The organism is Variovorax sp. Soil_C_39 (genome assembly GCF_057656815.1).
The window spans coordinates 529639-584136 of record NZ_JBDGJQ010000004.1 but is presented as its reverse complement, the minus strand read 5'-3'; the positions used below and the strand labels follow the sequence as shown (position 1 = coordinate 584136).

Below are 54498 nucleotides of genomic sequence, written 5' to 3'. Positions count from 1 at the left end.
CGACACGGCCAGCTTGCCGCTGATCGTCTCGAACCTGGTGAACATCGTCTCGGCCGACTTCTTCAAGATCGGCTTCAACGAGTACGCCGCCGTGATGATCCCGGTGAACCTCGCGGCCGTGGCGGCCAGCCTGCTGGTGCTGATGCTCTACTTCCGCCGTGGCATTCCGGCGAACTACGACGTGAGGCAGCTCAAGGCCCCGGTGGAGGCGATCCGCGACCCCGCCACCTTCCGGGCCGGATGGATCGTTCTGGTGCTCCTGCTCATCGGCTTCTTCGGCCTCGAACCCCTGGGTGTGCCGGTCAGCGCGGTGGCAGCCGTGGGCGCGGCCATCCTGCTCGCCGTCGCGGCGCGCGGGCACGTCATCAGCACGCGCAAGGTGCTGCATGGCGCGCCCTGGCAGATCGTGATCTTCTCGCTGGGCATGTACCTGGTGGTCTACGGTCTGCGCAACGCCGGGTTGACCGGTCAGATCGCCTCGCTGCTGGACGTCTTTGCGCAAAGTGGCGTCTGGGGTGCGGCGATGGGCACCGGGTTCCTCACGGCGGCGCTGTCGTCGGTGATGAACAACATGCCGACGGTGCTGATTGGTGCACTCTCCATCGATGCCTCGAACGCGAGCGGTATCGTGAAGGAAGCGATGATCTACGCCAATGTGATCGGCTGCGACCTGGGCCCGAAGATCACGCCGATCGGCAGCCTGGCCACGCTGCTCTGGCTGCATGTGCTCGCGAAGAAGGGCATGGTCATTGCCTGGGGCTACTATTTCAAGGTGGGCATCGTGATGACCATCCCCGTGCTCGCCGTCACGCTGGCCGCGCTGGCGCTGCGCCTCAGCGCAGGCTGAAACAAACCAGTCACCCTCCACACACGCTTGGTACCTCATGAGCGACATCACCATCTATCACAACCCCGCCTGCGGCACGTCCCGGAACGTACTCGCGCTGATTCGCAACACGGGCGAAGAGCCCACGGTGATCGAGTACCTCAAGACGCCGCCCGATCGAACCACGCTGAAGCAGTTGATCTCCGCCATGGGCACGCCGGTGCGCGACGTCCTGCGCCGGAAGGGAACGCCGTACGACGAGCTTGGCCTCGATGATCCGAAGTGGACCGACGACCAATTGGTCGATTTCATGCTGCAGCATCCGATACTCATCAATCGGCCGATCGTGGTGACGCCGCTGGGCACGCGCCTGTGTCGCCCCTCCGAAGCAGTGCTCGACATCCTGCCGCGTCCCCAACTGGGCGCGTTCTCCAAGGAAGATGGCGAAGCCGTGATCGATGCGAAAGGCCAACGTGTCGCCAAGCCCTGAACTCCCCAACCTCGATCCCGAGGCCTTTCACGAGCCGGATCTGCAGCGCTTGCTTCCCACCGTGCGGGCTATGCATGCGCCGCGCATCCTGCTGCTCTACGGTTCGGTGCGTGAACGCTCCTACAGCCGGCTCGTCACGGAAGAAGCGGCTCGACTGCTGCGCAAGATGGGCGCTGAGACGCGCATCTTCGACCCGCGCGGATTGCCCCTGCCGGACGGCGCACCGGAGGATCACCCGAAGGTCCAGGAGCTGCGTGATCTGGCGCAGTGGTCCGAGGGCATGGTCTGGTGCTCGCCCGAACGCCATGGCGCCATGTCCGGGATCATGAAGGCGCAGATCGATTGGATCCCGCTGTCCGTTGGCTCCGTGCGTCCCACCCAAGGCAAGACGCTCGCGGTCATGCAGGTGTCGGGTGGCTCGCAGTCGTTCAACGCCGTGAACCAGCTGCGCGTGCTCGGCCGCTGGATGCGCATGATCACCATCCCCAATCAGTCGTCGGTTGCCAAGGCCTTTCTCGAGTTCGAGGAAGACGGGCGCATGAAGCCCTCGCCCTACTACGAACGCGTGGTCGACGTCATGGAGGAGCTCGTGAAGTTCACGCTGCTCACACGCGACTGCGCAGACTACCTGGTCGACCGCTACAGCGAACGGCGCGAGAGCGCAGAAGCTCTTTCGAAACGCGTCAACCTTCGGAGCATCTGAGGGGGCAAGCCACGGTGCAGAGCAGGACCACGACGACGGTGATGCTGGGGGTGGCGCAGACCCTGGCATGGGCGTCGTCGTACTACCTGCCTGCGGTCCTGGCCGGCGCCATCGGCAGGGATGTGGGCATGTCGACCTCCACGGTCTTCGGCGCATTCTCCGTGGCGCTCCTTGTTGCCGCCGCGATCGGGCCGTACGCGGGCCGGCTTATCGATCGCCTCGGTGGGCGACCGGTTCTCATGGCCAGCAACCTGGTGTTCGCGGGCGGTCTCGCTCTTCTGAGCCAGGCCACACATTCCAATCTCGTCTTTGCGGCCTGGGCCTTGATGGGCCTCGCAATGGGCAGCGGCCTTTACGAAGCAGCCTTCGCCACCGTGGTGCGCCTGCATGGCCAGAACGCGCGCAGAGCAATCACCGGCATCACTTTGTTCGCGGGCTTTGCAAGCACCGTGGGGTGGCCACTGTCGGCCTATCTGGAAAGCACGGTGGGATGGCGCGGCGCCTGTCTTGCATGGGCCGCGTTGCACCTGGTCCTCGGCCTGCCGCTCAATGCCCTTCTGCCTCGCGCGTCCCGCGCCGATTCGGCATCGAAGGAGAACGCGACCTCCGAGAAGGACACCGGACCGGGCCTCACGCCCGCGCAGCAGCGCCGTGCCGCAGTCCTGATGGCCTATGTGTTTGCAGTGGCCTGGTTCATCAGCACGGCCATGGCGGCGCACCTGCCCGCGCTGCTTCTGGCCAGCGGTGCCACGCTCGCCGCGGCGGTGGGAATCGCCGCGCTGGTCGGGCCGGCGCAGGTGGCGGGACGGCTGATCGAGTTCACTTTCTTGAAGCGCGCGCACCCCTTGCTGTCGGCCAGGCTGGCCACGCTGGCACATCCACTGGGCGCGCTCTGTCTGGGCCTGTTCGGCACCTCGGCCGCCGCGGCCTTCGCGGTGCTCCACGGCTTGGGCAACGGCATTCTGACCATCGCCATCGGGACGCTTCCGCTCTTGATCTTCGGCGCCAAGGGCTATGGCCAGCGGCAAGGCTTCTTGATGGTGCCGGCGCGCCTCGTGCAGGCGGGCGCGCCGTTCCTGTTCGGCATGGCCGTGGAGCGGTGGGGTGACGGTGCGCTGTGGTTTTCAGCCGCACTCGGCCTGTCCGCCTGCCTTGCGCTGGCGCTCATGACCACCAGCATCAGGGCGACTCCGCAGGCCGTGAAGGCGCGGAAATCGGCGGCCTGACAGTCGAATGACTTACGACGCGATCATCATCGGCGGTGGCCAGGCCGCGCTCTCGGTGGCGTACTTCCTGCGCCGCACGCAGCGCACGTTTCTGATTCTGGACGCCGAAGAGTTCGGCGGCGGCGCCTGGCAGCATGGGTGGGATTCATTGCGTCTGTTTTCACCGGCAGCGTGGAGTTCGATCGCGGGTTGGCCAATGCCGAGCGCAGGCTCAAGCTATCCCGCTCGCGACCATGTGGTGAGCTACCTGCGGGACTACGAAAAGCGCTACGCACTCCCGATCGAGCGAGCGGTATTCGTGTCCTCGGTCACGCCCGATACACAGGGCTTCCAACTGCAGGCCGGCGACAGGAATTGGACAGCGCGAACGGTCGTCAGCGCAACGGGCACCTGGCGCAAGCCATTCATGCCCGTCTATCCGGGCATGCAGGATTTCGCCGGCCGCCAGCTCCACTCGGCGCACTACCGAAGTCCGGAGGAATTCCGAGGTCAGCGCGTCATGATCGTGGGCGGCGGAAACTCCGGTGCACAGATCCTGTCCGAAGTGTCGCTCTCGGCGAACGAAACCGTGTGGGTCACGGAAGACGAGCCCAGGTTTCTGCCAGATGACGTGGACGGCCGTGTGCTGTTCGAGCGTGCGACCGCACGATGGCGTGCGCTGCAGGAAGGGCGAAGCATCGACGAGCTTCCGGGCGGATTCGGAGACATCGTCATGGTGCCGCCGGTCATGGACGCCCGTGCTCGAGGGGTGCTGTCGTCCGTCAGACCTTTCCGCCGGATGACGCCCGACGGCGCGCTCTGGGACGACGGCACCGCTCGCCGATTCGACGCGGTGATCTGGTGCACAGGATTTCGCGCGGCCCTGGACCATCTCATATCGCTCGACGCCGTCGAGGACGGAAAAGTCCCGGTCGCAGCAGGAACTCGCTCGCGCGACGTGCCCGGACTATGGCTGGTGGGATATGGAGAATGGACTGGGCCGGCTTCGGCAACGCTCATCGGGGTAATGCGTACCGCAAGAAGTACCGCTAGCGAGATTGATGCATTTCTGGATCATCCGTGAGGGCTGGACGAGTGTTCGAGCAGCGCGCTCTCACACTGTTTGCCGAGCTGCTCGGCCGACGTAGCGCGGCCTTTTCCGGAGGACGATCTTGGTTCGTGGTCAGCGCTGTGACGCGCTCATCGCTCACGAACCAGTTTGGAGTATCGCCAGCCTCCCCAGATCACTCCAACGGTTACGCCGATCCCGACGCTCAGGCCGACCGACCACCCCAACCCGAAGGCCAGGAGCAGCATCAACCCGACACAGACCAGCCCAATGAAAATCGACGTGACGAAGTCGAAGCGCACGACCTCGAACGTGTCTTTCCCAACACTGCGCGGACTGCGACCGTGCTTGCTGCGCTGGCGCCTGAACACTAAGACATCCGTCACGAGTTCGAAGAAGCCGGTGCACAGATCGGCCAAGATGCTCCACATCGGGTGGCTCCATTCGGGTAACGACCGGGTTGTCGCTGTTGTCGAAACTTCGTGCGACCAGGGCGGATGTCGCATGACGTTGGAATGCTGCCGTCTTCGGCACGGGTGCTTTCGCAACCAGTTTTCTCGAACGCGGGGTTGACCGAGTTGGTCAACGTCCGGTGTTGGCCCGAGTTGAGCCCGCGCATTGTTCCCCTATCCCCAGGCCCTGGTCATCAACTCGTCCATCGCATCAATGATCTGTTGCCCATATTCCGCAAGAGAATCAAATGCGGCACCAAGTTGATCGGTAGCCACGGATACCACCTGCAGAGGGTTGAGAACGACTTCGACACCCCCAATCCGGAAGATGGGATTCATCCGGGACCCAGAAACTGATGCGCCGGGAGCGTGCTGGCGCAAGACCAAAGGAGCAACCACTCTGCGACGATAGGCATCGAAGCGCGCAGACTGGATGACCACCACAAAGGGAATGCTCTCTTTCTGGCTCCCTTTGTTGCGATGAACGTCGAATTGCGCCACTGGTTCAGAGCGTTGAGTGCTCGTCCGCGAACGCGCCGAACCTGGTGTCGAAATCATTCCAGGCCTGTGCGCTTGTCGTGGCCCAGTCGCGCGCAGATTTGCCTTGACCACTCCGTGCACGCGCCTCTTGGAACTCTTTCATGTCTTGAGGCGAGATCATGTAGGCAGCGGGCCGCCCGTGACGCGTGATGATGACGGGCTCGCGCTGCGCTGTGTCGAGGAGCTGCCCGAATTTGTTTTGCGCCTCGACGGACGTAATGGTGATCATGTTCGATCCTTCAAAGTAGCTAGCTTGGACATTTTAGCGCGCAGGGTGCTGATGCCCAGGCAAATACGTGAAACTTACTTGCAATCGTGATTGCAAGTATTTAACATCGCGGCATGACACAAGCCCGTCCCGAGACGCCGTCGCTGTCCTCGCCGCCCGACGAGGCCTCCTCCCGGTCCGCCAACGACAGCGCCACCCATGCCCCGCGCCGCACGCGGCGCACGCAGGCCGAGCGCGTGGCCGAATCGGACCGCCGCCTGTTCGAGGCGGCCACGCACCTGATCGCCAAGCACGGCTACACCCAGACCACGCTCGAGGCCATTGGCGTAGAGGCCGGCTACAGCCGCGGCCTGGTGCAGCACCGCTTCGGCAACAAGGACCGCCTGCTCGACGAGCTGATCAAGAAGATCGCCGCCGACCACCGCGAGCGCCTGCTGGCACGGCTGCGCGGCCTCTCGGGCGTGGACGCGCTGTTCTGCGAAATCGACTGCTACCTCGAAAGCATGGACACGGCGCGCGACAGCTCGCGCGCCTTCTTCATGCTGATGCAAGAGTCGCTCGGGCCGGCGCCGCACATCCGGCCCACCTTCGCGGCGATCAGCGCGCGCTGGCACCGCGCGCTCGCGCGGCAGGTCGAGAACGGCCAGCGCGCCGGCCAGATCCGCGACGACATCGATCCCGAACGCGAAGCGCAGCTGCTCATCGCCACCGCGCGCGGCCTGCGCACGCAGGCGATGCTCAATCCGCAGACCAGCGACATCGCCTCGGCGATCCAGGCCTTCAAGGACGGCCTGCGCGCGCGCTGGCTGAAGCCCGCCACCGGCTAGGCCCGCCGCACCCTTTTCTTCGACGCGCCCAGAACCTTTTCGCCCGGCCCGCGCCCGGCGAACGGGACAGGCTCGTCCCATCGTTTCCCTCTTCTTCTTCTTTCTTTTCTTCACGGAGACATCACCACCATGCGAACCTCGTGGCTTCGCCCGCTCCTGCTCACGCTGCCGTTGGGCCTCGCGGCCTTCGGCGCCAGTGCCCAGGCGAACGACTTTCCCGCCAAGCCGATCCACCTCGTCGTGGGCTTCGCGCCCGGCGGCGCCTCCGACATCGTCGCGCGGCTGCTGCAGCCCGAGCTGCAGAAGCGGCTGGGGCAGCCGATCGTCATCGACAAGCGCCCCGGCGCCAACGGCAACATCGCCAACGAGGTGGTCGCCCGCGCCGAACCCGACGGCTACACGCTGCTCTTGGGCAATCCGGGGCCGCTGGTGTTCAACCCCTTTCTCTACAAGCAGGTGCCGGTCGATCCGGCCAAGGCGTTCGCGCCCGTGTCGCAACTGACCGAAAGCCCGATGGTGATCGTGGTGCCCGCCAGGTCGCCGCTCAAGTCGGTGGCCGACCTCGTCGCCCAGGCCAAGGCCAAGCCCGGGGGCCTTGCGTACGGCTCGGCCGGCAACGGCAGTTCGATGCACTTGGCTGGCGCGACGCTGCAAATGCGCACCGGCGCCGCGCTCGTGCACGTGCCCTACAAGGGCAGCGGCCCGGCCATCACCGACCTGCTCGGCGGCCAGCTCGACTTCATGCCCGACAGCCGCTCGACGACGATGCCGTTCATCCGCGATGGCCGCCTGCGCGCGCTGGCGGTCACGGGCGAGCGCCGTGTGGCGGACCTGCCCGACGTGCCCACCGTGGCCGAAGCCGGCGTGCCGGACTTCAAGGTCACCACCTGGCTCGGCGTGGTGGCGCCGGCCGGCACACCGCCGCCCGTCATCAAGCGATTGCACGAGGCCTTCAGCGAAACGCTGAAACAGCCGGCCATCAAGACCCGCCTCGACGAGCTCGGCACCAATGCCATGGGCAGCACGCCCGAAGCCTTCGGCCGCGCGATGGAACAGGAGCGCAAGGAAGCGCGCCAGCTCGTGCAGCAGACCGGGATGAAGATCGAATGAGCGCCGCCGTCCTCGAACTCGCGCGCTGTACCGCGTGCGGCGGCACCAGCTTTCCGGCGCAGGTGCCGGGCTGCCGCCACTGCGGCGCGGCACCGGCGCAATTGCGCGCCGAGGCCTGCGGCGAACCCGCGCGCCTGCTCAACTTCGTCACGGTGCATGCGCCGCTGGCGCCCGGGCTCCAGGTGCCCGCGGTGATCGGTGAAGTGGCGCTCGCGCCGGATCTCGTCGAGGAAGCCCTCCTCGACGTGGCGGACGAAAGCGTCCTCACGCTCGGCATGGCGCTCAGCGCATGCTGGCAGACCGGCGCCGAAGGCGCGTCCGGCCACTGGGTGTTCCGTCCGCTCGATGCCGAGGTGAACGCATGACGACGAACCCGACTCCCCTGCTGCGCGAACGCGCCGTGTATGTCGTCGGCATCGGGCTGCACCCCTACGCCTTTCCCTCCGAGACGCCATACGTGCAGCTCGGCCTGCATGCCGTGCGCGAGGCGCTGGCCGACGCCGGGCTCGCGTGGCCGCAGGTCCGCTCGGCGGTGGTCGGCACCGCCGCGCTCGGCATGGCCGCCGGCCGCGTGATGCTGCGCCACCTCGGCTCCACCGGGCTCGAGGTGATGCAGGTGGAAAACGCCTCGGCCTCCGGCTCGACGGCCTTTCGCATCGCCTGCCTGCAGGTGGCCAGCGGCGAGCACGACGTGGTGCTGGCCATGGGCGTCGACAAGTTCGGCGACGGCCGCCGCGCCGTGCTGAAGGACGGGCTGGCGCCGCTCAGCCCCACGTCGAATGTGCCGCTGGTGAAGTTCGCGCTGCTGGCGCGGCGCTTCATGCGCGAACGCGGCCTGACGCGCGAAGACATGGCCCGCGTCGCGGTCAAGAACCACGGCAATGCCGCGCGCAATCCGTACGCACAGTTCCGCAAGCCGCGCACCCTCGAACAGGTGCTGGCCTCGGCGCCGGTGGCGGGCGACCTCACCGCGATGCAGTGCTGTCCGCGCGGCGAAGGCGCCGCGGCGGTGATCGTGGTCTCCGAAGCCGCGCTCCAGCGCCTCGGCCTGCCGCGCGAGCGCGCCGTGCGCGTGCTGGCCTCCACGGCCACGAGCGAGATGCTGCCGGCCGACGACGCGCCCGCGCTCGTCGACCTGGTGCGCACGTCGTCGGCGGCCGCGCTGGCGCAGGCCGGCATCGGCGCCAACGAGCTGGACATCGTCGAACTGCACGACGCCTTCACGATCGAGGAGCTGCTCTACACCGAGGCCGTGGGCGTCTGCGAAACCGGCGAAGGCGCGGCCTACGTCGCGCGCGGCGACGCCGACATCGGCGGGCGCTGCGCCATCAATCCCTCGGGCGGGCTGATCGGCATGGGCCATCCGCTCGGCCCCACCGGCATCGGCCAGGTGGCCGAGATCGCGCGGCAGCTGCGCGGCGAAGCCGAAGGCCGCCAGCACCCCCATGCCCGCCTCGCGCTGGCCCACATGATCGGCCTCGGCTCTGTGGCCGTGGCCCACGTACTCGCACGCGCCTGATGCAGGCGAAGAAGAAGACACCACTGCCATGAACTACGACACCCTGCTCTACGAGGTCACCGACGCGGTGGCCGTGATCCGGCTCAACCGCCCCGAGCGCATGAACGCGATCGGCGGCGCCATGAAGGCCGAGCTGCGCGACGCGCTGCTCGAACGCGCGCGCCATGACGACGCGGTGCGCTGCGTGGTCATCACGGGCGCGGGCGATCGCGCCTTCTGCGCCGGCGCCGACATCAAGGAGCGCGCCGGCAGCACGACGCCGCAGGCGCACTACCACCTGCAGCAGAAGGCCACGCACGAGCTGTTCCGCGCCATCGAGCAGTTCGAGAAGCCGGTCATCGCCGCCATCAACGGCGTGGCGATGGGCGGCGGACTGGAGATCGCACTGTGCTGCGACGTGCGCATCGCGGCGCGCGGCGCGAAGCTGGCGCTGCCCGAAGCGCGCATCGGCGCCCTGCCCGCCGCCGGCGGCACGCAGCGCCTGCCGCGCCTGGTGGGCCCCGGCATCGCCAAGGAGCTGATGCTCACGGGCGACCACATCGACGCCGAGCGCGCGCTCGCGATCGGCCTGGTGAACCAGGTCGTGGCGCCCGAGGCGCTCATGGCCACCGCCATGGCGATGGCCGCGCGCATCGCCGCCAATGCGCCGCTCGCGGTGCGCCACATCAAGCACGCGGTCGACACGGGCCTGCAGGTGGGCATCGACGCCGGCCTCGAATACGAGCGCTATGCGGCCGCGCTGGTGGTCGCCAGCGACGACCGCCGCGAGGGCATGCAGGCCTTCGTCGAGAAGCGCAAGCCGGTCTTCCGCGGCCAGTGAGCGCCGCGGTTTCCTTCACACCCCACAACGACATCGCAACAAGGAAAGCAACGACATGGATCTGAACCTCAAGGGCCGCGTGGCCTTCGTGACCGGCGGCGGCCAGGGCGTGGGCCGCCGCATCTGCCTGGACCTGGCCGCCGAAGGCGTTGCCGTGGCCGTGAACGACATCTTCGAAGAGCGCGCGCAAGCCGTGGTGCGTGAGATCGCGGCGGCCGGTGGGCGCGCCTTCGCGGCCGTGGCCGACATCACCGCGCAGCATGAAGTGGAGGCCGCCGTCACCGCGACGCAGGAGGCGCTGGGCCCGGTCGACATCCTCGTGAACAACGCCGGCGTGCTGGTCGAGCGGCGCGAGAAGGGCGGCGCCGCGCCGCTCTTCCTCGAGACCGAGGCCGAGGGCTGGCAGCGCATCGTCGACCTCAACGTGTTCGCGATGATGTACTGCTGCAAGGCCGTGCTGCCCGGCATGAAAGAAAGGCGCCACGGCAAGATCGTCAACATCATGTCGGAGGCCGGGCGCGCGGGCGAGGCGCGGCTGGCCGTGTATTCGGGCGCCAAGGCCGCCATGCTCGGCTTTGCCAAGGCGATCGCGCGCGAGCACGGCGCCGACTGCATCAACGTCAACGTGATCGCGCTCGGTGCGGTGTCGCACGAGGGTATCCGCGAAGGCGCGCTGAGCCCCGAATCCACGCCCGAGAACAACGAGCGTCTGGCCAAGATGCTCAACGCCTACCCGATCTCGCGCGGCCTGCGCCGCCTGGCCCGCCCCGAGGACATCTCGGGCATGGTCTGCCTGCTGGCTTCCGACCGCGCCGCCTACATCACGGGGCAGAGCATCGGCATCAGCGGCGGCTTCGTGATGCAGTGACCGGCACGATGTTCCGCACCCGTCTCACGGAACTCCTCGGCATGCGGCTGCCCGTGCTGGGCGGCGGCTTGATGTGGCTGTCCGACGCGCGCTACGTGGCCGCGCTGGCACGCGCCGGCGCGCTGGGCTTTCTCACGCCGCGCTCCTTCGACGGGCCGGAAGAGTTCCGTGCCGCGGTGCGCGCCTGCCGCGAAGCCAGCGCGGGGCAGCCCTTCGGCGTCAACATCACGCAGTCGAGGCGCGCCGAAGAGAACCGGCTCGTGCCCGCGTGGATCGACATCGGCCTGGAAGAAGGCGCGCGCTGCTTCGAGACCGTCGGTCCCTCGCCCTCTCACCTGTTCGCGCGCATCCACGCCGGCGGGGCGCGTGTGGTGCACAAGTGCGCCTTCATCGCGCATGCGCTCAAGGCGCAGGACGACGGCGCCGATGCGGTGGCCCTGGTCGGCTGCGAAGCCGGCGGCCATCCGGGCACCAACGAGCTGCCGACCTTCGTGCTCGGCGCGCTCGCGCTGGAGCGCCTGCACGTTCCGCTGGCCCTGGGCGGCGGCATCGGCAGCGGGCGGCAGATCGCCGCGGCGCTGGCCCTGGGCGCCGATGCGGTCGTGATGGGCACGCGCCTGCTGGTGTGCGAGGAGATCTGGGCCCACGACGACTACAAGCGCCACCTCGCGGCCCAGCCGGCAGAGGCGTCGACGCTGGCGCTGCGCAGCACGGGCCACCCCTGGCGCGTGCTCGACAACCAGACCGTGCAGCGCACCCGTGCACTCGAGGCCGAGGGCGTCTGCCGCTATCCCGACTTCGGCGCGCTCGCCACCGGCCGCCTCGGCCGCGACAACGCCTACGCGGGCGGCGACTGGAACACCGGTCTGCTCTCGATGGGCCCGGCGATCGGTTTTGCTGACCGCATCGAGCCCGTGCAGGCGGTGCTGCAGCGCCTCATGGACGACGCCGCCACCGGCGCCGCGCACCTGCGCGCGCTGACTCCCTCCTCCACCCTTTCGCCTTCGAACTTGCACTCGCACCCATGAACCCGAACCTCACGCTCCACTGCAGCAGCCGCAGCCTGCAGGGCACCACGCTGCAGGCGCAGGCCGCACGCGCCGCCAGCGGCTTCCAGTCGCTGGGCCTCAAGCCCGGCGACACCGTCGCGGTGATGCTGCGCAACGACCTGCCCTACCTCGAACTGATGCTGGCACTGGGCCGCCTCGGCGTGCACCTGGTGGCGGTGAACTGGCACTTCCAGGCCGACGAGGCCGCCTACGTGTTCCAGGACAGCGCCGCGCGCGCGCTGGTGATCCACGCCGACCTGTGGCCGCGCCTGGCCGACGCGGTGCCCGCCGGGCTGCCGGTGCTGATCGTGCCCACGCCGCAGGACGTGCGCGAGGCCTACGCGCTCGAACCCACGCCCATGCCCGCCGGCGCGCAGGACTGGGCCACCTGGCGCGATGCCTTTGCGCCCTGCACCAGCGAGCCGGTGCCCTCCGTGGGCAGCATGCTCTACACCTCGGGCACCACCGGCCGCCCCAAGGCGGTGATGCGCCTGCCCGGCACGCCGCAACAGCATGCGGGCTCCAAGCGCGTGCGCGCACTCGCGAGCCGGGCCCGCGAAGGCATGCGCACCGCGGTGGTCGGGCCGCTCTACCATGCCGGCCCCAACGCCGCGGCACGCGTGGCGCTGGACCTGGCCGAGCGCATCGTCGTGCTGCCGCGCTTCGACGCCGAGCAGCTGCTCAGCGCCATCGCCGAGCACCGCATCACGCACCTGTCGCTGGTGCCGGTGATGCTGGTGCGGCTGCTCAAGCTGCCGGCCGAGGTGCGCGCGCGCTACGACGTCTCGTCGCTGGAGAACGTTACGCATGGCGGCTCGCCCTGCGCGCCCGAGGTGCGGCGCGCCATGATCGACTGGTGGGGGCCGATCGTGAACGAGACCTACGGCTCCACCGAGACCGGCCTCGTCACCTGGGTGAGCGCCACCGAATGGCTCGCCCGCCCGGGCACCGCCGGGCGCGCGTTCGACGGCATGTCGCTGCGCATCCTCGACGCCGAGGGCCGCGTGCTGCCGCCCGGCGAGGTCGGCGAGATCTACGTCGACCCGGGCGACAACGCCTTGCCCTTCACCTACCGCAACAACGACGCCGCGCGGCGCGCCATCGAGCGCGACGGCCATGTGACCAACGGCGACATCGGCTACCTGGATGCCGAGGGCTACCTCTACGTCACCGACCGCAAGCGCGACATGGTGATCTCGGGCGGCGTGAACATCTACCCGGCCGAGATCGAGCATGTGCTGGTGACGAATCCACTGGTCGCCGACTGTGCGGTGTTCGGCATTCCCGATGCGGAATACGGCGAAGCCGTGGCGGCCGCGGTGGTGCGCGCACCGGGCAGCCGCATCACCGAGGCCGAGGTGCGCGACTGGGTGCGCCAGCGCCTGGCCGGCTACAAGGTGCCGCGCCATGTGGAGTTCCACGACGCGCTGCCGCGCGAAGGCATGGGCAAGGTGTTCAAGAACCAGTTGCGGGCGCCGCATTGGGAACGCGCGGGCCGCCGCATCTGACATGGCAATCACGGCACTCCCCGCCTTCTTCGGCACCGAGCCCGACCGCTTCGACTTCGCATGGCCGGGCCATGCGGTGTTCGGCGACGGCTGCGCGCAGCAGCAGCTGCCGGCCTGGGCCGTGGGCCGGGGCGTGCGGCGGCTGCTGGTGCTCAGCGATGCCGGACTCGTGAAGGCCGACATCGTGGCGCCGCTGGTCGATGCGCTGCGCGCTGCCGGATGCGCACCCGTGCTGTTCGACGGTGTGGCCGCGAACCCCACGCTCGACAACGTGCGCCAGGCCCGCGCCTGCTGGGAGGCGCAGCGTTGCGACGGCCTCGTGGCCATTGGCGGCGGCAGTGTGATCGACGTGGGCAAGGTGCTGGTCGCCGGACTCTGCGCCGACGCGCCCATCGAGGAGGTGCTGCGCGAAGGCGACCGCGTGCTGACGCGCGATGCGCCGCCCTTCGCCGCCGTGCCGACCACGGCGGGCACGGGCAGCGAGAGCACCACCGCCGCGCTCGTGAAGGACGACCAGGGCCGCAAGCACGTGCTGCGCAGCCGGCGCAGCCGTCCGCAATGGCTGGCGCTCGATCCCGGCCTCACGCTGAGCCTGCCGCTTTCGGTGACCGCCAGCACCGGCTTCGACACCGTGATGCACGCGCTCGGCGCGGCCACCAACCGCGCGACCAACCCGGTCGGCGAGGCGCTGGCCTTGCAGGCACTGGCATTGTCAATGCGGGCGCTGCCCGCCGTGCTGGCCGAGCCTGCCTCGCTGAAGGCGCGCAGCGACATGCTGCTGGCCAGCTACCTCGCCGGCGTTGCGATGAGCCTGCGCGGCGTCGACGGCATCCACGGCCTGTGCACGCCGCTCGAAGCGCTGGTCGACGTTCCCCATGCGCACGTGCTGGCCGTGACCTGCGTGCCGCTGATGGCCTTCACGCTGCCCGCGGCCACGCCGCGCTATGCGCAGGCCGCGCGGGCCTGCGGGCTCGGCAGCCCCGGCGATGGCGACGACGCACTGGCCCGCGCGCTCGTGGACGCGATCGACGGCCTGCGCCGACGGTCCGGCCTGCCGTGCACGCTGACCGAACTCGGCCTTCGCGCCGACGCGCTCGGCCCGGCCATCGATACGGCCATGGCCAACGCCTCGCTGCGGCTCAACGCGCGGCAACCCACGCGCGAAGACATCGCCGCGCTCTATCGCGCCATGCAGCCGGCCTGAGGCCGCGCTGTTTTCATTGCCCCTTGCGTATTCCCACATGCAGACACCCTCACCCTCCTCCATTCTCCGGACCGGCGTCTATCCGCTGCTGATCGACGGCGAAGAACGCCCCGGCGCCGCAGGGCGCCATTTCGAAGTCGGCAACCCATCGACGGGGCGCCCGCTCGCGCAGGTCGCCGAGGCCGATGCCGGCGACGTCGATGCGGCCGTGCGCGCCGCCCAGCACGCCTTCGACACGCACTGGCGCCAGACCTCGGCGCGCCAGCGCAGCCGGCTGCTGCGCAAGTTGGCCGACGCGCTCGAGAAGCGCAGCGAACAGATGGCATGGCTCGAAGCGTGGAACGTGGGTCGCCCCATCACTCTCACGCGCGGCTCGCTGCAGACCATGCTCGACGGCATCGAGTACATCGCGGGCGTCTCGCAAGGCATCGGCGGGCAGACGCTCAACGTGGCCGACACCCACATCGTCAACTTCACGCTGCGCGAGCCCTTCGGCGTGGTGGGGCTGATCCTGCCGTGGAACTACCCGCTGACCCTCACGCTGAGCAAGCTGATGCCGGTGCTGGCCGCGGGGAACACCGCGGTCATCAAGGCGTCGGAGATCACGCCGCTGTCGTCGGTCGAGCTCGGCGCCGCGATCCTCGAGGCCGGCTTTCCGCCCGGCGTGGTCAACATCGTGCACGGCCCTGGCGCGACGGTCGGCCAGGCGCTGGTGGACCACCCGCTGGTGCAGAAGATCTCGTTCACCGGCGGCACCGAAACCGGCAAGGCCATCTACCGCAGCGCCGCCGAGCGCATCAAGCGCGTGACGCTCGAGCTCGGCGGCAAGTCGCCGCTGATCGTCTTCGACGACGCCGACCTCGACGCGGCCGCCGCCGTGGCGCTGCAGGACGTGAGCCGCAACACCGGCCAGATCTGCGTGGCCTGCACGCGCCTGCTGGTGCACGAGCGCGTGGCCGATGCCTTCACCGAGAAGCTGCGCGAGGCCTACGCTCGCATCCGCATCGGCCTGCCCGACGACCCGCAGACCCAGATGGGCCCGCTGGTCAGCCGCGCGCAGCAGCAGCGCGTGCAGCACTACATCGACATCGGCCGCGACGAACAAGCGCAGCCCGAGACGATGCAGGACCTGTCGCACCGCGCCGACCTGCAGGCCGGCTTCTTTGCCGCGCCCACGCTGTTCCTGCAGGGGCGCAGCGAGATGCGCGTCGCGCAGGAAGAGATCTTCGGCCCGGTGCAGGTGCTGATCCGGTTTCGCGATGAAGACGACGCCGTGCGCATCGCCAACGACAGCCGCTTCGGACTGGCGGGCGTGGTCTACACGCGCGACACCGGCCGCGCCATGCGCCTGTGCAAGGCGCTGCAGATCGGCAACCTCGCGATCAACGACCCGATCAAGGCCACGGCCGATGCACCGTTCGGCGGCTTCAAGGAATCGGGCCTGGGCAAGGAGCGCGGACTCGACGCGATCCTGGAGAACACGCAGTTGAAGAACGTGCGCTTCTCGATGCGCTGAGGCCTTTCATTTTTTTCAAAGGAGACAAGAGACATGAAGAAGATTCGCATTGCAAAACTGCTGCTCGCGCTCGCCGCGAGCGCGCTGGCACCGGCCTGGGCCGCGACATTCCCGGAGCGGCCCGTGAAGATGCTCGTGGGCTTCGCGGCCGGCGGCATCACCGACATCACGGCGCGCCAGATCGCCGAGAACATGAGCCGCACCCTCGGCCAGGCCGTGGTGGTCGAGAACCGCGCCGGCGCCGGCGGCAACATCGCCACCTCCGAGCTCGCGCGCGCGCAGCCCGACGGCTACACCCTCATGCTGGCCTCGCCGGGGCAACTCGTGGTAAACCCGCTCACGCAGAAGTCGCCGGGCTTCGATCCCAAGACCCAGTTCACGCTCGTGAGCCTGGCCAACGAGAGCCCCTTCGTGCTGGTCGTGCCCGCGAACTCCAAGTTCAAGAGCGTGGCCGAGATGGTGGCCTGGGGCAAGAGCAATGAAGGCGGCCTCAGCTTCGCCTCGCCCGGGCTCGGCACCACGATGCACATCGCGGGCGAGATGCTGCAGGTCATGGCCGGCGTGAAGGCCGTGCACATACCGTACCGCGGCGGTGCGCAGTCGACCAACGACCTGGTGGCCGGCCGCATCGACTTCATGATCGACAGCGTGGGCGCGGTCGCGACGCAGCTGCAGGCCGGCCAGCTCAAGGTACTGGCCGTGGCGAGCGGCCGCAAGCTCTCGCAGTTCCCCGATGTACCGCTCCTGTCGAGCATCTACCCGGGCCTCGAGGTGTCGTCCTGGCTCGGCGTGGTCGGCCCGCCCGGCATGCCAGCGGACGTGCAGCGCACCCTGGTGCGGGCCGTCGAGCAGGCGGTGCGCGAGCCCGCCTACGTGCAGATGCTCGAGAAGCGCGGCAGCGTGGTCGCAGCTTCCGGCCCGGAGGCGTTCGCGACCCACCTGGCCAAGGAGCGCGCGCGCGTCGAGCGCACGGTCGTCAAGGCAGGCCTGCGGCTGGATTGAGATCGAGGGCCGCCGCGCTGCGCAGCGCGAGCAGCACGCGCGTCAACGCCGGGCTGGGCTCCTGCCGGTCCCACACCATGCCGACCGGGCCCACGTCGGACGCGAGCGACAGCGGCAGGATCGACAGCAGGCCCAGCCGCTCGAAGTGGCGCGCCGCGACGCCCGACGTCACGCCCAGGCAGCGGCTCTCGCGCATCAGCGCCTGGTTGAGCGTGGACGAGGTCGATTCGATCCAGGCCGGCGGCGGCGCCAGCCCCTGCGCGATGAAGGTCGCATCGACCGCCCGGCGCAGCGGCGAGCCGCGCGGCGGCAGGATCCAGGCACACGCCGCGGCATCGGCCCATGTCACGCGGGCGGACCTTCTGAGCGGGTGCCTGCGGCCCGCGACGATGCAGTGCGGATCGTCGAACAGCGCCTCGTGGTGCACCTGCGCACCGAAGGCCCGCTCGTCGAAACGGCCGACGATCAGGTCCAGCTCCCGCCGCGCGAAGCGCGCCCAGAGGCCCTCGGCGATGTCTTCGACCACCTCGAGCCGCACCGGCTCGGGCTCGCGCGCGAGCTCGCGCACGGCACGCGGCAACAGCTCGGCGCTGCTGACCAGCATGGTGCCCACACGCACCGCGCCGAGCGTTCCGGCGGCCACGGCCGCGAGTTCGTCGGCCAGCTGGCGCGAGTCGGCCACCATGCGCCGCGCATGCCGCAGCGCCACCGGCAGGTAGGGGCTGGGCTGGATCTGCCGCCCCCGCACGAAGAGCGGAACGCCCAGTGCAGACTCGATCTCGGCCAGCCATTGCGAGACCGCGGGTTGGCTCACCTCGAGCGCCGCGGCCGTCGCAGTGAGGCTGCCATGCCGCTCGACGGCCAGCAGCACCTCGAGATGCCGCAGGCGCAGGCGGCGCAGGTTCAGCGCAAGCTGCTGTCCATCTTCTTGCATAAGTAATGGCAATGGACCCAGATGGATTTCCGGGTGGATCATTATGGGCACCTGAACCATCATCCGCTCCATCACCCCTCGATCACCACAGGAGTTGCAGCGATGAACCACACCACCGCCCGGCGCGCGTTGCTCGGACTGGGGCTTGCGCTGGCACTGGGCGCCAGCCACGCGCAGACCGCCTATCCCGCGCGTCCCATCAAGCTGGTGGTGCCGTTTCCCGCCGGCGGCGGCACCGACATCGTGGCCCGCAGGATGGCCGAGCAACTTCGCGTGGAGCTCGGCCAGCCGGTGATCGTCGAGAACAAGGCCGGCGCAAGCGGCAACATCGGCGCCGAGAGCGTCGCGCGCTCGGCGCCCGACGGCTACACGCTGCTGCTCACCGCCGCGCCCTTCGCCATCGCGCCGGCCGTGTTCAAGAACCTGGCCTTCGACCCCGTTTCGAGCTTCACGCCGATCGCCCAGGTCGCGAGCGTGCCGCTCCTGGTCGTGACGCGTGCCGAGTCGCCGCTCAGGACCATCGCCGACCTGGTCGCCGCCGCGAAGAAGGACGCCAACGCGATCAGCTACGCGACCTTCGGCAACGGCGCGCCGCCGCACCTGGTCGGCGAGCGCATGAAGTCGCTCGGCGGCTTCGGCATGACGCACGTGCCCTACAAGGGCGGCCAGGCCGCGCTGCCCGACATCCTTTCGGGCCAGATCGGCGTCGCCATCATGGACGTGGTCTCGATGACGCCGCTGATCAAGGCCGGCCGCCTGCGGCCGCTGGCCATCACCGGGCCGCGGCGTTCGCCGGCGCTGCCCGAGGTGCCCACGCTCGCCGAAGCCGGCATCCCCTTCGACGCGGTGGGCTGGTACGCGGTGTTCGGCCCCGCCGGCATGGACCCGGCGCTCGCGACGCGGCTCAACACCGCGCTGCACAAGGTGATGGCGCGGCCCGACATGCGCACGCTGCTCCTCGATGGCGGCTCGATGCCGGTCGATGCGCAGACGCCCGCCCAATGGGCGGCCGCCTTCGGCCAGGACGTGCAGCTCTGGGGCCGCATCGCGCGCGAATCCGGCGCCTCGGTCGATTGAAGGAACACGCCGTGACGACGCCGCCCCTCGTTGCCGCCGTGCCCGTGCAGGAGGTCGAGATCGTGCGCGACGTGATCTACGGCCGCGCCCTGGTGCAGCGCGGCCGGCCCGGCGGGCCGGTCGAACGCGCGCTCGCGCTCGACCTCTACCGGCCCGTCGGTGCGCCACCCGCAGGCCGCGGTCGCCCCGCCTTGATCCTCGCGTTCGGCGGCGCTTTCCATCGGGGCTCCAAGGAAGACGACGCCTTCGAGGCTGAGGGCCGCAACACGGCGGTCGCCGAGTACTGCCTGCGCTTCGCGCGGCGCGGTTTTGTGGCGTGCGCGATCGACTACCGCCTGGTGCCCGAAGACCCCGAACCGGCCGATACGCCGGTGGTCGGCTCGCCCGGCCGCATCCCGACATCGCGCGTGTCGCTGGTGCGGCAGCTGATGCAGTTGCCGCCCGCCACGTCCGACATGCTGTGGCGCGGCATCGAGGCCGCCAGCGACGACATGGCCGCCGCGACCCGGTTCGTGCGCGCACAGGCGGACGCTTGGCAGATCGACCCGGCGCGCATCGCCATCGGCGGCTTCTCCGCGGGCGCGCGCACCGCGCTCAATGTCGCGTTCGGCGAGCAGGTGCCGGTGGCGGCCGTGCTGGCGCTCTCGGGCTACATCGACGACGAGGACCTCGCGCGCCATCTCGCCGGCTGCAACGGCAGCGGCCCGGCCGTGCTGGTGGTGAGCGCCGAGCACGACCTCGACTACGTGGCCGCCGCGGCCCCGGGCATGGTCGCGCGCCTGAGAAGCGCGGGCCTGCATTGCGAGCATGTGGAAGTGCCCGGCGCGGGCCATTTCTATCCGGCCGAGGCGCCGGCGCGCAGCGATCGTCGCGGGCCCGTCACGGTCGAGGAAGCGATGGCGGGCTTCCTGCGCTGCCAGCTTCTTCCTTAGCCTCGGCACCCGCCGCGATGCGCGCGAGCTGCGCCGGGTCTGCAATGCGGATGCGCTTGTAGCGCATGTCGATCACCCCCTCGTCGACCAGCCGCCCGAGCTCCTTGTTGATCGTCTGGCGCGACAGGCCGAGCATTGCGGCCAGGTCGTGCTGCGACAGCCGCACCGGCAGGTTCGCGGCGTCCTCCGGCTGCCCGCCGTAGAAGTAGATCAGGCTCGTCAGCGTGGCGGCCACGCGCCCGCGGATCGTGTTCAGCATCTGGTTCTGCAGCAGCACGATGCTCTGCCGCTGGCGCTGCAGCGCCAGCCTGGCCACGCCGCGCCACAGCGCGGGCTCGGCATCGAGCACCGCCAGCACGGCGTCGCTCGGCAGGTGGACGATCACCGAGTCTTCGTGCGCGTGGTAGTCGTAGGGCAGCGGCACCTCCTCGAGCAGCCGCACCAGCGGCGCCACCTGGCCGGGCCCGAGCAGCGCGTTGACGTACTTGCGCCCCTGCGGGCTCATGCTGCTGATCTCGAGGCAGCCCGACACCACGGCCAGCAGCTCGCGCTTGTGCCGGTCATGCGCCAGCACCTGCGTGCGGCGGCGGTAGCGCACCAGCCGCGCGGACTTCATCAGCTCGGCCCGGCGCGCGTCGGGCCAGTGCGAGAACAGCTCGTTCCAGCGCAGCGCGCGGTCGAGCAGTGCGGCGCTCTCTTCGGCGTCCTTGGGTGTGGAAACGGGGGATCGGGCCAGCGGGTTCTCCCTGCCTTGATGTTCAGGAATCTGTCAAAGCGTTGACAGATTTGGGGGGCCTTCGTTTCTATCGTAAGCCCCGGAACTCGACAAGCACACAAGCGGCACCGCCCTGCACCCGCAGGCGGCACGCCACACCCGGAGACAACACCCCATGAAGAAGACAGCTGCCGCAGGCCTCGCGCTGACGGCCTCCACGCTCGCGCTCGCGCAGAGCACCGTGACCGTCTACGGCACCCTCGACCTCTACGTGGCGCACGCCAGGTCGGGCGCTACATCGTCGACGCGGCTCGATGACGGCGGCCAGACAGCCTCACGCATCGGTTTTCGCGGCACCGAAGACCTGGGCGGCGGCATGCGCGCGCATTTCACGCTCGAAAGCGGCTTTGCGCCCGACACCGGCAACGGCACCCTGCCCGGCCCGGCGATGTCGTTCAGCCGCCAGTCCTTCGTGGGGATCTCGGCGCCGTGGGGGCAGATCGACGCTGGCCGCATGTACACGCCGATGTTCTACGCGCTGTTCAAGGCCGATCCCTACGGCCTCAATTCGGTGTTCTCGCCCATCAACCTGGTGGCCGCGACCGACGCGCAGACGGGCATCACGCCCTTTGCGGCCCGCGCCAGCAACATGATTCGCTACCGCACGCCGGCGAGCATGGCGTTCTTCGCGGACATCGCCTACGCGCCCGGCGAATCGAGCGCACCGAGCCACCAGAGCGGCAACGTCTACGGCGGCAACATCGGCTGGGCACGCAAGCCCTACTACATCGCCTACGCCTTCCAGCGTGCACGCTCGGGCTCGGCCGCGGCGCCGGTGGCCTCGCCCGCCACCACCACCTACCAGGCGCTGACCGGCTCGTACGAGTGGTCGTCGCTCGGCCTGCAGCTCTACGCGAGCTACGTGCGCAACGCATCGAGCCTGCCCGGCGTGCCGACCGCGAAGCTCTTGAACCTGGGCGCCACCTACAACGTGACGCCAACCTCGAACCTGATCTTCGGCGCCACCGAGCGCAAGGTGGCCGGCAGCGACCGCTCGCAGCTGGCCTGGACGCTGGGCTACGACCACTACCTGAGCAAGCGCACCGTGCTCTATGCGCGCTGGCTGCGCCTCTCGAACCGGCACGGCGCCTCGGCCTCGCTCGCCACCGTGCCGGTGGCGGCCCACAGCGGCAACGACGTGCGCGTTCTCGCCACCGGCATCCGCCACAACTTCTGACCTTCGACATGCCCATCGACTTCTTCTCTTCGCAAGCCGAATCCCTGTCGGCGCTCTTCGCGCCGCGTGCCATCGCGGTGGTCGGCGCCTCGTCCAACCCGCAGAAGATCGGCGGCATTCCGGTCGACTACCTGCGCCGCTTCGGCTTCGACGGTGCGCTCTACCCGGTCAACCCGAACGCCGACCGCATCCAGGACCTGCCCGCATTTCCGAGCCTGCGCGCCATCGGCCAGCCCGTGGACCTGGCGATCCTCGCGGTGCCGTCGGCGCTGGTCGAGGGCGCGCTCGACGACGCCATCGCTTCGGGCGTGAAAGGCGTGGTGCTGTTCTCGTCGGGCTTCGCCGAGATCGGCGCCGAGGGCGCGGCCGCGCAGGCGCGGCTCGGCGCCAAGGCGCGTGCCGCGGGCGTGCGGCTGATCGGCCCCAATTGCCTGGGCTTCATGAACATCGCGCGCCACGTGTATGCGACCTTCTCGCCGGCCCCCGGCGTGGGCCGCGTGGCGCCGGGGCGCATCGGCCTGGTGAGCCAGTCGGGCGCGTTCGGCGCCTATGCGTACGCGATGGCGCGCGCGCGCGGCGTCGGCCTGTCGCTGTGGGCCACCACCGGCAACGAGGCCGACGTGCAGGTCGCCGACTGCCTGGCCTGGCTCGCGCAGGACCCCGGCACCGACGTGGTCATGGCCTACATGGAAGGCTGCCGCGACGGCCCGCGCCTGCGCGCGGCGCTGGCCCTGGCGCAGGCCAACGGCAAGACCGTGGTGATGGTCAAGGTCGGCCGCACCGCGCTCGGCGCCGAGGCCGCGGCCTCGCACACCGCCGCGCTGGCGGGCGACGACGCGGTGTACGACGCGGTGTTCCGCCAGTACGGCGTGCTGCGCGCGCGCAACCTCACGGAGTTCTTCGACCTCGCGCACAGCGCGGCCGTGGCGGGCCGCCCGCGCGACCGCTCGATCGGCCTGTTCACGCTGTCGGGCGGCGTCGGCGCGTTGATGGCCGACGAGGCCTCGGCGCAGGGGCTGGACGTGCGGCCGCTGAGCGAGCCCGCGCAGGACACGCTGCGCAGCTGGGTGCCTTTCGCGGCGCCACGCAACCCGGTCGACATCACGGGGCAGGTCACCAACGACCTGACGCTGATCGAGCGCACGGCGCGCGTGATGCTCGACGACCGCGGCTTCGCGTCGTGGATGGGCTTTCTCGCGGCCGCGGGCGCATCGGATGCGTTCTGGCCGGTGCTGCGTGCGCTGGTGACGTCGCTGCGCGCGGCCTACCCCGACACGCTGCTGGCAGTGAGCACATTGCTGTCGCCCGAGCGCCGCGCCGAGCTCGAGGCGATGCGCTGCCTGGTGTTTGCCGACCCGTCGGACGGCATCCGCACGATCGCCGCGCTCGCGGGGCTGAAGCCCGCGGCGCCCGCTGCAGCAGCCGACGCACCGATCGCCGCGCCATTGGCGCTCGCCCCCGGCACGATGTCCGAGCCCGATGCGCTCGCCCTGCTCGCCGAGGCGGGCGTGCCGGTGGTTGCACACCGCGTGGTGCACAGCGCCGACGAGGCCGCGGCGGCCGCGGAAGCACTCGGCGATGCCGTCGTCGTGAAGATCGTCAGCGCCGACATCCCGCACAAGTCCGACGTCGGTGGCGTGGCGCTCGGCGTGCGCGGCGCGGCACAGGCGCGCGCGGCCTTCGAGCGCACGCGCGACCACGCGCTCACCGCCCGGCCCGATGCGCGGCTCGGCGGCGCGCTGGTGGCGCGCATGCTGCATGGCGGCGTCGAGTGCATCGCGGGCGTGCACCGCGACCCGGTGTTCGGGCCGGTGCTGATGTTCGGCCTGGGCGGCATCCACGTCGAGACGCTCGGCGACGTGTCGCTGCGCGCGCTGCCGGTCACGCGCGACGACGCGCTGGCAATGGTGCGCGAGCTGCGCGCCTTCGCGATCCTCGACGGCGCGCGCGGCCGCCCGCCGATCGACCTCGCGTCGATCGCCGACGCGTTGTGCGCGCTCGCGGCCTTTGCCGAGCGCGCGGGCGACACGCTCGCGAGCGCCGAGATCAACCCGCTCATCGCCCGGCCGCAAGCCGACGGCGGCTGCGTCGCGGTCGATGCGCTGGTCGTCGGTTGCGCCCTGCACACCACCGGAGAAACCGCATGAGGAAGACCACATCGACCGCCGCGCTGCGGCGCGCACTCGGCAGCGCCGCAGCGCTGGCCTTCGCCGCCGGCGGCGCGGCGGCCGCGGGGGCGGATGACGGCTTGCCCTCCAAGACCGTGCGCATCGTCGTGCAGTACCAGGCGGGCGGCTCGACCGACATCCTCGCGCGGCTGCTGGCCGAGGGCCTCTCGAAACGGCTGGGCCAGCCGGTGGTCGTCGAGAACCGCACCGGCGCGGGCGGGATCATCGGCACCGACCATGTCGCCAAAAGCGTGCCCGACGGCCACACGCTGCTGCTGACGGTGCCGGGGCCCGTCACCGCGAACCTGGTGCTCTACAGCAAGCTGCCGTACGACCCGCGCACCGACCTGCGCATGGTCTCGGACATCGCCACCATGCGCACCGTGCTGGCCGTGCACCCTTCGGTTCAGGCCACCGACTTCAAGAGCCTCGTCGCCACCGTGAAGGCCGCGCCGGGCAAGTACGCAATGGGCTCGTGGGGCCCCGGCACGCAGCCGCACCAGGTGCAGGTCCACATGGACAGGGCCTATGGCCTGCAGACGCTGCACGTGCCCTACAAGGGCGAGAGCCCGATGGCGGTCGATTTGATCGGCGGCGTGATCCAGATGACCATCGGCTCGGTCACCACGCTGCAGCCGTACATCCAGGCCGGCAAGCTGCGCCCGCTGGCCGTCGCCGGCCTGCGCCGCGCCCGCGCGCTGCCCGATGTGCCGACCTTCGCCGAGCAGGGCTACGCCGACGAGGTCTACACGATGACCGGCCCGACCTCGCTGATGGCGCCCGCCAGGACGCCCGATGCGGTCATCGAGCGCCTGGGCCGGGAAGTCAGCGCGGTGGTGCGGCAGCCCGAGGTGAGCCGGCGCATCGAGGAACTCGGCGCCGAGCCCGTGGGCAACCTCCCGGCCGAGGCCGCCGCGGCCTACAAGGCCTTCCTGCCGGTGACGCTGAAGCTCACGCAGGCCACCGGCGTGAAGCTCGATTGAGCAGCGATCGCCCCCGCATCCCTCCCCTTTCACCCATCCGTCCGAGGTCCTTTCCATGAACGCTTCCGTCTCCGCGCCCGATGCAACCGCCGCCCGCAAGGCCGCCGCCCGATCCATCGGCCTGGCCGCCTTCGTCTATGGCTATCCGCTCACCGAGACCTACCGCACCTGCGCCATGCAGACCGCGCCGCGCGCCGAACGCCGCATCGGCACCTCGGCCGGTTCGGACGTGCGTGCGCCGCTGAACACGCTGCACCATGCGCCGCGGCCCTCCACCGACGAAGACCGCGACGTGGTCACGCCCGCCAACGACCTGCTCTACACCATGGCCTGGGTCCATCTCGCCGACGGGCCGATGCTGCTCACCGTGCCGGCGTCGGCGCGGCATCCGGGGCGCTACTTCGTGCTGCCGCTCTACGACGCCTACACCGAGAACTTCGAGAACCTGGGGCCGCGCAACTGCAACCCCGAGGGCGAGACCGTGGTGCTCGTGGGCCCCGGCGGCACGGTGCCCGACGCGCTGGCCGGCCACCGCGTGGTGCGCTGCCCGACCGACCTGGTCTGGCTGATCGGCCGCATCCTGGTGGGCGACGAGAGCGACTGGCCGGCCGCCCGCGCGCTGCAGTCGGAGATCCGGCTCGCGCCCGCGCCCGGCACGGTGCAGCAGGGACGCCCGGCCACCGTCGAGCAGTGGGCCGGCCCGCACGTGGACGCCATGGCCGCCGCCTTCGAGCACGGCGAGCCGGCCGCGCAGGTGGCGCCGCGCTTCTTCACGAACCTTTGCCATGCGCTGGCCGAGGCGCCGGGCCGCATCGAAGACCGCGGCCTCGTCGCATGGTTCGGCCAGGCCGGGCTGCTGGCCAACGCCGCGTTCTCGTGGGAGGCGGTGGACGCACCGCTGCGCGAAGGCCTGATCGAGGGCTTCGCCGAGGGCGTGCAGTTGGTCGCGGCCGTGGGCGCCAACCGGCGGCCCAGGCCCTGGTCGATGACGCCCGCCACCGGACGCTACGGCAACGCGTACCTCGGCCGCGCGCGCACCGCCTACCTGGGCCTCGGTGCATTGGCCACCAGCGAGGCGGTGTACGCCGCCTCGCACCACGACGCGAACCAGGAACCGCTCGATGGGCAGCGCTGCTATGCGATGCGCTTCGAGGCCGGCGACGCGCCGCCCGCGGACGCCTTCTGGTCGGTGACGCTGTACGACAGCGACCGCTTCCTCTACCCCAACCCGCTGCGGCGCCATGCCATCGGCGACCGCACGCCGGGCCTCAAGCGCGGCGCCGACGGCAGCCTCGAACTGATGGTGAGCCACGCGCGCCCCGCCGACACGGCCAACTGGCTGCCCGCGCCGGCCGGGCGCTTCTACCTGATCCTGCGCATGTACCACCCGCGCGAGGGCGTGCAGAGCTGGCGCATTCCGGCTCTTCAGGTGCAGCAGGACTGAACACGATGCAGCCGCACGCCGACAACCTGCAAGCCCTGGCCGAAGAGGCCGTGGTCTACGCCTATCCGCTCTACGAGATGCGCCGCATGCGCGCCGCCACCTCGCCGCGGCGCACCGACGCCCACGGCGAGGCGCCCGAGCCGCAGCGCTGGTGCAACGTGTTCACGCACGCACGCCAGCTGCTGCGCGCGGGCAAGAGCCGCGTCGTGACGCCGAACAACGACACGCTCTACACCAACGCCTGGCTCGACCTCGGCGAAGGCCCGCTCGTGATCGACGTGCCCGACACCGCCGGCCGCTACTACGTGCTGGGCCTGCTCGATTTCTTCACCAACCCCTTCGCGCACCTCGGCCAGCGCCTCACGGGCACGGCGGCGCGCGCGTTCGTCGTCACGCCGCCGGGATGGCTCGGCACGCTGCCCGCGGCCTTCGATGCCCCGGGCGCACGCATCGAGGCGCCCACGCGCTGGCTGTGGATCATCGGGCGACTGCTGGTCGACGGGCCGGAGGACGTGGCGGCGGTCAACGCGCTGCAGGACCGGTTCGTGGTGCGCACGCTGGCCGACTGGGAGGCCGGCCGCGACTCGCCGCCGCGCGCCTTCGACCCCGCCTGCGACCCGAAGGCGCCGCTCACGGCCGCGCACTTCGCCGCGCAGGTGAACGCGGCACTGCGCGACAACTCGCCACCGCACGGCGACGCGGCAAAGCTCGCGCGCTATGCGGCGCTCGGCCTCGGCCCGGGCGCAGGGCCGCTCGACGAGCGCCGCCGCGCCGCGCTGCAGGCCGCGCTCGACACCGTGCTGCCGCGGCTGCGCGAGGCGCAGTCGGGCCGCACCACGGCGTCGGGCTGGGTCCAGATGCCGCTGATCGAAGGCAGCTTCGGCGACGACCACCTGGCGCGCGCACTGGTCGCACTCAAGTACATCGGCATGCTCGAAAGCCGCGAAGCCACCTATCCGATGGCCTGGCACGACGCGGCGGGCGAGGCGCTCACCGGCGAACGCCGCTACACGCTTCGCTTCGCGCCTGGCGCACTGCCGCCGGTCGACGCCTTCTGGTCGCTCACGATGTACGACGCGCGCGATTACATGCTGGTGGACAACCCGATCGACCGCTACGCCATCGGCGACCGCACGCCGGGCCTGCAGCGCGATGCGGACGGCGGCCTCACGCTGCACATCCGGCACGCGCGCCCCGAGGGCGCCGCCGCCGAGGCCAACTGGCTGCCGGCACCCGAAGGCCCCTTCTATCTCTGTCTGCGCGCCTACATGCCGCGCGCCGAACTGCTCGACGGCCGCTACCTGCTGCCGCCGCTCACCGCCACCAAGGACACCGCATGACCGCCATCGCTGCCAAGCCAGACCACAAGACCGAAGAAGAAGAAAAGCCGTTCCTCATCGTCGGGACCGGCACCGACACCGTGGCGCCAGGCCTTCACATCCTGCGCGGGCAGGGCCAGTCGTTCGTGGCCGAGACCGATGCGGGTCTCGTCGTGGTCGATGCCGGCCCGGGCGGCTCGGTGACCGCGGGCATGATCGACGCGGTGCGCCGGCTCAGCGAAGCGCCGGTGCATGCGCTGTGCTTCAGCCACGGCCACATCGGCTACAACGCCGGCGTGCCGATGTGGCTGGCGCATGCCGCCGCGCGCGGCGACGCGCCGCCGCGCATCATCGCGCACCGCAACGTGCCGCGCCGGCTCGCGCGCTACAGCGAGACGCTGGCACTGCAGCACCGCATGGCCGAGATCCAGTTCAACCGCCCCGCGGGCTTCTTCGACCGCCGGCTGGCGACGCACGCGCCGACCGAAACCTTCGAAGACCTGCTGCAGATCGGCAGCGGCGAGCAGCGCATCGAACTGCGCTGGGCACCTTCGGAGACCGACGACGCGATCGCGCTCTGGAGCCCGGCGCAGCGCGTGCTCTACGGCGGCGCGGCACTGATCGATTCGATCCCCAACATCGGCACCCCGTTCCGCACGATGCGCGACACGGTGCGCTGGGCCGACACGCTCGATGCGCTGGCGGCGCTGGGCGCGCGCAAGGCGGTGCGCGAGTTCGGCGCCACGCTCGAGGGCGAGGCGCAGGTGCGGCACGTGCTCACGCACACGGCCCGCGCGCTGCGATGGCTGCGCGCCGAGGTGGTCCGGCTCATGAACGAAGGCCTCAACGAGCGCGGCATCCTGGCGCGCATCCGCTTTCCGGACGAGCTGTTCGCGGTCGACTGGATGAAGCCCACCTATGGCGACCCCAGCTACATCGTGCGCGACATCTACCGCTCGGAGAACGGCTGGTGGGACCGCAACCCGACCTCGCTGCATCCGGCGGCGCCCGAGGCGGTGGGCCGCGCGGTGGCCGACGCGATCACCGACAAGCGCGGCGTGATCGAGCGCGCGCGCACGCTGGCCGCCGACGGCCAGTGCCAGCTGGCGCTGCATGTGATCGACCTGCTGGCCACCGCCGAGGGCGAGGCGCCAGAGATCGCCGAGGCGCGCGCGCTCAAGGCCGAATGGCTGCGCCAGCGCGCGCGCGAAGTGCCCAGTTACGTCTCGCGCAACCTGTACCGCGTGGGCGCGGACATGATCGAGCAGGGCACGCAGGCGCGCTTCGGCATCCATTGATTGAACGACCGACCCGATTTCCAGGAGACAAGAACCATGACGAGCCCGCATTTCCTTCACCGACCCCTTCGCGCACTCGCCTGCGGCGCGTTCGCAGCCGCCTGCGTGGCCACGGCCGCCCATGCGCAGGGCCCCGATGCCTACCCCGACAAGCCCGTCACGCTCGTGGTGCCGACCGCCCCCGCGGGCGGCACCGACACCATCGCGCGGATCTTCGCCGAGGCGCTCGGCAAGGCGCTCGGGCAGACCTTCATCGTCGACAACCGGCCCGGCGCCAACGGCATCCTCGGCGCCGAACTCGTCGCGCGCGCGGCACCCGACGGCCAACGGCTGCTGTTCACCTACGCCGCGGCGATGGTGGTCAACCCGAGCCTCTACAAGAAGCTCTCGTACGACCCGGTAAAGGACTTCGCGCCGGTGGCGCAGATCGGCCGCGGCGGCAACCTGCTGCTGGTGCGCAAGGACCTGCCGGTGAAGACGATCCAGGAGTTCGTCGCCTACGCCAAGGCCCGCCCCGACAAGCTCAACTACTGCTCGTGGGGCGCCGGCTCGGGCGGCCACCTTGCGATGGAGAGCCTCAAGAAGCAGGCCGGCCTCGTGATGACCCACGTGCCCTACAAGGGCAGCGGCCCCTGCGTGCAGGACCTCGTGGGCGGCCAGGTGGATGCAGCGTTCGCCGACATCTCGTCGACCGTGGAGATCGTGCGCGCGGGCCGCATCCGCGCCCTGGCGAACAGCGGCCCCGGGCGCATTCCCATGCTGCCCGACGTGCCGACGATGACCGAGAGCGGCTATCCGTTCAAGAACTACGCCTGGTACGGCCTGCTGGCGCCGGCCAAGACGCCGCCGGCCATCGTGAAGAAGCTCAACGACGCCGTGAACCAGGTGCTGCGCGACCCGGCGGTGGTGCGCCGCATGCACGAGCTGAACTTCAACGACCTGCCGCAGAACACGCCCGAACAGTTCGCCGCCACGATCCGGCAGGATCTGCAGGACTGGGGCGCGCTGGTGAAGGACATCGGCCTCACGCTCGAGTGAGCGGCCGATGCGCTCAGCACCTCAAGGCTTGAAGAACGAGGTCGGCACCATGAGCTTCGTCTCCTGGGAGACGAGGTAGGCGGCCTCGGCGCTCTTGTCGAGGTAGCCGGCCCAGGCCGGGTCGCGCTGCATCGCGGCGCGCTTGTCGGCGCGGTCCTTCGCGTCGGCGAAGACCCAGATGTGGGTGTAGCTGTTGACGTTGCCGGTCTCGGTCTGCAGATAGGCCAGCGGTTCGCCCAGGTGGCGCCGCTGCACGTCGAAGCCGTGCTCGGCATAGAGCGCCAGGTGGCGCTTGAGGGTGCCGGGGCGGCAGGTGTAGGTGCGTACGTCGTAGAGCATGGGCTGTGGGTTCCTTGGCTTGAGGCTGGAAAAAAAGAAAGGGTGTGGGGTCTGGGTTCAGTCCACGGTGGCGCCCGAACGCTCGACCAGCGCACCCCAGCGCTTCACCTCCTGCGCGACGAAGGGCTGGAAGGCTTCATGCCGGTCGCCGATGGGATCGGCGCCGAGTTCCTTCAGGCGGGCCTGCACCGCAGGATCGGCCACGGCCGCGGCGATCGATGCCGACAGCTTGGCCACCACCGGTGCCGGCGTGCCGGCCGGCGCGAACAGGCCGAACCACGAGCGCGCGTCCATCTGCGGATAGCCGGCTTCGGCGAAGGTCGGCACCTCGGGCATGTTGGCGCGCCGCGCCTTGCCCGTGACCGCGAGCGGCCGCAGCTTGCCGGCCTGCACCTGAGAGAGCACTTCGGGCAGGTTGGCGAACATCGCCTGCACCTGGCCGCCGATGAGGTCGGTCTGGGCGAGCGCGCCGCCCTTGTAGGGCACGTGCATCATGCGGGCGCCGACCAGCGTATTGAACTGCTCGCCCGCCAGGTGCGCGGCCGTGCCGGTGCCGCCCGAGGCGAAGTTGAGCTTGTCGCCCTGGGCCTTGGCATGGGCGGCGAATTCGCCCGCGCTGCGCGCCGGCACGCCGGGGTTCACCACCAGCACGAGCGGCACCGAGGCCAGGTTCGAGAGCGCGGCGAAGTCCTTCGTCAGGCTGTAGTCGAGCTTGCGGTAGAGCGTGGCGTTGATCGCGTGGCTCGAGGTGGCCATGAGGATGGTGTAGCCGTCGGGCGCGGCGCGCGCCACGGTGACGGCGCCGATGTTGCCGTTGGCGCCGGCCTTGTTGTCGACGACGACCGGCTGGCCGAGCGAGTCCGACATCTTCTGGCCGACCACGCGCGCGATCACGTCGGTGGCGCCGCCGGGCGCAAACGGCACCACGATGCGGATGGGGCGCACCGGGAACTCGGCGGCAGCCTGTTGTGCATGGGCCTGCGTGAGCGCGCAGGCGCCCAGGGCCGCGAGGGCCGAAGCCCGCAGCAGTTTGTTCATGTGTTTTGTCTCCTTGGTGGTGATGAATCGTGTCAGGCCGCGGCGCGCTGCTGTTGCTTCTGCTTCTGCTGCAGCAGCGCCTTCTCGCGCAGTTCGCTCAGCGTGGCGCGCGGGGTCAGGATCTCGGGCTCGATCGCGAGTTCGATGAGTGCCGCGCCGCCCGCGGCCAGCGCGCGCTGCAGCGCCGGCGCGAACGCTTCGGTGCGGGCCACGCGCTCGGCCTGCAGCCCGAACGACTGCGCATAGCGCACGAAGTCGGGGTTGCACAGGTCGGTGCCGATGGGGCGGCCGGGGTAGTGCATCTCCTGGTGCATGCGGATGGTGCCGTACATGCCGTTGTTGAAGACGATGAAGACGATCGCGAGGTCGTGCCGTTTCACGGTCGCGAGCTCCTGCGAAGTCATCAGGAAGCAGCCGTCGCCGGCCAGGCACACCACCTGCCGCGACGGATGCTGCAGCTTGGCCGCGATGGCGGCCGGCACGCCGTAGCCCATGGCGCCGCTGGTCGGCGCAAGCTGGGTGTTCGGCTGCGAGAACGGGTAGTAGCGGTGCGCCCAGGCGCTGTAGTTGCCCGCGCCGTTGGTGAGGATCGCATCCGGCGCGAGCGTGTCGCCGAGCGCCTGGATGACGCGCGCCGGGTCGAGCGCGGCCTCGCGCGCCGCGGGCGTGGTGTAGCGCGCGTAGTTGGCGCGCAGCCGGTCGCGCCAGGCCTGCCGCGGGGCCGCCGCATCCACCGCCGGCAGCAGGGCAGCCGCCTCGGCGAACGGGGACACGGCGCTCAGGATGCTGACGGCGGGCTGGTAGACGCGCCCGAGCTCCTCGGCGCACGGCAGCACATGCACGAGCTGCTGGCGCGGCAGCGGCACGTCGAGCAGCGTGTAGCCGCTCGTCACGATCTCGCCGAGCCGCGTGCCGACGGCGATCAGCAGGTCGGCCTCGCGCACCGCCTGGGCCAGCTCGGGGTTGACGCCGATGCCGACCTCTCCAACGTAGTTCGGATGGCGGTTGTCGAACAGATCCTGCCGGCGAAATGCGCAGGCCACGGGCAGCGCGTTCTGCACCACGAAGCGCTCGATCGCGGCGCGGGCCTGCGGGCGCCATCCGGGGCCGCCGAGCAGCAGCAGCGGCCGCTCGGCCGCGGCCAGGTGCTCGTGCAGGCGCTGCATGGCGTCGGGGGCGGGATGCGCCTCGGGCACCTCCACGCGCGGCACGGCCAGCGGCATGGCGGCATCGGTCAGCATGTCTTCGGGCAGCGCCAGCACCACCGGCCCGGGGCGCCCCGACATGGCCACCGAATAGGCGCGCGCCATGAATTCGGGCACGCGCGCGGCGTCGTCGATCTGCGCCACCCACTTGGTGAAGGGGCCGAACATGCGGCGGTAGTCGATCTCCTGGAAGGCCTCGCGCTCGATCATGTCGCGCCCGACCTGTCCGATCAGCAGGATCATCGGCGTCGAGTCCTGGAACGCGGTGTGCACGCCGATGCTCGCGTTGGTGGCACCCGGCCCGCGCGTGACCATGCAGATGCCGGGGCGGCCGGTGAGCTTGCCCTGGGCCTCGGCCATGAAGGCGGCCGCGCCTTCGTGGCGGCAGGCGACGACGCGCATGGCGCCCTGCTGCGCATGCAACGCATTCAGCACGTCGAGGTAGCTCTCGCCCGGCACGCAGAACACGGTGTCGGCGCCTTGCGCCAGCAGCGCGTCGACGATCAGCTCGCCGCCGGTGCGCAGTGGGGTGGATTCGTTCATCGCCAGCCATCGGGCCGCCCATGACGGCGGCAGAGTTTCAGATGGAAGGACTTTAGGCAGCCGGGCGCCGAAGGGGGTAGGACGATTGGTCGCTCGCCTTGTACTTTTCGACGGCGCGGGCTAGGGGCTTACGCCAGGGGTCCCAGGGGTGCCGTAGCGCTTCTTGAACTCGCCGGGCGTCATCTGCGTGCGCTTCTTGAAGAAGCGGCTGAAATACGCATGGTCCTCGAACTGCAGGTGGAACGCGATCTCGGCCACGCCCATGCCGGTGTTGCACAAGAGCCGCTTGGCCTCGAGCACGCGGCGCTCGTGCACCAGTTCGCCGGCGGTCTTGCCGAGCGTGCGCTTCACAGCCTCGTTGAGCTGGCGCTCGGTGACATGCAGCCGCTCGGCATAGTCGCCGAGCGGGCCGAACTCCAGGTAATGGCGGTCGATCAGCAGCCGGAAGCGCTTCGTCAGTGCGTAGCTCTGCGGCGAGGCGCCCTCGGCCGCGCGTTCGGGGTAGAGCCGCCGCAGCCGCGTCAGCAGCACCAGCAGGTAGGAGCGCACCACGTCCAGCCGCGCCTCCTGGCGGCCGAGCATCTCCTGCTCCATCTCGAGCAGCAGCGGGAGCAACGCGTCGTGCTGCGCCTGTTCGAGGTAGAGCACCGGCGCGTCCGAGGCGATGTGGAAGAACGGGTACTTGGCGATGTCGTCGGCGCGCGGGAACATCTGCACGAAGAACTCGGCGCTGAAGTTGATGACGAAGCCCTTCGGCGGCACGTCGGAGGTCCAGGCATGCAGCTGGCCGGGCGAGACGAAGAACACCGTGTTGGCGCGCACCTCGAAGGTCTCGAAGTCGAGCAGGTGCGTGCCCGCCGCCTCGCTCATCCAGAGCAGGTGGTAGTAGTTGTGGCGGTGCGGAAACCCGCGCGGGATGTCCGGGCGCGATTCGAGCCGCACCAGGTCGAAATGGAACGCGCCCGACTCGCCGCTGAAGTCGGAGCTGTCGAAGACGGGGAAATCGGTGGGGGACGGAATGGGCACGGGCTGGGTGAAGTCGCGAAAGTATCGCGCATCCGCCACAGGGCGAGCCTTCCGCCAGCCCAATAGGTAAACTCAATGACAGAAATGTAAACTTTCTAACTCATTTTGTACGAAACCGCTTACAGTCGCGTCATGACGAAAAGACGAGTTCACATGTCCGTATTGATGGCGGAACTCAAGATGCTGCAAGCCCGTGCCAAGGCGGGCGACTGTGCCGCCATCCGCGTCCTTTGCAAGGGGGGCGAGCATCGAGCCCCGCCTTCGTGGATCGCCGACGCAGCACGCTGCAGGGAGCGGTCGGCCTAACGACGACCCAGCGCCGCGATCTTCCGCGGCCCGGCCCACGCTTCGAGGATGTCGATGGCGTCCTGCGCCGAATGCTGCTCGGCAGGAGTCAGCCCGGCCTCCAGCGGTGCGCCTGCCACGCGGCGCAGTTCATCCACGTCGATGGGATGCCGGTCCGCGACCGGCAGGCCCTCGAACACCACGCCGGACTGCGCCAGCGAAGCCGCATAGAACAAGCGGCGGATGCCCGCCACCCGCATGGCGGCGACGCACATCGCGCAAGGCTCGCATGAGGAATACATCTCGCAGCCTGCCAGGTCGACGCGCTGCAGCCGCCGGCATGCGTCCCGGATCGCTTCGACCTCTCCGTGCGAAGTGGGATCGAAATGGGCGACCGAATGATTGAAGCCTTCGCCGACCACCTGCCCATCCTTCACCACCACCGCGCCGAAGGGCTCGGTGCCGGGCTCCGCGATCGCGCGCGCTGAAAGCGCCAGCGCCTGCTTCATGAATTTCTCTTCGTACATCTTTGCTGCTCCTGCGTCTGTCTGAAGGGGTGCTGTCGATTTTTAATTGGGATGGCACTGCGGAACGACACTGTTCTTTCGTCAACGCGCGATCGCGCTTTCGTCCGTCGGCGCGAAGGGTCGCCCGATGGCGCTGCGGCCAGGCGTCGCACGGCCGGCCCGTGCAGAATGCAACCAATAGCCGGATCCGGCCGGAAGCGGCCCTCGCCGGCATCGAACACTTGTAAGCTGATACGCGCAGAATATCTTCCAACGAATTCACCATGAGAAACGAGAACGTCACCCTGCTGCTGGGAATCCTCTCGGTAGTCGCAGTCGCTGAGACGGCTATCGGCTACGCTCATAGCGTCGATGCCCGTGGATGGTGGCCCCTAGGCCTTTCTGTCGCTCTGCTCCTGTATACAGGCTATAGCGTTTTGTTTGGCCTCATCGCCGGCGACCGCATTCTGCCCATGACGTACATCTTGGGAGTGAATGGAGTGCTTGCCGCAGTCCGAGTTCTGACCAGCTACCTTTTCTATACCCTTCCCATCGATTGGGGTGCAGTCAACGCGGGTATGGCCAAGCTCACCTTCTTCCAGTCTCTTGTGCGCAGCGGATGGGCGCTCTACTTGTTGCCCATTCCTTTCCTGGTTGCACACTCTGTCGCGGTCCGGACAAACTGGCTCGGCGTCAAACCGCAGCCCCGGACCTCCGCAGGGTGACTGATATCGGCCAAAAGCGGACCTCCAGCACAAGACCCAATACGCTCATGAACACCGTATCCACGTTGACTGCTGCGGCGAACGATTTCGCCGACCGTCTGACGCTCGCGAAGCGCATCGCCTTGCGTGACGAAAACCTGTCCACGGCAACCGCGGAGAACTGGCACTGGTTTGAAGAGGTCATCGTTCTGTACGACCTCCGCAATTCGTGCAGCCCAGTGGTAAGGGACTTCAGGGCGCTCAGCGGTGACGACGACGGGGCAATAAGCTATCTTTTCAGTCGCAGTCATGAGCCGATTCTTGAGGCCGAGCGCATCTTGCGACAGGCCCAGCTAAGCTTGCGGGCGGCTCTGTCGTAGTACTGCGATCGGCCAGAAGCGGAAGTTCGCCTGTGCGGCCGAAATCGGTGGCAGCAGCAGCCATTGGACCAGTCCGCCACCTCTTGGCTTAGTGCGCGCGGCTGTAGACAAACGCGGCGTTCGTTCCCCCACCCTGCCGCACAGCAAGTTCGATGTTCAAATGCGCGATTGCTTCCAGGTATCGCGCAGACTTCAGCGGCCCGGCGTTGACGGGTGCAAGACCCATTTGAGCGCCCAGCGCCATGATTCTTATCGCCGCCGCTTCGTTGTCGCTGGCAACGAAGAGCGTGAGGGGCTGCCCGTCGCGGTCGAGCCGGGCCGGCTTCAACACGTCGGCAAAGATCGTGTTGAAGGCCTTGGCGACGAGCGATTCGGGAAGCATTCGCGCGACCTGCTCGGCGCCGGAGTCCTCTTCACCGATCAGGATCGGCGACCAGTCCTTCGCGACCGGGTTGGTCGCGTCTATGACGATCTTGCCGATCAATGCATCGGCCAGGGGCAGCATCACCGCTTTCACGGCATCAAACGGTATGGCGATGAAGACGAGGTCAGCGCCGACTACCGCCTCGGCGAACGTTGTGTAGGGCATCCCGGACGGCGGCGAGCCCGCGCGGTTCCGCACACCCAGGCTCACGCGATGACCTTTGGCCATCGCCAGCGAGGCCACTGACTGGGCGATTTGACCGCCCCCGATGAATGCAATCTTCATGGCTGAACTTTCTGAAGTGTCTGGTGAACTTGAACAGGCGGAGCGCACACCTTGGCCCTAAGGCAAGGCGTTAGACGCTTCAGCGATCACAAGGACACGATCACGCGTCCGGACGGGCGGTCCTCAACCAGGCACCGCAAGGCTTCTGCTGTTTGTGCGAACGGGAATACCTTGGCAACGATGGGTCTGATCTTTTTGTTCGCCAGAAGCGCGCTGACACCCTGCCAGGCCAGGGCCCGCCTTTCGGGGCTCTCCAAGAGAAAATTGAAGCCGCGAATCTGTGCCGACTTCCAGATCAGGTTCGTGACGTCAATCTCCGAGGCGCGTCCAGCCGAATAGCCCACGGTGACGATCGTTCCTTGAGGAGCGAGAACCTCCATCGCAGCGGTCAGAACCGCACCGCTCAGGCCGTCAACCACGACGTCGACGCCGCGACCATCGGTCAATTCTCGGATGGCCTCGACCAGTGATCTCTTCTGCATATCGATGACATGCTCGAAGCCTGCTTCCCGCGCGCGCTCGGCCTTGCCCGAGGTGCTCGTCGACGACAGCACGAGGGCGGCATCTCGGGCGCGGGCTAGTTGGAGCGTTGCATTGCCGATGCCGCCGAACACCCCGGGGCTGAAAACGACTTGTCCAGGTTCGAACCCGGCCATCTCCAGCGCTATCCACGCCGAGATATAAGCGACGGGCAGGCCTGCAGCCTCGATGAGATCGATGTTGTCCGGCAGCCGGTAAAGCATGGATTTCGGCACGGCCACGAACTCGGCGTAGGCACCCGCTTCCAGAACGCCGAACGGACCGCCGAACACCACACGTGTTCCTGCAGGGAAGTCGGCATCTCCCTGCTCGACCACGCCCGAACCCTCGTTTCCGAGTATCAGAGGCGCGGTCACCATGGGCATCCTGCCGTGCAGGATGGAGTGATCGACGACGTTGACGCCAGCCGCGGCGACTCGCACTAGAAGGCGATCTCCCGTTGGTCTCGGCATCACGACGTCCTGACGTTCGAGCCCTCCAAAGCCTGTGAATGAATGTGCAACGAATGCATGCATGTTGGGTTCTTTCGCGGTGTGGATCGCTGTCAGTTGCCTATGTGCGAAGTTGCCCAGTCGAGAACGAGCTCTGCATAGGTCTGCGGAGCGTCTTCCCAGACGAAATGGCCTGCGGGAACAACTTCGAGTCTTGCGTTTGGAAGCCGCTCGATCAGATACTGGCCGTTCGATACCGGAACGAATGGGTCGTCGCGCCCTGCGATCACGAGCACCGGAGTCCGAATCCTGTCAAGCCGCCCCTTCAGGCGCTCGAGTTGTTCGGGATACCGGCGCACGAAGCGTGCGGACTCGGCGTAGCGTTCTCCGCGGTAGGACTCGATGTAGTCCTGGCGCACGAATTCGGGCACGGCATAGTGATCCAGGTTGGTGAGAACACTGTTGATCAACTCCTCCGCAACGATGGCGCGAAGATTCTCGGAGGGCAACTCGATCAGATCGTGGAGGCCTGTTCCGACCTCGAGCGGAAATGACGCAGCGCCACTTCCGACCGTGATGGATGCGAACGCCTGGGGATGGTTGGCTGCGGCGAACAGTAACGCGGACGTTCCGACATCCGGGCCGACCGCATGCGGACGTGTCAGGCCGAGACGGCGAACCGCCTCGACGATGAAGTTCCCCATCGCTTCCGGCGCGATCACGTCGGGCCGCCCCTGCGACCCACCGAATCCCGGCAGGTCCAGCGCCAGCACATCGAAGCGCTCCGCGAGCGGGGCCCACATCTGCAGGTATGCCATGAGGCTCTCCGGCCAAGGACTCAGCAGCAGCAGCGTTTCCGCGCCCCGGCGTGGCGCTCGCGCGTACCGAACAGACAGGCCGTCTATCGTCGTTGTGCGCAGCTTGGCAGGGAAGCGCGAGGCCGACACCGAAGTATTTGGCTCTGTGGGCGTCGTACCTCCGAGGCCGCCACCAAGCGCCACATTGATGATTCGCACCTGCGTGAAATCCTTCAGCCCTTCCAGTCCGCCTTGCTGGCCGATGCCCGATTCCTTGGCACCGCCGAACGGCACATCAAATGGCAGCGAGACGTGCGTATTGACCCATACGGTGCCCGACTCGATGCGCGATGCGACGGCCATGCCTTTTTCGGGGTCGCCCGTCCAGATCGTGGCGCCGAGGCCGAACTTGCTGTCGTTCGCGCGACGCACGACGTCGTCGAGCTCGTCATACCCCAGCACGGGCATGAGAGGGCCAAACTGTTCCTCTACGACCAGGCGATGGTCGTCGGCGAGTCCGGTGATGATGGTCGGTGGGATGAAGTAGCCGCCGCCTTCGACGACTTCGCCACCCGCGACTATGGAGCCGGACTTCCTGGCGTCCTCGATCAGCTCTCGAACCCGGTCGTATTGCATCCTGTTCTGCAACGGCCCCATGGTGGTGGCGGGGTCCAGCCCGTCGCCGACCTTCTCCTGGTTTGCCAGCGCGACAAGTTCGGCGACGAAGCCGTCCATGATGGCGTTCGGCACATAGACACGCTTGGCCGAAAAGCAGATCTGGCCCGCGTTCAGGAAGCCGGCGGAATAGACCTTTGCGGCCGCCGCCTTGACGTCCACATCATCGAGAACGATTGCCGCATCGTTGCCGCCAAGTTCCAGCGAGGTGCGCTTGAGCGTGTCGACCGTGCTGCCCAGCACCTTCTTGCCCGTAACGGTCGAGCCCGTGAAACTGACGAAGGCGATGTCGGGATGGCTGGTCAGGATGGGGCCGAGATCGTTGCGGTCGACCAGTGTCTGGAACACGCCGGCCGGAAAAATTCCGGCGGCGACTTCCCCGAGCATCAGCGTGGTAGCCGAAGTCGTCGGCGCTGGCTTTGCGATCACGGTGTTGCCAGTGATCAAAGCCGCGCCAACCTTGGCGATCAGGATCTGCAGCGGATAATTCCACGGCGCGATGGCCGCGACCACGCCGCGTGCGAGGCGCTGCTCGATGATTTTTTCCGTTGCGTTCTCGCGGATGATCTGAGGTCTGAGCTCCAGAGACGCGTGGTACAGCAGCTGATCGATGGTCCAGTTCACTTCCCAGCGCGCTTCGGCAATGGGCTTGCCTTGTTCGCGCGTCAGCATCTGCGAGAACTCTTCACACCTTGATTTGATGCCCTCCGCGAAGCGGCGCAAATGGCTTGCGCGTTCTGCATAGCTGAGTTTGGACCAGGCAGGAAACGCACTTTTGGCCGCGGCAATTGCGCGGACGGCCTGGGATACGTCGGCGCGGGAGATGGTGATGAACGTCTTTCCGGTGGCCGGGTTGATGACGTCAAGGGACTGTTTTCCCGAAACGAGTTGTCCGTCGATGAGAAGTTTCAAGGTGTTGGGCATGGCTGTCTTTTGCGCGCCGACGGACAAGAAGCCGCGCGGCGCGCGTTGCGCAATGAGATGGGGCGACTGAAAGCGCCTGCCTGCCGCGAGGCACGGCAGCGCATGGCAGCTAGGCTGCGTTCAGGATGTCGGTGGCTTGGTGATCGATGGAGACGCCGTCTACAAGGATGACGTCCGCCACCGAGTTCGCGGTGCGCAGGGCCACGATCTTTTGGTAGGCATCGGACCCGTACCAGTTTTGCGCGCTGTTCCTGTCTGGGAATTCGATCAGAACTAGCTGGCCGTTCCAATCTCCTTCCAGCCGCTGTATTGCGCCACCGTGAACGCGGAATCGTCCCTCGTAAGGCGCGAGCGTCGCGTCAATGCGGTGGAGGTATTCGACCAGTTCGTCGTTGAAGGTTGATTGCCTGATGTGTGCGAGAGCGAAAGTGGTCATCAATTCCTCACAGCATGGTCAGAGCGATCTTGCCGGTCATCGCGCCGGCTTCTAAGGCCTGGTGCGCCTTCGCGCCTTCCGCCAGCGGGAAGCTCAAGCTCACATGCGGGATGACGAGCCCGCTCTCCGCCCAGGTGGCCAACTGCTGCAGGCCGGCGCCATCCGGCTGCACCGCAATGCTCGAAAAACGCATGCCGGCCGCCGCGGCAAGCGCAGGCATGTGCGCGTGGCTCAGTCCCAGCGCCGTGACAACGATGCCGCCGGGCGTCAACACCTTCAATGAGCGTTCTGCGCAATCGCCGCCAACCAGATCGAGCACCACGTCCACATTCTTCACGTGGCTCGTGAAATCCACCGACGTGTAGTCGATGGTTTCATCCGCACCGAGCCCACGGACGAAGGCCTCCTTGGCAACGCTCGCCGTCGCGATCACATGCGCACCCAGAGCCTTGGCGATCTGAACCGCGAGGTGACCGACGCCGCCGCCGGCGCCGTGAATCAAGACGCGTTGCGACGGGCGCAGGCGGGCGATGTCGCGCAACGCCTGCAACGCCGTCAGGCCCGACATCGCGAGCGCGGCCGCCTGCGCGTGGCTCAGGCCAGCAGGTTTGTGCCAGAGCTGGCCGGCCGGCGCCACGGCGTACTCGGCATAGGCATTGGCCGCACGCGGGAACAGCGGCATGCCGAACACCTCGTCGCCGACCTTGAAGGATGTCGTGCCGAGTTCCACTTCCTCCACCACGCCGGAAATGTCCCAGCCCGGAACAATGGGCGCGGGGCCGAGGATGGGCATCACGCCGCTGCGCGTGAAGAGATCAATTGGGTTGAGACTGGCCGCATGGATGCGTACCAGCACGTCACCGAAGTTGCGCGCGGGGCGGGGTCGCTCCTCCAGGACGAGGACTTCTGGGCCGCCGAAGCGGTGTTGTATCAGGCTTTTCATGTCGATGATTCCTACGTTGATGGCCGTTTCAGCAGCCGGTAGGGCATGATCGGTATCTGTACAAGAACTGTAAACTAGGCACCCAAACGATTGGTAGGTACCCAATGGATACTAGATTCGACGATCTAACATCCGGTCAACTTCGCAAGTTGCCACCTGGAAACGTGTTCGATTCAAACTGCCCGTCGAGGAGCGTCGTCGAGATCCTTTCCGACAAGTGGGCGGTGCTTCTTCTGTGGTCGCTCGCACCCGAACCCCTTCGTTTCGGTGAGCTTCGTCGTCGGTTGGACGGCGTGACTCAAAAGATGTTGACGCAGACGCTCCGCTCGTTGGAGCGCAATGGTCTGGTGTCTCGCACCGTGTACGCCACCACGCCGCCCAGCGTGGAATACGCGTTGCTGCCTTTAGGGACCAGCGTTTCGGAAATTTCGGAGCAAATGTGTGTCTGGGCGCAAGATCACATCAAGGAGGTGATCCTGGCTAGGCAGGCATACGACAAGGGACTCGAAGGGCCGGTCGGAATTTCAAAAGTGGTGGCGGGCCAGCGTATTCAATAGGAGCCCTGCTTCAGACTTTTGGCATCGCCAGAATGTCTGCTTTCTCGATGGAGAAACTTCTGCTTCGGGCCCCCAAGCGGAAGTCGGTTTCCCACGGAAGCGGTCATCAGTGCTCGGCTTCAGCGAAGTTGTCAAAGTTATCGGGACCAGAACGTCTCATGCCCTCTTTTACGGTCAGCGAAACGGGGCTGCACGCCGCGACCGCTCGACAAAGGGCAGCTTGCCGGAAGCGTGCCCCTACGAGGAAGCCGCCACCCGGATTCCGCCAACGACGAAGTCAACAAGGGCATTCGCAACGGCCTGCGTGTCCGTTGTCCCAGCCTTTGTGCCGGAGAGGCGATGGAGCCGACTCGGTCGACCCCTGTCGGTCAAGAAGAGCACGACGGTACTGACCATCAGCATGTAGCGCAGGTACATCAGGCTCAACGGAATTTCAGGCACTGCGTCGTGGAGCGCCGCTACGAACTGCTTGGCCATCGGGTCAAAGTGCTTCTTGATGACCCGCTCCGTCATCGCCGAAGGGGAAAGACGATGCTTCAGGATCAACTGTGCAAGCAATTGACCTTCAGTTGCTGCGCTATCCCCGACATACGGAGCGACAAAGGCCTTGACGATCGCAGTCACTTCGGGGCGCGTACCCGCTGTACCTGCCGCAGCTGTGATCTCTTTCAGGGCCAGGGTCCGGCGCTTGTTGACGCGCGATGAAAGCTCATCAAAAAGGGCCTCAGCCAGCGCTTCGGTGCTTCCGAAGTGGTAGTGGATCGCCGCAACGTTGACACCCGCATGGCTGGTCAGAGTTCGCACAGGCACCCCGTCTATGCCTTTTTCGGCGTAGAGGGCCAAAGCGGAATCGAGGATCTTCTGCCGGGTGAGGCGATCGGATGAAGGGGGTGTTCGTCCTGGCATGTCCAAGCGAGGCAAAGGAATTGGGTCAATACGTGCCACGGCAGTGCGGCGCGCGATGGTCATGGGCATTCTGCATCATCGAGTCAATCACTTGTTTCAATCGCGCAAGCTGATTCGGAGATGCGTAGAAACACTTGATTGAAACAGATGTTTTATTTGTCTAGAATGCGCCCGTTACCGGCTTTCGGCCTAGTCAGCGCCGGCCGGTGCCATAGGAGACAAGCCCATGTTGAATCGAAGAGAGGCGCTTGCAGGCGTTGCAGTCGCGCTTGCAGCGCCCACGTCTAAAGCGGCGACGACGGATCTGCCCGAGATGATGAGGATCGTGATGCCGTTCCCTGCCGGCGGCGCCCTCGACGGGATGACGCGCATCTTCGCCGACACCTATCAAAAGGTGACCGGTCGGCAGTGCATCGTTGACAACAAACCGGGCGCGGCCACCACTATCGGTGCGTCGGAGGTGTCGCGTGCGAAACCCGACGGCTCCGTGGTGCTCTGGACCACCGGGGGGCACCTGACGAACGGGGTGCTGATGAAGAAGCTGCCGTACAACCCGATCGATGGCTTTACCCCCTTGTCGATGGTGTACTCGACCTACGGCTTCGCGCTGTTGCACCGGGCGAACGGACCCTTCAATACCCTCGCGGAGTTCGTAGCCGCAGCAAAGAAGCAACCTGGCAAGCTGAGCTACGCGTCAGCGGGGAATGGAAACACGACGCATGTGGTCGGTGCCCTGTTCGCCAAGCAGGCCGGCATCGACCTGATCCACGTCCCCTACAAAGGAACGCCTCTCACGGATCTGATCAGTGGTGTCGTGGACGTCTCGTTCATCGCGCCATCGTCGGTGATGCAGTACATCGAGGCCGAGAAGATCAAGGCGCTCGCGATCACGGGGGCGCAGCGCGCAGAGACGCTGCCGACCGTGCCTACGTTCGCCGAGTTGGGTATGCCCGATATCGACATTCCCGCGTGGATCGGCATGCTTGCGCCGCCGAAGATGCCGCCCCAGGTGCTGGCTTCACTCTACGAAGGCGTCGCGAAGACGCTGGCTGACCCTGGCTTCAAGGAAAAAATGGTCACGTTCGGCAACAAGGTCTCGGGTATGCCGCCTGACCGATTCAAGGCTTATCTCGAAAAGGAGTTCGCTCGCTACCAGCGCATCCTGCCTCCACTCGGCATCGAAATGGATTCGTGATGTTCAAGAAAATCGTCGACCTTTCCATCTTTCTCGAGAACGAAGTGATTTCGGATCCACCAGCGTTTGCGCCGAAGATCCACTACATGAACCACACGGAAAGCTTCAGCCGATTGGCGCAGTTTTTCCCCGGGCTCAAGGCGGGAGACCTGCCCGACGGCGAAGCGTGGGCGGTGGAAAAAGTGGAGCTCAGCACCCACAACGGCACGCACCTCGATGCACCGTGGCACTTTGCATCCACGATGAACCATGGTGAGCCGGCGATCACCATCGACGAGGTACCTCTTGAATGGTGCCTCCAACCAGGGGTGAAGCTTGACTTCCGTCATTTCGAGGACGGCTATGTAGTGCAAGCAGAAGACGTCGCGGCAGAGTTGAGGCGCATCGGCCACACGCTGAAGCCGCTGGAGATCGTGGTCATCAACACGCGCGCGGGCAGCCGCTACGGCAAGCCGGATTTTGTGCAGGCAGGGTGTGGCATGGGTTATGGCGCAACGATGTACCTGCTCGAGCGTGGTGTCCGCGTGACCGGTACGGACGCTTGGAGTTGGGACGCCCCCTTTGTGTACACCGCCGAGCGCTACAAGCAAGACAAAGACCCGGCAGTGATCTGGGAGGGTCATAAGGCAGGCCGCGACATCGGCTACTGCCACCTTGAGAAGTTGCACAACCTGGAAGTGTTGCCGCCGAACGGGTTCTTCCTGTCCTGCTTTCCGGCCAAGATCCGCGGCGGCTCGGCGGGCTGGACGCGCGCAGTCGCACTGTTTCAGTGACATAGATCGGAAGACCCATGATCTTTGAAAAGAATGTACCGATCCGCCTGCGCGACGGCGCGGTCCTCAAGGCGAACGTTTTCCGTCCGGACGGGGACACACCCGTGCCGGTCCTGATGACGCACGGCCCCTATGGCAAAGACGCGCATTTCGAGGATGCCTTCAAGCCGCAGTGGGACGAACTGAAACGCTTGTACCCGGGTATCGACACGGAAGGCAGTTCCGGAAAGTACCTGCGCTGGGAGGTGGCCGATCCAGAGCGCTGGGTTCCTTGGGGCTATGCGATCGTGGTCGTCGACAGCCGGGGCGCTGGCGAGTCGCCAGGCAAGCTGTGGGTGTGGTCGCCGCAGGAAGTAGACGACTACGCAGACTGCATCGAATGGGCGGGCGTGCAGGGATGGTCGAGCGGCAAGGTGGGCCTCCTTGGCATCTCGTACTACGCGATGAATCAGTGGCAGGTCGCCGCACGTCGTCCTGCTCATCTGGCGGCAATCTGCCCGTGGGAAGGGGCCAGCGACATGTACCGCGATGCCAGTCATCACGGCGGGATCTTCGGCAATTTCTTCTTCGAACTCTGGTTCCCCAAGCAGATCCTTTCAGTGCAGAACGGCAACGCGGACAGTCCTTACATCGACCGGGAGACGGGTACAACGAGCACCGGCGAGGCGTTGGGCGCTGACGCTCTGCGCTCGAACCGGGTGGATGTCATCGATGAGTTCAGGTCGCATCCGCTCGTCGACGACTGGTACGCCGCTAGATCATCGAAGCTCGCGGACATCGAGGTGCCGGTCCTGTCCGCAGGAAACTGGGGCGGCATGGGGCTGCATCTTCGCGGCAACGTGCAGGGCTTCCTTGGTGCAGGTTCGCGGCAGAAGTGGCTGCAGATGCACGGTGGCACGCATTGGGAATCCTTCTATCTGCCGGAATACGTGCAGATGCAAAAGCGCTTTTTCGACAGGTTCTTGAAGGATGAGCCCAACGGATGGGACGAACAACCTCCTGTCATGCTGGAGGTGCGCCATCCGGACCGGTACGAGCAGCGCTTTGAACATGAATGGCCCATCGCTCGAACGCAATGGACCAAGCTTTACCTTGATGCCCAGGCGGGCAAGCTGGCGTCCGAGCCCTTCGGTTTGATCGCTACAGCTTCGTACTCTGCGCCAGGGCGCGGTGTCGAGTTCGTGAGCTCTCCGATGGAGGCACCGACAGAGTTCACCGGACCGCTATCACTGGTCGTGTGGATTCGCTCAAGCACCAAGGACATGGATCTTTTCGTCACTGTCCGAGCGTATGACCCAGATGGCGGCGAAGTGCTCTTCCGAGGCGCGACGGATCCACAGGTGCCTGTCGCGCAAGGGTGGCTGCGCGCTTCGCACCGCAAGACCGACCCCGCGCGGTCAAGGCCGGGGCAGCCGTTTCACACGCATACCGAAATCGAGCCGTTAACACCAGGCGAAGATTACCGGGTGGAGGTGGAAATCTGGCCCACGTCCATCGTGCTACCACGACGGTATCGGCTTGCAGTGCGCGTTGACGCGCAAGATTTCGAACGCGAGGGCGCGACGGAGCCGCGCAAAGGGTCAGGGCCGTTCCTGCATACCGACCCGCTGGATCGCAAGCCTGATCTCTTCGGCGGCGAGAACACCATCCTCACTGGCGGTCGCTACGACTCGCACCTGATGTTGCCGCTAATCCCCTCCCGCGACCACTGAAGCCCTTTTCCCGGTCGCTCCCCGTTGCCGGGGGCGGACCCGGGTGCCGGCTCGCGAGCAAACAGCACACTCGACCACCAAGGACCACCTTGACCGCCCCGTTCAATACGAACTCGCCTGACCTCGTCAGTTGGGTTGAGAGCGCCAATGCGCCCGACACTCCATTTCCCATTCAGAACTTGCCCTATGGCAGGTTCCGACGGGATGCATCCGATCCGTGGTCGATCGGCGTAGCCATCGGTGATCAAGTCTTGGACGTGCACGGCGCCGGGCTTTTCCACAGTTCGGAGATGGGCGACTGGCTGACATTGGCCAGCGCCCAGCGACATACGCTGCGGCAGGCGATCTCGAAGGCCCTTCTGCGCGGCAACGTCGACCGCGCGCGCATCGCGTCATGGCTGGCTCCGATCAGTGATGTCGAACTGGGCCTGCCTTGCGACATTCGCCACTACAGCGATTTCTTCATCGGCATCCATCACGCGGCCAACACCGGCCGCCTTTCGCGACCTGACACCCCGCTGTTGCCCAACTACCGGTGGGTCCCCATCGGGTATCACGGACGTGCGTCCTCCATACAAGTCAGCGGGCGCGGTTTCGCGCGACCCAACGGGCAGGTGAAGCCTGCAGGTGCCGAGGTGCCCTCGATGCAGCAGAGCGACCGCTTGGATTTCGAACTGGAGATGGGCATCGTCATTGGCCGAGGCAATGAACAAGGCGATGCGATCCCCATCGACGACGCCGAGGAGCACATTGCAGGGCTGACGCTCCTGAACGACTGGAGCGCACGTGATCTCCAGGCTTGGGAGGCGCAGCCGCTGGGGCCATTCCTCGCGAAGAGTTTCGCCACGACACTGTCGCCATGGATCGTGACGCTGGAGGCTCTGGCGCCATTCCGCACACCTTTCGTTCGGTCACCCGATGAGCCTCAGCCGCTGCCATACCTGGAAAGCCAATCGGGCCGTGAAATCGGTGCAATCGATGTGACGCTCGAGGTCTGGCTACAAACGCCGCAGATGCGGGCTCGGGGTCAGAGCGGCGACTGCATCGTTCGCACCGGCCTCGCCCAGGCGGCGTATTGGACGGTGGCTCAACTCGTGACACACCACACCGTCAACGGCTGCAACCTGATGTCGGGCGATCTGCTTGGAACGGGGACGCTGTCCGGCGAGGGCGCCGGTCAGGCGGCGTGTCTGCTGGAAATCACACAAGGTGGAAGGCATCCACTGCTACTGTCAAATGGTGAGGAGCGTCTCTTCCTGCACGATGACGACACGGTGACACTGCGAGGCTACTGCGAGCGCCCGGGACGCCGTCGGATCGGTTTCGGAGACTGCACAGCGACCGTGCGCAAGGGGAGGCCATAACTTGCTGGAGAACGTCTGGGTTCAGCCACTGGCAGGGCGCAACGACCGGCCGATTCGGGCCGGCTGGAGCCGGCGGCGTGCTACCTTTCAGGCGGACACGGCTCGTTGGAATCATAGATGGACGAATGGCTCAAAAAGCAAGCACCGCTCGACGCAACGGTAGCGATGCCCTCATTGCTGCGACCCCGGAATGGTGCAAGTCGGCGAGCCTTGTCGCCGACCGGGAACAGCAAGGCTCGAAGGAGCGGATGACCATTGTCATCACGTCGCCAGACGGGCTGCCCGAGCCCGTTAGCCCGACCGAGGCAATCTATTCGAGCCTCTACGCTCTCGCCGACCTATTCCGTGAGCGTGGGACCGTTTGGCGCTCTGCGTCGTGCTGCGTCAACCAGACGGACGGCGGCGACGGAAGTACTCGGTCCAGTTCACCTACTAGCGAACTGGAGGGGGAAGTCGACCGTCGGCTTCTGGCCGCTCCCTGCCCTTTGGTCAGACCGAACGCTGCTTCAGCACGGTCGGCTCACCAGGAGAACCTAACCAGAGTTGAACAAGGTAATGATCGTTGCCGTCGAGACCGTCCGCCGACAGCGTACTTAGCCCAGAAGATGACAGCCTGACTCGATAGATGCCCGGCTTCAGCGGAATGCGATCAGCATCGGGGAAATAATCGGTGCAGCCGGCGACCACCAGAGGGCCTGTGGTGACGACCAACGCCCCTTCAACGACATGGTCGAAGTCTGCGAGGTTATGGGGAGGCTCTGCATCATGGACCTCAAGCGTGACAGGGACGTCCATGTTGCGAGCGGTGCCAATGCCAATCATCCCGGTCGCGACTACAAACATCCGCTCCGTTGCTGCCTCGTCCCAAGCTTCTCCCAGGTTTGCGTCCGCAGCCTCGTCCTGGAGATAGAACTGGAAATAGTCAGCGAAAAGTTCAAGGTCGTAGGATTTCATTGAGCGTCTGCTTTCGACCCAATTTTGTTTGGAACCGCGTACGTCCGGTTCTGGCCGGTTGCAGCCGCCAGCGTGGCGCCCCGCGGCCCTCATCGGTTGCGGTCGCCGTCGCGCACGGATTCGATTGCGCCGTTGTAGATGCGAACAACTCCGAAGAACGTGCCTGGTCCCCGGTCGTATGTCCACTCCTCCATGGGAACGCACTGATTCGCGAGAATCGCACCAGGACTTCCCGCGCGATAAGGCGTCACCACCCAGCCTAGCTGCAGCATCGGGACGCAAACGCCCTGGCGATAGACCGGTTCGCCGCACTTTTGAAGCAACGACACGGGCGAGTCACCCTTGCTCACGAGTGCCCCGTTGCAACCCATGGACTGGGACGCTTCAACGGATGGAACAAGCACGGCTGCAAATGCCGCTATGAGCCAATGGGCCCAGCGGGAAGGGCGCAATGCCGCAGGCTGGTGAGAAGGGATTTTCATGCTGGTCATCAAAGCAACGCTGTGCTCCTCACTCTACCCCCACTGTCGAGGTGTTTTTTTGGTCGCTTGAGCGGAGTTCAGATGACTGCTTCTGGCCGCATTCTGCCCTCTCCAGCGCCCCGTCGCTCCGGGGCGCCAGAGAGGTCAGGCTTCCGTCTGTTCGGCTATTTCCAAGGCGTCTTCAACTTCGATCCCAAGGTAGCGCACGGTACTTTCAAGCTTGGTGTGCCCGAGCAACAGTTGCACTGCGCGAAGGTTCCTGGTGCGGCGGTAGACCAAGGAAGCCTTGGTCCTGCGCATCGAGTGGGTGCCGTAGTCGGAAGAGTCAAGGCCGATCTCCTCCACCCAACGGTCGACGATGCGCGCGTACTGCCGTGTCCCGAGGTGTGGCGACGCATGAACCCGGCTAGGAAAAAGGAAGTCTTCGGGACGAAGATGCGCCGAATGAATCCAACCCGACACCGCAGTGCGGGTTGGCTCGGTGAGTTCGAACTGGACCGGTCGTCCGGTCTTCTGCTGGATCACGTTCGCGCGGGCCGCCGGCCTATCGCCATTGGCCACGTCGCGCACTCGTAGCTTGACCAGATCGCATGCTCGAAGCTTGCTGTCGATACCGAGGTTGAAGAGCGCAAGGTCGCGGGTCCGGCATGACAACTGGAGCCGTGTCCGGATCGCCCAGATTTCCTTTAGCTTGAATGGCCGCTTCTGCCCGACGAGTTTGTCCTTGTTCCAGGGGGAGCGCGGTGCGGCGATTGTGCAAGCGTCCATGTCGATCTCCTGTGCAGTTTAGGGACCGAAACTTTGCGCCAGGGGTCTCAGTTGGGCTCGCTGCTGCGGTCTCCCGATACTTTCCAAAGCTGCAGTCATCGCGCAAAAGCCAAGAGACATCTCCTGCCCCACATTCTCAAGCCAGGCACGCTCAATAAAATCCAGCCATGTCCGCCGCTTTGGTTCCACGCCCCCAGTGCACCGCTTGCCTGCGCCCGCTCAGCGCCTGCATTTGCCGCTGGGTCGCGCCCACCGCCCACGCAGTGGAGGTACTGGTGCTGCAACACCCGCTGGAGGTACAACAGGCCAAAGGCAGTGCCCGCCTGCTGCACCTCAGCTTGGCGCACTGCCGCGTGGTGGTGGGCGAGGCATTTGCCGCGCCCGTCTGGCCAGTGGACGGCAAGCACACGCTGCTGCTGTACCCGGACAGTCTGCAAGATACCGCCCCGGACCTGCCGGTCCCACCCGCGCTACCGCCCGAGTGGCCGCACGCCCTGTCGCGCCTGCGCCTGATCGTGCTGGACGGCACCTGGCGCAAAAGCCGAAAGATGCTCTACCAAAGCCCGCCACTGCAACAGTTGCCCCGCTTGGCCCTGCACAACCTGCCGCCTTCGCACTACCGTATCCGCAAAGCCCATCGGCCCGACCAACTGTCCACGCTGGAAGCGACCTGCTACGCCTTGTGCCAACTGGAAGGCGATGCGGCCCGGTTCCAGCCCTTGTTGAATGCCTTCGACGGCTTTGTAGAGTACTTGGAGCAGGCTGGCGGGCGTCGCCCGGCACTCGAGTTCGCCGATGATGCCGGAGAATGTCGTCTCGACGGTTGGAATCCAGGAGGACCCACGATGGCAACCCATCGAATTTTCACGACGCCGTTCGCGAAGGTGTACCCGATGTACGTCCAGAAAGCGCAGCGCAAGAACCGCACGCAGGAAGAAGTCGACCAGGTGATTCGTTGGCTCACCGGCTACGACCAGGCAGGGCTCCGGCAGCAGATCGCGCAACAGAACGACTTCGAAACCTTCTTCCGCGAGGCACCGGCCCTGCATCCGAACATTGCGCTGATCAAGGGCGTGGTCTGCGGTGTCCGCGTCGAGGAGATCGACGATCCGTTGATGCAGAAGATCCGCTACCTCGACAAGCTGGTCGACGAACTGGCCAAGGGCAAGCCGATGGAGAAGATCCTGCGCACGTAGCCCGCCGCGCTACGGCAGGTTCTCCCTGAAGATCACCTGGCTGCGCGTGGTCTCCACGCCGCCGAGCGCCTCGCGCCCGTCGCGCAGGTTGGCGAAGATGCGCACGCAGTTCATCAGCGTGGTGTGCGGGCTCTGGGTGATCACGGCGTCCATGCTGCCGTCGATGAGCAGCGTGCGCGTGTCGGGCGTGAGCCCGTGTCCGATGAAGACCACCTTCTGCTCGCGCCCCGCTTCCTTCAGCGCGAGCGCCACGCCGTCGGAGGCGCCGCCGATGTTGTAGATGCCGCCCATGTCGGGGTGCTGCTCGAGCAGCGCGCGCGTCTGGCGGTAGTTCTTGCCGGCGTCGTCCTGCCCTTCGCGCAAACCGACCACCTCGAGCTTCGGAAACATCTCGTCGATCACGTGCAGGAAGCCCGCCTCGCGCTCCTCGTGCGCCTTGTAGCTCAGGCTGCCCGCAATGAGCGCCACCTTGGCGGCACGCGCGCCGATGAAGCGGCCGATGAGGTAGCCCGCAGTGCGGCCGGCCGCGCGGTTGTCGAGCCCCACGAACGCGGCCCGCTCCGAATTCGACAGGTCCGAGATCAGCGTGACCACCGGCAGGCCGCGCGCCGCCAGTGCGGCCACGGCCTCGCGCACCGCCGGATGCTCGAGCGCCATCATCGCGATGCCGTCGCAGCGCTGGCCGTGGCGCCGCAGCGCATCGGCCAGTTCGTGTGGGTTGAAGCTCTCGATGAACACGGTGCGGCACTGCACGTTGAACGGCGCCCAGTGCTCCTGCGAATAACCCACCATGTCGCCCAGCATCCGGATGAAGCGGTTCGTACCGGCCGGTAGCAGGAACACCAGCCGCAGCGGCGGCGGCGTGAGTGCGGCATAGAGCGCGGGGCCGGGCAGGTAGTCGAGCTCGCCCGCTGCCTTGAGCACGCGCTGCACGGTGGCGTCGCGCACGCCGGGGCGCCGGTTGAGCACGCGGTCGACGGTGGCGGTCGACACCTGGGCCGCACGGGCGATGTCAACCACGCGGGCGCGGCGCGCATCGGAAGGAGCTGAAGGGTTATCCCGCATACATCAAAAACCATCAGACTTGAGTTTGACCCGAATGATGCATGGTTTTATCTTCGCCGTGGCCCGAGCAATCCTATACATCAGATTGCATCAACCGATTTCCGAAGATCCTGGAGACAAAACATGACCTCGCTGACCCGTCGCAGTGCCTTGCGCACGCTTTCCGCCCTGCCGGCCGCCGGCATCGTCTCGGCCGTGCCGCGCATCGCCCGCGCAGCCGAGTTCTCGTACAAGTACGGCAACAACCTGCCGCTGAGCCATCCGCTGAACGTCCGCGCGCAGGAAGCGGCCGAACGCATTGCCAAGGAAACCAAGGGCCGGGTCGAGATCAAGATCTTCCCCAACAACCAGCTGGGCGGCGACACCGACATGCTGGCGCAGGTGCGCTCGGGCGGCATCGAGTTCTTCACGCCCTCGGCACTGGTGATCGCGACGCTGGTGCCGGTGGCGGCCATCAATGCGGTGGGCTTCGCCTTCAACGACTACAGCCAGGTGTGGGCCGCGATGGACGGCAAGCTCGGCGCCCACGTGCGCGGTGCCATCGCCAAGTCGCGCCTCTACGCCTTCGAGAAGATGTGGGACAACGGCTTTCGCCAGACCACGAGCAGCAAGGCCGCGGTCGCGAATGCGCAGGACATGGACGGGCTGAAGATCCGCGTGCCGGTGAGCCCGCTGTCGATCTCGATGTTCAAGGGCCTGGGCGCCGCGCCCGCGAGCCTGCAGTTCAGCGAGGTGTATTCGGCGCTGCAGACCAAGATCGTCGATGCGCAGGAGAACCCGCTGCCGATCATCCAGGTGGCCAAGCTGTTCGAGGTGCAGAAGTTCTGCTCGCTCACCAACCACATCTGGGATGGCTACTGGTTCATTGCCAACGGACGCGCCTGGCAGGCCCTGCCCGACGACCTGAAGGCCATCGTGGCGCGCGCCATCAACGACGCCGGCATGCAGCAGCGCGACGACATCAAGAAGCTCAACGAATCGGTGGTCGGCGACCTGCAGGCCAAGGGCCTCGCCATCAACCGGCCCGCGGCCGACAGCTTTCGCGCCAAGCTGCGCGAGTCGGGCTTCTACGGCGAGTGGAAGGGCCGCTTCGGCGCCGAGGCGTGGGCGCTGCTCGAAGGCACCGTCGGCAAGCTGGCCTGATCCGCCATGGTGCATGAATCCACTTTCGACGCGGTGCCCCTTCCCGGTGGCGGCGCAGGTGCCGGGTTGCCGGCCAACGCGCTGAGCCGCATGGCCGCGCGCGCCGACCGCGTGCTCGGCGGCGCGGTCGAGGCCGTGGCCGCGCTGCTGGTGCTGACCGAGATCGGCGTGCTGTTCGCGGGCGTGGTGTCGCGCTACGTGTTCCATGCGCCGCTGGTGTGGTCGGACGAGCTCGCGTCCATCCTGTTCCTGTGGCTGTCGATGCTCGGCGCGGTGGTGGCACTGCGGCGCGGCGAGCACATGCGCATGACCGCGCTGCTGCAGACGGTGCGGCCTTCGACGCGCGCCCTGCTCGATGCCTTCGCCATTGCGGCCTCCATCGCGTTCCTGGTGCTGATCGTCTGGCCGTCGGTCGACTACGCCTATGAAGAGTCGTTCATCGTCACGCCCGCGCTGGAGATCAGCAACGCCTGGCGCGCCGCCGCAATCCCGACCGGCATCGGCATCATGCTCGTGATGGCGCTGCTGCGCCTGCTGCGGATGTGCACGGGCCGGCAGATCGCGGTCGCGGTGCTCGGCATGGCCGCGCTGGTAGGCGCCTTCTGGCTCGCTGCGCCGCTGTTCGCGTCGCTCGGCAAGTTCAACCTGGTGATCTTCTTCGTGGTGGTGGTGGCGGCCACGGTGCTGTCGGGCGTGCCGATCGCGTTCTCGTTCGCGCTCGCCACCTTCGGCTACCTGGCGCTCACCACGCGCACGCCGCTGCTGGTGATGGTGGGCCGGCTCGACGAGGGCATGTCGCACCTGATCCTGCTGGCGGTGC

The 54498-nt window shown here is 67.3% G+C and carries 55 protein-coding genes (2 of these 55 cut by a window edge); 35 read left to right on the top strand and 20 right to left on the bottom strand.

Annotated elements, in window-relative coordinates:
* The 5 genes in view from AC3A6J_RS14170 to AC3A6J_RS14150 are tightly spaced (at most 37 nt apart) and all read left to right on the top strand, a layout consistent with a single transcriptional unit that may run on beyond the window.
* A protein-coding gene (locus tag AC3A6J_RS14170) for an arsenic transporter (RefSeq protein WP_487860586.1) crosses the window boundary here: on the top strand, window positions 1–847 show its 3' portion. The gene continues 440 nt to the left of window position 1, outside the view; 847 of the gene's 1287 nt are visible here — the last part of the coding sequence; the start codon falls outside the window, past its left edge; the stop codon is at window positions 845–847.
* 37 nt (window positions 848–884) lie between these two features.
* Entirely contained in the window at window positions 885–1316 is a 432-nt protein-coding gene (gene arsC, locus AC3A6J_RS14165; RefSeq protein WP_487860585.1) for an arsenate reductase (glutaredoxin), read from the top strand.
* Window positions 1285–2019 carry an arsenical resistance protein ArsH gene (gene arsH / locus AC3A6J_RS14160; RefSeq protein ID WP_487860584.1) on the top strand — a complete coding sequence of 245 codons (735 nt, stop codon included), beginning with the start codon at window positions 1285–1287 and terminating at the stop codon, window positions 2017–2019. Before arsC ends, arsH begins: the two co-directional genes overlap by 32 nt.
* 14 nt (window positions 2020–2033) lie before the next feature.
* Entirely contained in the window at window positions 2034–3245 is a 1212-nt protein-coding gene (locus tag AC3A6J_RS14155) for an MFS transporter (RefSeq protein WP_487860583.1), read from the top strand.
* 7 nt (window positions 3246–3252) lie between these two features.
* Window positions 3253–4308 carry an ArsO family NAD(P)H-dependent flavin-containing monooxygenase gene (locus tag AC3A6J_RS14150; protein ID WP_487860582.1) on the top strand — a complete coding sequence of 352 codons (1056 nt, stop codon included), beginning with the start codon at window positions 3253–3255 and terminating at the stop codon, window positions 4306–4308.
* Window positions 4309–4424: 116 nt separating this feature from the next.
* On the opposite strand, the gene AC3A6J_RS14145 is transcribed toward AC3A6J_RS14150, so the two are convergent.
* From AC3A6J_RS14145 to AC3A6J_RS14135, 3 genes are all read right to left on the bottom strand, one after another.
* Window positions 4425–4724: a hypothetical protein gene (locus AC3A6J_RS14145; RefSeq protein ID WP_487860581.1), complete on the bottom strand. Its 300-nt coding sequence runs from the start codon at window positions 4722–4724 to the stop codon at window positions 4425–4427.
* Between the two features lie 195 nt (window positions 4725–4919).
* Window positions 4920–5246 carry a CcdB family protein gene (locus AC3A6J_RS14140; protein ID WP_487860580.1) on the bottom strand — a complete coding sequence of 109 codons (327 nt, stop codon included), beginning with the start codon at window positions 5244–5246 and terminating at the stop codon, window positions 4920–4922.
* A gap of 4 nt (window positions 5247–5250) precedes the next feature.
* Window positions 5251–5514, bottom strand: a complete 264-nt coding sequence (locus AC3A6J_RS14135; RefSeq protein ID WP_487860579.1) for a type II toxin-antitoxin system Phd/YefM family antitoxin — start codon at window positions 5512–5514, stop codon at window positions 5251–5253.
* Window positions 5515–5627: 113 nt separating this feature from the next.
* Here AC3A6J_RS14135 and AC3A6J_RS14130 point away from each other — a divergent pair, with 113 nt between their 5' ends.
* The 11 genes from AC3A6J_RS14130 (at window position 5628) to AC3A6J_RS14080 (ending at window position 16937) form a co-directional block, all read left to right on the top strand.
* Window positions 5628–6341 (top strand): TetR/AcrR family transcriptional regulator, encoded by a 714-nt coding sequence (locus AC3A6J_RS14130; protein WP_487860578.1) that lies wholly within the window; start codon window positions 5628–5630, stop codon window positions 6339–6341.
* A 129-nt stretch (window positions 6342–6470) separates the two neighbouring features.
* Window positions 6471–7451, top strand: coding sequence for a Bug family tripartite tricarboxylate transporter substrate binding protein (locus AC3A6J_RS14125; RefSeq protein WP_487860577.1), 981 nt, complete (start codon window positions 6471–6473; stop codon window positions 7449–7451).
* Window positions 7448–7816: a Zn-ribbon domain-containing OB-fold protein gene (locus tag AC3A6J_RS14120; RefSeq protein WP_487860576.1), complete on the top strand. Its 369-nt coding sequence runs from the start codon at window positions 7448–7450 to the stop codon at window positions 7814–7816. The genes AC3A6J_RS14125 and AC3A6J_RS14120 overlap by 4 nt, the downstream gene beginning before the upstream one ends.
* A complete protein-coding gene (locus tag AC3A6J_RS14115) occupies window positions 7813–8970 on the top strand; it encodes a thiolase family protein (RefSeq protein WP_487860575.1) in 1158 nt (385 codons plus the stop codon). Before AC3A6J_RS14120 ends, AC3A6J_RS14115 begins: the two co-directional genes overlap by 4 nt.
* Before the next feature lie 28 nt (window positions 8971–8998).
* Window positions 8999–9790, top strand: coding sequence for an enoyl-CoA hydratase/isomerase family protein (locus AC3A6J_RS14110; RefSeq protein ID WP_487860574.1), 792 nt, complete (start codon window positions 8999–9001; stop codon window positions 9788–9790).
* A 55-nt stretch (window positions 9791–9845) separates the two neighbouring features.
* The gene (locus AC3A6J_RS14105) at window positions 9846–10658 is read left to right on the top strand and encodes an SDR family NAD(P)-dependent oxidoreductase (RefSeq protein WP_487860573.1); all 813 of its coding nucleotides are present in this window, start codon (window positions 9846–9848) and stop codon (window positions 10656–10658) included.
* An 8-nt stretch (window positions 10659–10666) separates the two neighbouring features.
* The gene (locus tag AC3A6J_RS14100) at window positions 10667–11686 is read left to right on the top strand and encodes an NAD(P)H-dependent flavin oxidoreductase (RefSeq protein WP_487860572.1); all 1020 of its coding nucleotides are present in this window, start codon (window positions 10667–10669) and stop codon (window positions 11684–11686) included.
* Entirely contained in the window at window positions 11683–13215 is a 1533-nt protein-coding gene (locus AC3A6J_RS14095) for an AMP-binding protein (protein WP_487860571.1), read from the top strand. Before AC3A6J_RS14100 ends, AC3A6J_RS14095 begins: the two co-directional genes overlap by 4 nt.
* Before the next feature lies 1 nt (window position 13216).
* Window positions 13217–14419: an iron-containing alcohol dehydrogenase family protein gene (locus AC3A6J_RS14090; protein ID WP_487860570.1), complete on the top strand. Its 1203-nt coding sequence runs from the start codon at window positions 13217–13219 to the stop codon at window positions 14417–14419.
* A gap of 37 nt (window positions 14420–14456) precedes the next feature.
* A complete protein-coding gene (locus tag AC3A6J_RS14085) occupies window positions 14457–15935 on the top strand; it encodes an aldehyde dehydrogenase family protein (RefSeq protein WP_487860569.1) in 1479 nt (492 codons plus the stop codon).
* 33 nt (window positions 15936–15968) lie between these two features.
* Entirely contained in the window at window positions 15969–16937 is a 969-nt protein-coding gene (locus AC3A6J_RS14080; RefSeq protein WP_487860568.1) for a Bug family tripartite tricarboxylate transporter substrate binding protein, read from the top strand.
* Here the strand turns inward: AC3A6J_RS14080 and AC3A6J_RS14075 are convergent.
* Window positions 16912–17871: a LysR substrate-binding domain-containing protein gene (locus tag AC3A6J_RS14075; protein ID WP_487860567.1), complete on the bottom strand. Its 960-nt coding sequence runs from the start codon at window positions 17869–17871 to the stop codon at window positions 16912–16914. The two genes, AC3A6J_RS14080 and AC3A6J_RS14075, sit on opposite strands and share 26 nt — an antisense overlap.
* A 102-nt stretch (window positions 17872–17973) precedes the next feature.
* Here AC3A6J_RS14075 and AC3A6J_RS14070 point away from each other — a divergent pair, with 102 nt between their 5' ends.
* Both AC3A6J_RS14070 and AC3A6J_RS14065 read left to right on the top strand, forming a co-directional pair.
* The gene (locus tag AC3A6J_RS14070; protein WP_487860566.1) at window positions 17974–18948 is read left to right on the top strand and encodes a tripartite tricarboxylate transporter substrate binding protein; all 975 of its coding nucleotides are present in this window, start codon (window positions 17974–17976) and stop codon (window positions 18946–18948) included.
* Between the two features lie 11 nt (window positions 18949–18959).
* A complete protein-coding gene (locus AC3A6J_RS14065; RefSeq protein ID WP_487860565.1) occupies window positions 18960–19880 on the top strand; it encodes an alpha/beta hydrolase in 921 nt (306 codons plus the stop codon).
* Here the strand turns inward: AC3A6J_RS14065 and AC3A6J_RS14060 are convergent.
* Entirely contained in the window at window positions 19828–20496 is a 669-nt protein-coding gene (locus AC3A6J_RS14060) for a Crp/Fnr family transcriptional regulator (RefSeq protein ID WP_487860564.1), read from the bottom strand. The genes AC3A6J_RS14065 and AC3A6J_RS14060 overlap by 53 nt on opposite strands.
* A 274-nt stretch (window positions 20497–20770) precedes the next feature.
* Between AC3A6J_RS14060 and AC3A6J_RS14055 the strand changes: the two genes are divergently transcribed.
* Genes AC3A6J_RS14055 through AC3A6J_RS14025 form a run of 7 tightly spaced genes read left to right on the top strand, consistent with a single transcriptional unit; the run spans window position 20771 to window position 30082 of the window.
* Window positions 20771–21832 (top strand): porin, encoded by a 1062-nt coding sequence (locus tag AC3A6J_RS14055; RefSeq protein WP_487860563.1) that lies wholly within the window; start codon window positions 20771–20773, stop codon window positions 21830–21832.
* An 8-nt stretch (window positions 21833–21840) separates the two neighbouring features.
* Window positions 21841–23979, top strand: coding sequence for an acetate--CoA ligase family protein (locus AC3A6J_RS14050; RefSeq protein WP_487860562.1), 2139 nt, complete (start codon window positions 21841–21843; stop codon window positions 23977–23979).
* On the top strand, window positions 23976–24983 hold the full coding sequence (locus AC3A6J_RS14045) for a Bug family tripartite tricarboxylate transporter substrate binding protein (RefSeq protein ID WP_487860561.1): 1008 nt from the start codon (window positions 23976–23978) through the stop codon (window positions 24981–24983). The genes AC3A6J_RS14050 and AC3A6J_RS14045 overlap by 4 nt, the downstream gene beginning before the upstream one ends.
* A gap of 55 nt (window positions 24984–25038) precedes the next feature.
* Window positions 25039–26427 (top strand): DUF1254 domain-containing protein, encoded by a 1389-nt coding sequence (locus AC3A6J_RS14040; RefSeq protein WP_487860560.1) that lies wholly within the window; start codon window positions 25039–25041, stop codon window positions 26425–26427.
* A 5-nt stretch (window positions 26428–26432) separates the two neighbouring features.
* A complete protein-coding gene (locus tag AC3A6J_RS14035; protein ID WP_487860559.1) occupies window positions 26433–27767 on the top strand; it encodes a DUF1254 domain-containing protein in 1335 nt (444 codons plus the stop codon).
* Window positions 27764–29044, top strand: coding sequence for an alkyl sulfatase dimerization domain-containing protein (locus AC3A6J_RS14030; protein ID WP_487860558.1), 1281 nt, complete (start codon window positions 27764–27766; stop codon window positions 29042–29044). The genes AC3A6J_RS14035 and AC3A6J_RS14030 overlap by 4 nt, the downstream gene beginning before the upstream one ends.
* A 36-nt stretch (window positions 29045–29080) precedes the next feature.
* On the top strand, window positions 29081–30082 hold the full coding sequence (locus tag AC3A6J_RS14025) for a Bug family tripartite tricarboxylate transporter substrate binding protein (protein WP_487860557.1): 1002 nt from the start codon (window positions 29081–29083) through the stop codon (window positions 30080–30082).
* 21 nt (window positions 30083–30103) lie between these two features.
* Here AC3A6J_RS14025 and AC3A6J_RS14020 read toward each other — a convergent pair whose 3' ends face one another.
* The 5 genes from AC3A6J_RS14020 to AC3A6J_RS14000 form a co-directional block, all read right to left on the bottom strand.
* A complete protein-coding gene (locus tag AC3A6J_RS14020; protein WP_487860556.1) occupies window positions 30104–30421 on the bottom strand; it encodes an NIPSNAP family protein in 318 nt (105 codons plus the stop codon).
* A gap of 57 nt (window positions 30422–30478) precedes the next feature.
* A complete protein-coding gene (locus AC3A6J_RS14015) occupies window positions 30479–31459 on the bottom strand; it encodes a tripartite tricarboxylate transporter substrate binding protein (protein ID WP_487860555.1) in 981 nt (326 codons plus the stop codon).
* 32 nt (window positions 31460–31491) lie between these two features.
* Window positions 31492–33207, bottom strand: coding sequence for a thiamine pyrophosphate-binding protein (locus AC3A6J_RS14010; protein ID WP_487860554.1), 1716 nt, complete (start codon window positions 33205–33207; stop codon window positions 31492–31494).
* 120 nt (window positions 33208–33327) lie between these two features.
* Window positions 33328–34272 (bottom strand): helix-turn-helix domain-containing protein, encoded by a 945-nt coding sequence (locus AC3A6J_RS14005; protein WP_487860553.1) that lies wholly within the window; start codon window positions 34270–34272, stop codon window positions 33328–33330.
* Window positions 34273–34535: 263 nt separating this feature from the next.
* The gene (locus tag AC3A6J_RS14000; RefSeq protein ID WP_487860552.1) at window positions 34536–35027 is read right to left on the bottom strand and encodes a nucleoside deaminase; all 492 of its coding nucleotides are present in this window, start codon (window positions 35025–35027) and stop codon (window positions 34536–34538) included.
* Between the two features lie 281 nt (window positions 35028–35308).
* Between AC3A6J_RS14000 and AC3A6J_RS13995 the strand changes: the two genes are divergently transcribed.
* On the top strand, window positions 35309–35749 hold the full coding sequence (locus AC3A6J_RS13995; protein ID WP_487860551.1) for a hypothetical protein: 441 nt from the start codon (window positions 35309–35311) through the stop codon (window positions 35747–35749).
* A 47-nt stretch (window positions 35750–35796) separates the two neighbouring features.
* Window positions 35797–36108 (top strand): hypothetical protein, encoded by a 312-nt coding sequence (locus tag AC3A6J_RS13990; RefSeq protein ID WP_487860550.1) that lies wholly within the window; start codon window positions 35797–35799, stop codon window positions 36106–36108.
* 88 nt (window positions 36109–36196) lie between these two features.
* Here the strand turns inward: AC3A6J_RS13990 and AC3A6J_RS13985 are convergent, their stop codons facing one another.
* The 5 genes from AC3A6J_RS13985 to AC3A6J_RS13965 all read right to left on the bottom strand — a co-directional run bounded on the left by AC3A6J_RS13985 (window position 36197) and on the right by AC3A6J_RS13965 (window position 41563).
* Window positions 36197–36817, bottom strand: coding sequence for an NADPH-dependent F420 reductase (locus tag AC3A6J_RS13985; protein ID WP_487860549.1), 621 nt, complete (start codon window positions 36815–36817; stop codon window positions 36197–36199).
* An 86-nt stretch (window positions 36818–36903) separates the two neighbouring features.
* Entirely contained in the window at window positions 36904–37872 is a 969-nt protein-coding gene (locus tag AC3A6J_RS13980) for a quinone oxidoreductase family protein (RefSeq protein WP_487860548.1), read from the bottom strand.
* 29 nt (window positions 37873–37901) lie between these two features.
* The gene (locus tag AC3A6J_RS13975; RefSeq protein WP_487860547.1) at window positions 37902–40184 is read right to left on the bottom strand and encodes an aldehyde dehydrogenase family protein; all 2283 of its coding nucleotides are present in this window, start codon (window positions 40182–40184) and stop codon (window positions 37902–37904) included.
* A 109-nt stretch (window positions 40185–40293) separates the two neighbouring features.
* Window positions 40294–40620 (bottom strand): DUF1330 domain-containing protein, encoded by a 327-nt coding sequence (locus AC3A6J_RS13970; RefSeq protein WP_487860546.1) that lies wholly within the window; start codon window positions 40618–40620, stop codon window positions 40294–40296.
* 7 nt (window positions 40621–40627) lie between these two features.
* Window positions 40628–41563 (bottom strand): NADP-dependent oxidoreductase, encoded by a 936-nt coding sequence (locus tag AC3A6J_RS13965; RefSeq protein ID WP_487860545.1) that lies wholly within the window; start codon window positions 41561–41563, stop codon window positions 40628–40630.
* Between the two features lie 164 nt (window positions 41564–41727).
* On the opposite strand from AC3A6J_RS13965, the gene AC3A6J_RS13960 reads away from it, so the two are divergent.
* A complete protein-coding gene (locus AC3A6J_RS13960) occupies window positions 41728–42120 on the top strand; it encodes a winged helix-turn-helix transcriptional regulator (RefSeq protein ID WP_487860544.1) in 393 nt (130 codons plus the stop codon).
* Between the two features lie 237 nt (window positions 42121–42357).
* On the opposite strand, the gene AC3A6J_RS13955 is transcribed toward AC3A6J_RS13960, so the two are convergent.
* The gene (locus tag AC3A6J_RS13955; RefSeq protein ID WP_487860543.1) at window positions 42358–43089 is read right to left on the bottom strand and encodes a TetR/AcrR family transcriptional regulator; all 732 of its coding nucleotides are present in this window, start codon (window positions 43087–43089) and stop codon (window positions 42358–42360) included.
* A gap of 163 nt (window positions 43090–43252) precedes the next feature.
* Between AC3A6J_RS13955 and AC3A6J_RS13950 the strand changes: the two genes are divergently transcribed.
* The 4 genes from AC3A6J_RS13950 to fahA all read left to right on the top strand — a co-directional run bounded on the left by AC3A6J_RS13950 (window position 43253) and on the right by fahA (window position 48070).
* Window positions 43253–44221 carry a tripartite tricarboxylate transporter substrate binding protein gene (locus AC3A6J_RS13950; RefSeq protein ID WP_487860542.1) on the top strand — a complete coding sequence of 323 codons (969 nt, stop codon included), beginning with the start codon at window positions 43253–43255 and terminating at the stop codon, window positions 44219–44221.
* The gene (locus AC3A6J_RS13945) at window positions 44221–44994 is read left to right on the top strand and encodes a cyclase family protein (RefSeq protein WP_487860541.1); all 774 of its coding nucleotides are present in this window, start codon (window positions 44221–44223) and stop codon (window positions 44992–44994) included. Before AC3A6J_RS13950 ends, AC3A6J_RS13945 begins: the two co-directional genes overlap by 1 nt.
* A 17-nt stretch (window positions 44995–45011) precedes the next feature.
* Window positions 45012–46706 carry a CocE/NonD family hydrolase gene (locus tag AC3A6J_RS13940; protein WP_487860540.1) on the top strand — a complete coding sequence of 565 codons (1695 nt, stop codon included), beginning with the start codon at window positions 45012–45014 and terminating at the stop codon, window positions 46704–46706.
* A gap of 89 nt (window positions 46707–46795) precedes the next feature.
* Entirely contained in the window at window positions 46796–48070 is a 1275-nt protein-coding gene (fahA, locus tag AC3A6J_RS13935) for a fumarylacetoacetase (protein WP_487860539.1), read from the top strand.
* Window positions 48071–48559: 489 nt separating this feature from the next.
* Here fahA and AC3A6J_RS13930 read toward each other — a convergent pair whose 3' ends face one another.
* The 3 genes from AC3A6J_RS13930 to AC3A6J_RS13920 all read right to left on the bottom strand — a co-directional run bounded on the left by AC3A6J_RS13930 (window position 48560) and on the right by AC3A6J_RS13920 (window position 50274).
* The gene (locus AC3A6J_RS13930) at window positions 48560–49024 is read right to left on the bottom strand and encodes a hypothetical protein (RefSeq protein ID WP_487860538.1); all 465 of its coding nucleotides are present in this window, start codon (window positions 49022–49024) and stop codon (window positions 48560–48562) included.
* Between the two features lie 89 nt (window positions 49025–49113).
* A complete protein-coding gene (locus AC3A6J_RS13925; protein ID WP_487860537.1) occupies window positions 49114–49506 on the bottom strand; it encodes a DUF2845 domain-containing protein in 393 nt (130 codons plus the stop codon).
* Between the two features lie 144 nt (window positions 49507–49650).
* The gene (locus AC3A6J_RS13920; RefSeq protein ID WP_487860536.1) at window positions 49651–50274 is read right to left on the bottom strand and encodes a tyrosine-type recombinase/integrase; all 624 of its coding nucleotides are present in this window, start codon (window positions 50272–50274) and stop codon (window positions 49651–49653) included.
* 167 nt (window positions 50275–50441) lie between these two features.
* Here AC3A6J_RS13920 and AC3A6J_RS13915 point away from each other — a divergent pair, with 167 nt between their 5' ends.
* The gene (locus tag AC3A6J_RS13915) at window positions 50442–51470 is read left to right on the top strand and encodes a DUF2200 family protein (RefSeq protein ID WP_487860535.1); all 1029 of its coding nucleotides are present in this window, start codon (window positions 50442–50444) and stop codon (window positions 51468–51470) included.
* Window positions 51471–51479: 9 nt separating this feature from the next.
* Here AC3A6J_RS13915 and AC3A6J_RS13910 read toward each other — a convergent pair whose 3' ends face one another.
* The gene (locus AC3A6J_RS13910; RefSeq protein ID WP_487860534.1) at window positions 51480–52535 is read right to left on the bottom strand and encodes a LacI family DNA-binding transcriptional regulator; all 1056 of its coding nucleotides are present in this window, start codon (window positions 52533–52535) and stop codon (window positions 51480–51482) included.
* Between the two features lie 123 nt (window positions 52536–52658).
* Between AC3A6J_RS13910 and AC3A6J_RS13905 the strand changes: the two genes are divergently transcribed.
* Both AC3A6J_RS13905 and AC3A6J_RS13900 read left to right on the top strand, forming a co-directional pair.
* Window positions 52659–53678, top strand: a complete 1020-nt coding sequence (locus AC3A6J_RS13905) for a TRAP transporter substrate-binding protein (protein WP_487860533.1) — start codon at window positions 52659–52661, stop codon at window positions 53676–53678.
* A 6-nt stretch (window positions 53679–53684) separates the two neighbouring features.
* Window positions 53685–54498 carry the 5' portion of a TRAP transporter large permease gene (locus AC3A6J_RS13900; protein WP_487860532.1) on the top strand. The gene runs 1094 nt beyond the window's last position, so only the first 814 of its 1908 coding nucleotides appear in the window; it begins with the start codon at window positions 53685–53687; the stop codon falls past the right edge of the window.

What these genes read in the sequence shown, in the direction of transcription:
- arsC (WP_487860585.1), top strand. Translation starts at nt 885, where the DNA reads ATGAGCGACATCACCATCTATCACAACCCCGCCTGCGGCACGTCCCGG.
- arsH (WP_487860584.1), top strand. Translation starts at nt 1,285, where the DNA reads ATGCGAAAGGCCAACGTGTCGCCAAGCCCTGAACTCCCCAACCTCGAT.
- AC3A6J_RS14150 (WP_487860582.1), top strand. Translation starts at nt 3,253, where the DNA reads ATGACTTACGACGCGATCATCATCGGCGGTGGCCAGGCCGCGCTCTCG.
- AC3A6J_RS14145 (WP_487860581.1), bottom strand. Translation starts at nt 4,724, where the DNA reads ATGTGGAGCATCTTGGCCGATCTGTGCACCGGCTTCTTCGAACTCGTG.
- AC3A6J_RS14135 (WP_487860579.1), bottom strand. Translation starts at nt 5,514, where the DNA reads ATGATCACCATTACGTCCGTCGAGGCGCAAAACAAATTCGGGCAGCTC.
- AC3A6J_RS14130 (WP_487860578.1), top strand. Translation starts at nt 5,628, where the DNA reads ATGACACAAGCCCGTCCCGAGACGCCGTCGCTGTCCTCGCCGCCCGAC.
- AC3A6J_RS14125 (WP_487860577.1), top strand. Translation starts at nt 6,471, where the DNA reads ATGCGAACCTCGTGGCTTCGCCCGCTCCTGCTCACGCTGCCGTTGGGC.
- AC3A6J_RS14120 (WP_487860576.1), top strand. Translation starts at nt 7,448, where the DNA reads ATGAGCGCCGCCGTCCTCGAACTCGCGCGCTGTACCGCGTGCGGCGGC.
- AC3A6J_RS14115 (WP_487860575.1), top strand. Translation starts at nt 7,813, where the DNA reads ATGACGACGAACCCGACTCCCCTGCTGCGCGAACGCGCCGTGTATGTC.
- AC3A6J_RS14110 (WP_487860574.1), top strand. Translation starts at nt 8,999, where the DNA reads ATGAACTACGACACCCTGCTCTACGAGGTCACCGACGCGGTGGCCGTG.
- AC3A6J_RS14105 (WP_487860573.1), top strand. Translation starts at nt 9,846, where the DNA reads ATGGATCTGAACCTCAAGGGCCGCGTGGCCTTCGTGACCGGCGGCGGC.
- AC3A6J_RS14100 (WP_487860572.1), top strand. Translation starts at nt 10,667, where the DNA reads ATGTTCCGCACCCGTCTCACGGAACTCCTCGGCATGCGGCTGCCCGTG.
- AC3A6J_RS14095 (WP_487860571.1), top strand. Translation starts at nt 11,683, where the DNA reads ATGAACCCGAACCTCACGCTCCACTGCAGCAGCCGCAGCCTGCAGGGC.
- AC3A6J_RS14090 (WP_487860570.1), top strand. Translation starts at nt 13,217, where the DNA reads ATGGCAATCACGGCACTCCCCGCCTTCTTCGGCACCGAGCCCGACCGC.
- AC3A6J_RS14085 (WP_487860569.1), top strand. Translation starts at nt 14,457, where the DNA reads ATGCAGACACCCTCACCCTCCTCCATTCTCCGGACCGGCGTCTATCCG.
- AC3A6J_RS14080 (WP_487860568.1), top strand. Translation starts at nt 15,969, where the DNA reads ATGAAGAAGATTCGCATTGCAAAACTGCTGCTCGCGCTCGCCGCGAGC.
- AC3A6J_RS14075 (WP_487860567.1), bottom strand. Translation starts at nt 17,871, where the DNA reads ATGCAAGAAGATGGACAGCAGCTTGCGCTGAACCTGCGCCGCCTGCGC.
- AC3A6J_RS14070 (WP_487860566.1), top strand. Translation starts at nt 17,974, where the DNA reads ATGAACCACACCACCGCCCGGCGCGCGTTGCTCGGACTGGGGCTTGCG.
- AC3A6J_RS14060 (WP_487860564.1), bottom strand. Translation starts at nt 20,496, where the DNA reads ATGAAGTCCGCGCGGCTGGTGCGCTACCGCCGCCGCACGCAGGTGCTG.
- AC3A6J_RS14055 (WP_487860563.1), top strand. Translation starts at nt 20,771, where the DNA reads ATGAAGAAGACAGCTGCCGCAGGCCTCGCGCTGACGGCCTCCACGCTC.
- AC3A6J_RS14050 (WP_487860562.1), top strand. Translation starts at nt 21,841, where the DNA reads ATGCCCATCGACTTCTTCTCTTCGCAAGCCGAATCCCTGTCGGCGCTC.
- AC3A6J_RS14045 (WP_487860561.1), top strand. Translation starts at nt 23,976, where the DNA reads ATGAGGAAGACCACATCGACCGCCGCGCTGCGGCGCGCACTCGGCAGC.
- AC3A6J_RS14040 (WP_487860560.1), top strand. Translation starts at nt 25,039, where the DNA reads ATGAACGCTTCCGTCTCCGCGCCCGATGCAACCGCCGCCCGCAAGGCC.
- AC3A6J_RS14035 (WP_487860559.1), top strand. Translation starts at nt 26,433, where the DNA reads ATGCAGCCGCACGCCGACAACCTGCAAGCCCTGGCCGAAGAGGCCGTG.
- AC3A6J_RS14030 (WP_487860558.1), top strand. Translation starts at nt 27,764, where the DNA reads ATGACCGCCATCGCTGCCAAGCCAGACCACAAGACCGAAGAAGAAGAA.
- AC3A6J_RS14025 (WP_487860557.1), top strand. Translation starts at nt 29,081, where the DNA reads ATGACGAGCCCGCATTTCCTTCACCGACCCCTTCGCGCACTCGCCTGC.
- AC3A6J_RS14020 (WP_487860556.1), bottom strand. Translation starts at nt 30,421, where the DNA reads ATGCTCTACGACGTACGCACCTACACCTGCCGCCCCGGCACCCTCAAG.
- AC3A6J_RS14015 (WP_487860555.1), bottom strand. Translation starts at nt 31,459, where the DNA reads ATGAACAAACTGCTGCGGGCTTCGGCCCTCGCGGCCCTGGGCGCCTGC.
- AC3A6J_RS14010 (WP_487860554.1), bottom strand. Translation starts at nt 33,207, where the DNA reads ATGAACGAATCCACCCCACTGCGCACCGGCGGCGAGCTGATCGTCGAC.
- AC3A6J_RS14000 (WP_487860552.1), bottom strand. Translation starts at nt 35,027, where the DNA reads ATGAAGCAGGCGCTGGCGCTTTCAGCGCGCGCGATCGCGGAGCCCGGC.
- AC3A6J_RS13995 (WP_487860551.1), top strand. Translation starts at nt 35,309, where the DNA reads ATGAGAAACGAGAACGTCACCCTGCTGCTGGGAATCCTCTCGGTAGTC.
- AC3A6J_RS13990 (WP_487860550.1), top strand. Translation starts at nt 35,797, where the DNA reads ATGAACACCGTATCCACGTTGACTGCTGCGGCGAACGATTTCGCCGAC.
- AC3A6J_RS13985 (WP_487860549.1), bottom strand. Translation starts at nt 36,817, where the DNA reads ATGAAGATTGCATTCATCGGGGGCGGTCAAATCGCCCAGTCAGTGGCC.
- AC3A6J_RS13980 (WP_487860548.1), bottom strand. Translation starts at nt 37,872, where the DNA reads ATGCATGCATTCGTTGCACATTCATTCACAGGCTTTGGAGGGCTCGAA.
- AC3A6J_RS13975 (WP_487860547.1), bottom strand. Translation starts at nt 40,184, where the DNA reads ATGCCCAACACCTTGAAACTTCTCATCGACGGACAACTCGTTTCGGGA.
- AC3A6J_RS13970 (WP_487860546.1), bottom strand. Translation starts at nt 40,620, where the DNA reads ATGACCACTTTCGCTCTCGCACACATCAGGCAATCAACCTTCAACGAC.
- AC3A6J_RS13965 (WP_487860545.1), bottom strand. Translation starts at nt 41,563, where the DNA reads ATGAAAAGCCTGATACAACACCGCTTCGGCGGCCCAGAAGTCCTCGTC.
- AC3A6J_RS13955 (WP_487860543.1), bottom strand. Translation starts at nt 43,089, where the DNA reads ATGACCATCGCGCGCCGCACTGCCGTGGCACGTATTGACCCAATTCCT.
- AC3A6J_RS13950 (WP_487860542.1), top strand. Translation starts at nt 43,253, where the DNA reads ATGTTGAATCGAAGAGAGGCGCTTGCAGGCGTTGCAGTCGCGCTTGCA.
- AC3A6J_RS13945 (WP_487860541.1), top strand. Translation starts at nt 44,221, where the DNA reads ATGTTCAAGAAAATCGTCGACCTTTCCATCTTTCTCGAGAACGAAGTG.
- AC3A6J_RS13940 (WP_487860540.1), top strand. Translation starts at nt 45,012, where the DNA reads ATGATCTTTGAAAAGAATGTACCGATCCGCCTGCGCGACGGCGCGGTC.
- AC3A6J_RS13930 (WP_487860538.1), bottom strand. Translation starts at nt 49,024, where the DNA reads ATGAAATCCTACGACCTTGAACTTTTCGCTGACTATTTCCAGTTCTAT.
- AC3A6J_RS13925 (WP_487860537.1), bottom strand. Translation starts at nt 49,506, where the DNA reads ATGAAAATCCCTTCTCACCAGCCTGCGGCATTGCGCCCTTCCCGCTGG.
- AC3A6J_RS13920 (WP_487860536.1), bottom strand. Translation starts at nt 50,274, where the DNA reads ATGGACGCTTGCACAATCGCCGCACCGCGCTCCCCCTGGAACAAGGAC.
- AC3A6J_RS13915 (WP_487860535.1), top strand. Translation starts at nt 50,442, where the DNA reads ATGTCCGCCGCTTTGGTTCCACGCCCCCAGTGCACCGCTTGCCTGCGC.
- AC3A6J_RS13910 (WP_487860534.1), bottom strand. Translation starts at nt 52,535, where the DNA reads ATGCGGGATAACCCTTCAGCTCCTTCCGATGCGCGCCGCGCCCGCGTG.
- AC3A6J_RS13905 (WP_487860533.1), top strand. Translation starts at nt 52,659, where the DNA reads ATGACCTCGCTGACCCGTCGCAGTGCCTTGCGCACGCTTTCCGCCCTG.